52 protein-coding genes and 1 pseudogene (2 of these 53 running past the window's edge) are annotated in these 57,671 nt (G+C 43.8%); 18 read left to right on the top strand and 35 right to left on the bottom strand.

Annotation, left to right across the window (positions count from 1 at the left end; translation table 11 throughout):
• Nucleotides 1-1,104 carry the 5' portion of an alginate lyase family protein gene (locus DYD21_RS01200; protein ID WP_116031064.1) on the bottom strand. It extends 54 nt beyond the left edge of the window, so only the first 1,104 of its 1,158 coding nucleotides appear in the window; its start codon is at nucleotides 1,102-1,104; the stop codon falls past the left edge of the window.
• 408 nt (nucleotides 1,105-1,512) lie between these two features.
• On the opposite strand from DYD21_RS01200, the gene DYD21_RS01205 reads away from it, so the two are divergent.
• From DYD21_RS01205 to DYD21_RS01220, 4 genes are all read left to right on the top strand, one after another.
• Complete coding sequence (locus DYD21_RS01205) at nucleotides 1,513-3,201, top strand: plastocyanin/azurin family copper-binding protein (RefSeq protein ID WP_199535437.1); 1,689 nt, start codon at nucleotides 1,513-1,515, stop codon at nucleotides 3,199-3,201.
• Between the two features lie 422 nt (nucleotides 3,202-3,623).
• Nucleotides 3,624-4,046: a hypothetical protein gene (locus tag DYD21_RS01210; RefSeq protein ID WP_116031067.1), complete on the top strand. Its 423-nt coding sequence runs from the start codon at nucleotides 3,624-3,626 to the stop codon at nucleotides 4,044-4,046.
• A complete protein-coding gene (locus DYD21_RS01215; RefSeq protein ID WP_116031069.1) occupies nucleotides 4,043-4,243 on the top strand; it encodes a helix-turn-helix transcriptional regulator in 201 nt (66 codons plus the stop codon). The genes DYD21_RS01210 and DYD21_RS01215 overlap by 4 nt, the downstream gene beginning before the upstream one ends.
• Before the next feature lie 105 nt (nucleotides 4,244-4,348).
• Nucleotides 4,349-5,512, top strand: coding sequence for a pyridoxal phosphate-dependent aminotransferase (locus DYD21_RS01220; protein ID WP_116031071.1), 1,164 nt, complete (start codon nucleotides 4,349-4,351; stop codon nucleotides 5,510-5,512).
• On the opposite strand, the gene DYD21_RS01225 is transcribed toward DYD21_RS01220, so the two are convergent.
• The 7 genes from DYD21_RS01225 to DYD21_RS01255 form a co-directional block, all read right to left on the bottom strand.
• Nucleotides 5,509-6,108 (bottom strand): DUF6448 family protein, encoded by a 600-nt coding sequence (locus DYD21_RS01225; RefSeq protein ID WP_147303461.1) that lies wholly within the window; start codon nucleotides 6,106-6,108, stop codon nucleotides 5,509-5,511. The two genes, DYD21_RS01220 and DYD21_RS01225, sit on opposite strands and share 4 nt — an antisense overlap.
• 118 nt (nucleotides 6,109-6,226) lie before the next feature.
• On the bottom strand, nucleotides 6,227-6,976 hold the full coding sequence (locus tag DYD21_RS01230) for a Crp/Fnr family transcriptional regulator (protein WP_116031076.1): 750 nt from the start codon (nucleotides 6,974-6,976) through the stop codon (nucleotides 6,227-6,229).
• Nucleotides 6,977-7,047: 71 nt separating this feature from the next.
• A complete protein-coding gene (locus DYD21_RS01235) occupies nucleotides 7,048-7,800 on the bottom strand; it encodes a DUF2249 domain-containing protein (protein WP_116031078.1) in 753 nt (250 codons plus the stop codon).
• A 58-nt stretch (nucleotides 7,801-7,858) separates the two neighbouring features.
• Nucleotides 7,859-8,125: a hexameric tyrosine-coordinated heme protein gene (locus DYD21_RS01240; RefSeq protein ID WP_116033393.1), complete on the bottom strand. Its 267-nt coding sequence runs from the start codon at nucleotides 8,123-8,125 to the stop codon at nucleotides 7,859-7,861.
• Nucleotides 8,126-8,229: 104 nt separating this feature from the next.
• Nucleotides 8,230-8,598 carry a DUF488 domain-containing protein gene (locus DYD21_RS01245; protein WP_116031080.1) on the bottom strand — a complete coding sequence of 123 codons (369 nt, stop codon included), beginning with the start codon at nucleotides 8,596-8,598 and terminating at the stop codon, nucleotides 8,230-8,232.
• Between the two features lie 24 nt (nucleotides 8,599-8,622).
• Nucleotides 8,623-9,258, bottom strand: a complete 636-nt coding sequence (locus DYD21_RS01250) for a metalloregulator ArsR/SmtB family transcription factor (RefSeq protein WP_116031082.1) — start codon at nucleotides 9,256-9,258, stop codon at nucleotides 8,623-8,625.
• 18 nt (nucleotides 9,259-9,276) lie between these two features.
• Nucleotides 9,277-10,020, bottom strand: coding sequence for a hemerythrin domain-containing protein (locus DYD21_RS01255; protein ID WP_116031085.1), 744 nt, complete (start codon nucleotides 10,018-10,020; stop codon nucleotides 9,277-9,279).
• Nucleotides 10,021-10,201: 181 nt separating this feature from the next.
• On the opposite strand from DYD21_RS01255, the pseudogene DYD21_RS01260 reads away from it, so the two are divergent.
• The 9 genes and pseudogenes from DYD21_RS01260 to DYD21_RS01305 form a co-directional block, all read left to right on the top strand.
• Nucleotides 10,202-10,336: pseudogene (locus tag DYD21_RS01260) on the top strand (ferredoxin); the annotation flags it as partial.
• Nucleotides 10,337-10,496: 160 nt separating this feature from the next.
• Nucleotides 10,497-10,565: a hypothetical protein gene (locus DYD21_RS21425; protein WP_116033396.1), complete on the top strand. Its 69-nt coding sequence runs from the start codon at nucleotides 10,497-10,499 to the stop codon at nucleotides 10,563-10,565.
• Nucleotides 10,566-10,840: 275 nt separating this feature from the next.
• Nucleotides 10,841-11,170, top strand: coding sequence for a metal-sulfur cluster assembly factor (locus DYD21_RS01275; protein WP_116031091.1), 330 nt, complete (start codon nucleotides 10,841-10,843; stop codon nucleotides 11,168-11,170).
• Nucleotides 11,171-11,175: 5 nt separating this feature from the next.
• Nucleotides 11,176-12,273: a hypothetical protein gene (locus DYD21_RS01280; RefSeq protein WP_147303462.1), complete on the top strand. Its 1,098-nt coding sequence runs from the start codon at nucleotides 11,176-11,178 to the stop codon at nucleotides 12,271-12,273.
• Between the two features lie 35 nt (nucleotides 12,274-12,308).
• Nucleotides 12,309-12,686, top strand: coding sequence for a group III truncated hemoglobin (locus tag DYD21_RS01285; protein ID WP_116031096.1), 378 nt, complete (start codon nucleotides 12,309-12,311; stop codon nucleotides 12,684-12,686).
• Nucleotides 12,687-12,695: 9 nt separating this feature from the next.
• Nucleotides 12,696-13,205 carry a hypothetical protein gene (locus DYD21_RS01290; protein WP_116031099.1) on the top strand — a complete coding sequence of 170 codons (510 nt, stop codon included), beginning with the start codon at nucleotides 12,696-12,698 and terminating at the stop codon, nucleotides 13,203-13,205.
• Nucleotide 13,206: 1 nt separating this feature from the next.
• Nucleotides 13,207-13,407, top strand: coding sequence for an acetyltransferase (locus DYD21_RS01295; protein WP_116031101.1), 201 nt, complete (start codon nucleotides 13,207-13,209; stop codon nucleotides 13,405-13,407).
• The gene (locus DYD21_RS01300; RefSeq protein WP_116031103.1) at nucleotides 13,404-13,589 is read left to right on the top strand and encodes a DUF3565 domain-containing protein; all 186 of its coding nucleotides are present in this window, start codon (nucleotides 13,404-13,406) and stop codon (nucleotides 13,587-13,589) included. Before DYD21_RS01295 ends, DYD21_RS01300 begins: the two co-directional genes overlap by 4 nt.
• Nucleotides 13,590-13,946: 357 nt before the next feature.
• Complete coding sequence (locus DYD21_RS01305; RefSeq protein WP_116031106.1) at nucleotides 13,947-15,476, top strand: SulP family inorganic anion transporter; 1,530 nt, start codon at nucleotides 13,947-13,949, stop codon at nucleotides 15,474-15,476.
• Between the two features lie 31 nt (nucleotides 15,477-15,507).
• Here DYD21_RS01305 and DYD21_RS01310 read toward each other — a convergent pair whose 3' ends face one another.
• The 6 genes from DYD21_RS01310 to DYD21_RS01335 all read right to left on the bottom strand — a co-directional run bounded on the left by DYD21_RS01310 (nucleotide 15,508) and on the right by DYD21_RS01335 (nucleotide 22,772).
• The gene (locus DYD21_RS01310; protein WP_116031108.1) at nucleotides 15,508-16,038 is read right to left on the bottom strand and encodes a hypothetical protein; all 531 of its coding nucleotides are present in this window, start codon (nucleotides 16,036-16,038) and stop codon (nucleotides 15,508-15,510) included.
• Nucleotides 16,019-17,653 (bottom strand): cytochrome b N-terminal domain-containing protein, encoded by a 1,635-nt coding sequence (locus DYD21_RS01315; RefSeq protein ID WP_158551371.1) that lies wholly within the window; start codon nucleotides 17,651-17,653, stop codon nucleotides 16,019-16,021. Before DYD21_RS01315 ends, DYD21_RS01310 begins: the two co-directional genes overlap by 20 nt.
• A gap of 233 nt (nucleotides 17,654-17,886) precedes the next feature.
• The gene (locus tag DYD21_RS01320; protein ID WP_116031113.1) at nucleotides 17,887-18,825 is read right to left on the bottom strand and encodes an SCO family protein; all 939 of its coding nucleotides are present in this window, start codon (nucleotides 18,823-18,825) and stop codon (nucleotides 17,887-17,889) included.
• 55 nt (nucleotides 18,826-18,880) lie between these two features.
• The gene (locus DYD21_RS01325) at nucleotides 18,881-20,641 is read right to left on the bottom strand and encodes a cbb3-type cytochrome c oxidase subunit I (protein ID WP_116031116.1); all 1,761 of its coding nucleotides are present in this window, start codon (nucleotides 20,639-20,641) and stop codon (nucleotides 18,881-18,883) included.
• A 17-nt stretch (nucleotides 20,642-20,658) separates the two neighbouring features.
• A complete protein-coding gene (locus DYD21_RS01330; RefSeq protein ID WP_116031119.1) occupies nucleotides 20,659-21,183 on the bottom strand; it encodes a cytochrome C oxidase subunit II in 525 nt (174 codons plus the stop codon).
• A gap of 170 nt (nucleotides 21,184-21,353) precedes the next feature.
• Nucleotides 21,354-22,772 carry a cbb3-type cytochrome c oxidase subunit I gene (locus DYD21_RS01335; RefSeq protein ID WP_116031121.1) on the bottom strand — a complete coding sequence of 473 codons (1,419 nt, stop codon included), beginning with the start codon at nucleotides 22,770-22,772 and terminating at the stop codon, nucleotides 21,354-21,356.
• 139 nt (nucleotides 22,773-22,911) lie between these two features.
• Between DYD21_RS01335 and DYD21_RS01340 the strand changes: the two genes are divergently transcribed.
• The 3 genes from DYD21_RS01340 to DYD21_RS01350 all read left to right on the top strand — a co-directional run bounded on the left by DYD21_RS01340 (nucleotide 22,912) and on the right by DYD21_RS01350 (nucleotide 25,537).
• Nucleotides 22,912-23,352: an Rrf2 family transcriptional regulator gene (locus DYD21_RS01340; RefSeq protein ID WP_116031123.1), complete on the top strand. Its 441-nt coding sequence runs from the start codon at nucleotides 22,912-22,914 to the stop codon at nucleotides 23,350-23,352.
• A gap of 165 nt (nucleotides 23,353-23,517) precedes the next feature.
• Nucleotides 23,518-24,189, top strand: coding sequence for an SDR family oxidoreductase (locus DYD21_RS01345; RefSeq protein WP_116031126.1), 672 nt, complete (start codon nucleotides 23,518-23,520; stop codon nucleotides 24,187-24,189).
• Between the two features lie 286 nt (nucleotides 24,190-24,475).
• Nucleotides 24,476-25,537: a LacI family DNA-binding transcriptional regulator gene (locus tag DYD21_RS01350; RefSeq protein WP_116031128.1), complete on the top strand. Its 1,062-nt coding sequence runs from the start codon at nucleotides 24,476-24,478 to the stop codon at nucleotides 25,535-25,537.
• Between the two features lie 149 nt (nucleotides 25,538-25,686).
• Here the strand turns inward: DYD21_RS01350 and DYD21_RS01355 are convergent, their stop codons facing one another.
• From DYD21_RS01355 to DYD21_RS01370, 4 genes are all read right to left on the bottom strand, one after another.
• Nucleotides 25,687-27,642 (bottom strand): RagB/SusD family nutrient uptake outer membrane protein, encoded by a 1,956-nt coding sequence (locus tag DYD21_RS01355; RefSeq protein ID WP_116031131.1) that lies wholly within the window; start codon nucleotides 27,640-27,642, stop codon nucleotides 25,687-25,689.
• 11 nt (nucleotides 27,643-27,653) lie between these two features.
• Entirely contained in the window at nucleotides 27,654-30,752 is a 3,099-nt protein-coding gene (locus DYD21_RS01360; protein WP_116031133.1) for a TonB-dependent receptor, read from the bottom strand.
• A gap of 353 nt (nucleotides 30,753-31,105) precedes the next feature.
• Nucleotides 31,106-31,951, bottom strand: a complete 846-nt coding sequence (locus tag DYD21_RS01365) for a metallophosphoesterase (RefSeq protein WP_116031135.1) — start codon at nucleotides 31,949-31,951, stop codon at nucleotides 31,106-31,108.
• Complete coding sequence (locus DYD21_RS01370; RefSeq protein WP_116031138.1) at nucleotides 31,948-32,841, bottom strand: diacylglycerol kinase family protein; 894 nt, start codon at nucleotides 32,839-32,841, stop codon at nucleotides 31,948-31,950. Before DYD21_RS01370 ends, DYD21_RS01365 begins: the two co-directional genes overlap by 4 nt.
• Nucleotides 32,842-32,928: 87 nt before the next feature.
• Between DYD21_RS01370 and DYD21_RS01375 the strand changes: the two genes are divergently transcribed.
• Complete coding sequence (locus tag DYD21_RS01375; RefSeq protein WP_158551372.1) at nucleotides 32,929-33,117, top strand: hypothetical protein; 189 nt, start codon at nucleotides 32,929-32,931, stop codon at nucleotides 33,115-33,117.
• Between the two features lie 187 nt (nucleotides 33,118-33,304).
• Here the strand turns inward: DYD21_RS01375 and DYD21_RS01380 are convergent, their stop codons facing one another.
• A complete protein-coding gene (locus DYD21_RS01380) occupies nucleotides 33,305-34,252 on the bottom strand; it encodes a flagellin (RefSeq protein ID WP_116031144.1) in 948 nt (315 codons plus the stop codon).
• 96 nt (nucleotides 34,253-34,348) lie between these two features.
• Between DYD21_RS01380 and DYD21_RS20950 the strand changes: the two genes are divergently transcribed.
• Complete coding sequence (locus DYD21_RS20950) at nucleotides 34,349-34,501, top strand: hypothetical protein (RefSeq protein ID WP_158551373.1); 153 nt, start codon at nucleotides 34,349-34,351, stop codon at nucleotides 34,499-34,501.
• A gap of 213 nt (nucleotides 34,502-34,714) precedes the next feature.
• Here the strand turns inward: DYD21_RS20950 and DYD21_RS01390 are convergent, their stop codons facing one another.
• From DYD21_RS01390 to DYD21_RS01465, 16 genes are all read right to left on the bottom strand, one after another.
• Complete coding sequence (locus DYD21_RS01390; protein ID WP_116031148.1) at nucleotides 34,715-35,659, bottom strand: flagellin; 945 nt, start codon at nucleotides 35,657-35,659, stop codon at nucleotides 34,715-34,717.
• Between the two features lie 266 nt (nucleotides 35,660-35,925).
• Complete coding sequence (locus DYD21_RS01395; RefSeq protein ID WP_116031144.1) at nucleotides 35,926-36,873, bottom strand: flagellin; 948 nt, start codon at nucleotides 36,871-36,873, stop codon at nucleotides 35,926-35,928.
• Between the two features lie 269 nt (nucleotides 36,874-37,142).
• Nucleotides 37,143-38,453, bottom strand: a complete 1,311-nt coding sequence (locus tag DYD21_RS01400; RefSeq protein WP_116031150.1) for an AAA domain-containing protein — start codon at nucleotides 38,451-38,453, stop codon at nucleotides 37,143-37,145.
• The gene (locus DYD21_RS01405; protein ID WP_199535439.1) at nucleotides 38,416-40,746 is read right to left on the bottom strand and encodes an AAA domain-containing protein; all 2,331 of its coding nucleotides are present in this window, start codon (nucleotides 40,744-40,746) and stop codon (nucleotides 38,416-38,418) included. Before DYD21_RS01405 ends, DYD21_RS01400 begins: the two co-directional genes overlap by 38 nt.
• 364 nt (nucleotides 40,747-41,110) lie before the next feature.
• Entirely contained in the window at nucleotides 41,111-41,875 is a 765-nt protein-coding gene (locus tag DYD21_RS01410; protein ID WP_116031152.1) for an NTP transferase domain-containing protein, read from the bottom strand.
• Nucleotides 41,872-42,546, bottom strand: coding sequence for a gamma-glutamyl-gamma-aminobutyrate hydrolase family protein (locus DYD21_RS01415; protein ID WP_116031155.1), 675 nt, complete (start codon nucleotides 42,544-42,546; stop codon nucleotides 41,872-41,874). The genes DYD21_RS01410 and DYD21_RS01415 overlap by 4 nt, the downstream gene beginning before the upstream one ends.
• Entirely contained in the window at nucleotides 42,543-45,671 is a 3,129-nt protein-coding gene (locus DYD21_RS01420; protein ID WP_116031157.1) for a PEP-utilizing enzyme, read from the bottom strand. The genes DYD21_RS01415 and DYD21_RS01420 overlap by 4 nt, the downstream gene beginning before the upstream one ends.
• Nucleotides 45,664-46,566 carry a hypothetical protein gene (locus DYD21_RS01425; protein ID WP_116031160.1) on the bottom strand — a complete coding sequence of 301 codons (903 nt, stop codon included), beginning with the start codon at nucleotides 46,564-46,566 and terminating at the stop codon, nucleotides 45,664-45,666. The genes DYD21_RS01420 and DYD21_RS01425 overlap by 8 nt, the downstream gene beginning before the upstream one ends.
• A gap of 85 nt (nucleotides 46,567-46,651) precedes the next feature.
• Nucleotides 46,652-47,443, bottom strand: coding sequence for a hypothetical protein (locus DYD21_RS01430; RefSeq protein ID WP_116031162.1), 792 nt, complete (start codon nucleotides 47,441-47,443; stop codon nucleotides 46,652-46,654).
• 295 nt (nucleotides 47,444-47,738) lie between these two features.
• Nucleotides 47,739-49,025: a CDP-glycerol glycerophosphotransferase family protein gene (locus DYD21_RS01435; protein WP_116031165.1), complete on the bottom strand. Its 1,287-nt coding sequence runs from the start codon at nucleotides 49,023-49,025 to the stop codon at nucleotides 47,739-47,741.
• Nucleotides 49,022-50,140, bottom strand: coding sequence for a DegT/DnrJ/EryC1/StrS aminotransferase family protein (locus DYD21_RS01440; RefSeq protein WP_116031168.1), 1,119 nt, complete (start codon nucleotides 50,138-50,140; stop codon nucleotides 49,022-49,024). Before DYD21_RS01440 ends, DYD21_RS01435 begins: the two co-directional genes overlap by 4 nt.
• On the bottom strand, nucleotides 50,133-50,897 hold the full coding sequence (locus tag DYD21_RS01445) for an acyltransferase (RefSeq protein WP_116031170.1): 765 nt from the start codon (nucleotides 50,895-50,897) through the stop codon (nucleotides 50,133-50,135). The genes DYD21_RS01440 and DYD21_RS01445 overlap by 8 nt, the downstream gene beginning before the upstream one ends.
• A 17-nt stretch (nucleotides 50,898-50,914) precedes the next feature.
• Nucleotides 50,915-51,379, bottom strand: coding sequence for an FdtA/QdtA family cupin domain-containing protein (locus DYD21_RS01450; protein WP_116031173.1), 465 nt, complete (start codon nucleotides 51,377-51,379; stop codon nucleotides 50,915-50,917).
• Nucleotides 51,372-51,773, bottom strand: a complete 402-nt coding sequence (locus tag DYD21_RS01455) for an FdtA/QdtA family cupin domain-containing protein (RefSeq protein WP_116031175.1) — start codon at nucleotides 51,771-51,773, stop codon at nucleotides 51,372-51,374. The genes DYD21_RS01450 and DYD21_RS01455 overlap by 8 nt, the downstream gene beginning before the upstream one ends.
• A complete protein-coding gene (rfbA, locus tag DYD21_RS01460; RefSeq protein WP_116031178.1) occupies nucleotides 51,760-52,647 on the bottom strand; it encodes a glucose-1-phosphate thymidylyltransferase RfbA in 888 nt (295 codons plus the stop codon). Before rfbA ends, DYD21_RS01455 begins: the two co-directional genes overlap by 14 nt.
• 2 nt (nucleotides 52,648-52,649) lie before the next feature.
• Nucleotides 52,650-57,671, bottom strand: the 3' portion of a protein-coding gene (locus tag DYD21_RS01465) for an FkbM family methyltransferase (protein ID WP_116031180.1). 15 nt of this gene lie beyond the right edge of the window; the window shows 5,022 of its 5,037 coding nt (coding positions 16-5,037); its start codon lies off the right edge, out of view — the gene reads right to left on this strand; the stop codon is at nucleotides 52,650-52,652.

Here is a 57,671-nt window from a genome sequence, read left to right on the forward strand (position 1 = left end):
TGGAAACAACTGCAATCCATCTCTCAGCAGATTCAGGTATAAAAGATCCGTATCCGTTTGATCAAATTCGTCCATCAGGATTTGGGGATCAATTCCATCCATGCTTTTTACCAGGTAGAGAAGAGCATCTTCAAGAGTTCCGCTGAAAAAACCTGACTTGGTTTTCAGGTCTACTTCCAGGTCGTTACCATGAAGGGCCAGTTTCATTAAACCGCTAAGATTATAGATGCTGTAGTGAAGCGGCCGCGGCCGGCGCGTTTCATATTTTTGACGGCCGGACAAGCTTATTTGCCGGGCAATTCTGCTGCGGGTTATTTCTTCCATGTGGTGAATGGCAAAATCATTCTGATCCACAAATCGTGCAAATGTAACCACCTGCAGATCATACCACGTACCATGATTATTTTTTGATTGCATTTCCGTTTGGCCAAAATCACTGTTTCTCAGCCAATTCAGGTAGTGGGTAAACCACGCCCTGAGACCTTGTTCAATTTCAATATTCCAGTAATCAGAATATCTCAATACCGGAATGGATTCTATTACACGGATCAGCCACCAGGTATCGATCACGCCGTATGAACGTCCGGAGTTTCGGCCCTTCACCATTTGAGCATGATCCAGGTGTGGATACATGGCGGTGTTGTCATCAACGAACCAGGTTAGCAGCTGTTCAATGGCTTTATCAGCAAACTCTTCTTCACCACTCATCTTGTAAGCGTTAGTCAGGGTTTCTACGCGCTGTGCCATTTCTATCATTTTGGGCAGATCAGATTTATCGGAGCGAGTCTCCGGGTTCACTTCACCATCCTTGCGAATATAGGGTGTGCCATCTTTCGAATCAGGATCAGGCCACCAGTAGCACGCCAAACTCAGGTAGGTGCGGGGATTATTTATCAATGAATTACCGGGTTTATCGATAACAGAAACGGGGGATAGATCAAGCAGTTCTTGTGCATAATCGAAAGGAATATTCCCGGTTTCATTCATTTCAAATCGATCTGGGTCTAGATCAGCAGAGCCGGCATCAGAGCGAGTATCATTTTCAAAACAGCCAATGCTAAATAGGGATCCAAAAAGTAAAACTTCAAGAACTATTCTATTCATAAGCGCACTTGATAGAAAATTTCAGGTTACCAGTAAGCTCAAATGACTACCTGAGATATGGTTTAGATTAATTCACGAGGGCTTTGCAAAACCGTGCTTTCGTCAAATTTCGGCGTTATCGTGGAATCGAAATCCTCACGTATTGTACATACGCTCCGGTTCCGATTCCACTCTGGTCTTGAACTATGGCAAAATCCCGGGTTTTGCAAAACCCTCTTCACTTGAAATACAAATAAGCTTTTAAAACTACCTGTAATAAATATTAAAGACTATTTTGTCTTTAATTTAAAAATAAACTACATTACATGTGGATAAAAGATTTAAATCGTGCTAATTCAGCCGGACAGTACGCTTTTTTTGAAACTTATTGTATCACTTACTAATTGTGAACCATACACTTACAAACCCATGGAAAAGAAACTTACAACTAACAATTATGCAAAACTGGGACTGGCAACCGCCCTGATTTTCATAATATCGATTATGGCAGCAGTGGAAACAGCACTTGCGTGTCCGGCGTGTAATGCGCTGTACAAGAAACAGATTGAGGAAGATATGAAAGGCACGCTCGTCGGTAAAGAGCTGATGGCTGCCATGCAGGCGCAGGCAAACCTGCCGCTTGAGTTTTCTGAGGCAACCAGCCACCTCTTCAGAAGTGAGCAAAACACCGCATCGCAGGATCACGATTTTATCGAGGTCATTGAACGGGATGCGAACCTTTCCATTCCGGCAACGGGGTATGTAGATCAGGAAGTGGAGGCGGATGTCAGCTTTACCGTTGAACTGGATGAAGGACTGGCTTACCTGGGTAACGGTGTAGTGTACGACGGTTTTCGAACGAATCGATCTGTGCCGGGCCCGACCATTCGGGTAACCGAAGGAGATATTGTTGAGATTGTAGTTCAGAATAACGGCAGGATTCCCCATGGAGCTTCTATTCATGCAGCCTATACACAGACATCTAAATATCTTGGTGAAATACCGGCCGGTCAGTCAAAATCAGTGAAGTTCAAAGCAACCATCCCTGGTATTTATATGTACCACTGTGCACCGGGCGGCCATGCAATTCCAATGCATGTGATGTTCGGCCAGTACGGTATGATCATTGTTGAACCGGCTGAACAGAAGTTTAAGCTTGAGGAAGAGCTGGGCCACGGACCGGATTTAGAGATCGACCTGATTCAGCATGAATGGTATTCCAGTGGAAAAAATGCTGTAGAAGGGAATCCCACCTATGTAACGTTTAACGGCGAGATCTTCAAGTATGTTAAAGAGCCTATCACAGCTAAACCGGGCGATTATGTACGGATCAACTTTATGAATGTAGGCCCGAATCTGCTCTCCACATTTCACCTTGTGGGAATCATATGGGATTACGCGTACTGGCAGGGCCATCCCGAAAATGTTTTGGTCGGTGGACAAACGGTTACAGCCGGACCATCTGATACCTTTGTGATTGAGTTTCGTGTTCCGCCGGACGAAGGTGCCTACACCATGCTTTCTCACGCTGTGGGATCAACCAGCCGGGGGGCAATCGGACTGCTGGTAGCCGACCGGGATGCCGATACTCCGAAGAGAATTGAAGCAACGGGGCCTGTTTACTCAGAGGAAGAACTGGCTGAATTGATGGAAGATGCGAACAGAATTATGTCACCGTTCAGGGCAGGAACACCGGACATCGATCCGCCACACACCTATGGTCCCGAAACGAATGAGGTGACGGTACGAATTATCGGAAACTCCTATTACCCGAAAACCCTGGAAATTGATCCGGGAACAAAAGTAACCTGGATCAATGAAGATGTATTCAGTTACCTGGCAGGTGAGTTTTCCGGAATTCATAATGTGGTGTCGACAGAAGGACCCACAAACCTGAACTCCCCGATGCTGGCTCATGCTGAGACCTGGAGCTACACATTTGAAGAGGAGGGTGAATACAGCTACATTTGTACGCCGCACCCCTATATGGAAGGAATAGTACGGGTGCGTGCAACAGACTCAGATCGTGATATGGCCTCGTTTATGTGGACGACAATTCCGGCCCTGCTTGCACTATTCATCGCCATTGCGGCATGGAAACGTAAACCGGAAGAGTAGTGAAAACCTAAATTATCTCCGCGTTCAACCGGATAATTATCGTTTAGATCTTGTTTTTATGATCTAAAGATGAGTATCCGGTTTTTTTATGTGCCGGAGTTCGGTCATGGTTTTCTTGCAGAATTCTTCAACAAAATTTATGTGCTTAAAGATGGCTGGACTGAATGGTTTGTTCCAGGCATAATATCCGTCACTTCGCGTAAGCACCGGACTAAGAAAGAGCCAATTTCATTTCTCACAACTCATCGTTTATTCTTCTTCGATAACTCGCTTACATCCACTCTTTCAATAATCCTACTATTGGGATTAGAAACAGTGCATTCTTAAAATTTAAATAATTCTGTAAAGGAACATTGACATGGTCTGGTTTTAGTGTATATTGTGTAAAGCTTACTTAACATAAAGACAATTAACATAGACTCATGAAAAAACAAGAAAGTGATGCTATTGACTGGCCGGGCCAAACAAGGGATGCTACTATCCGACTTGCAAAATGGACAATATTATGGGTGCTGACTGTGGCAATCCCTGCGTTTGGTCCGGCATTATTTTGGGGAGAAAATCATCTGATCAACTCTCTTGCAATACTGTTAAATGTGGGGGTTGGTATTGGAATGATCATGGCAAGCATTAATCATCTTAAAATGCAAGATGAGATGATGCAAAAAGTACAACTTGAGGCAATGGGATTTTCACTTGGTGTGGGCGTTGTGGCCGGAATTGCTTTTACTATGTTAGATACAACAAATGTGATACCATTTGATGCCGAAATAAGCTATCTGGTGATGATCATTGCGATTACGTATCTCGTTTCTGTATTCATCAACCTGAGGAGGTACAAGTGAAAAACAGACTCAAAGTACTGCGGGCTGAACATGACTGGACCCAGGCAGACCTGGCCAGCGAATTAGAAGTATCACGGCAGACGGTGAACGCCATTGAAACCGGGAAGTATGATCCCAGTTTACCCCTGGCCTTTAAAATTGCACGGCTGTTTGATAAAAGAATAGAAGAAATTTTCCTGGATGAAGAAACAAATTAATATTGATGCGGGATCGTAGTAAGAAGTCTGAACAGGCTTTGTAAAATCCCCCTAAAGTATTCATCTTGATCTTCTTTCAGCATATGAATCGTTTATTGATGCGTTATGAAACCACTATCCAAACTTACCGAAGGCATACATCAGAGTGACATCAGGTCGGTTACCGCACGTGTGAATGCGGTGAATGGCATTAACCTGGGACAGGGAATCTGTGATATGCCGGCACCGGATTCCATCAAAGAGGGAGCGAAGAAGGCGATCGATCAGGACAGATCCATTTATGCTCCTTTTGGCGGTGCGGATCCGCTGGTGGATCGGATTGTTGAAAAGGTGAAGACGTTCAATCAGACCCCTATCCAGGGAGCCGAAAATATTATGGTCACAGCAGGTTCAACCGGGGCTTTTGCAACGGCTGCCTTTGCGCTGCTCAATCCCGGCGATGAAGTGATCCAGTTTGAACCTCTGTACGGCTATCATAGTAAGCTGCTGGAGCTGCGCGGGGTAAAACAGATATCACTGGCACTCCACAGTCCCTCATGGGAGGTTGATTTCCACAAACTTGAATCGCTGATAACCCCAAAGACCAAGGCGATCGTACTCACCACGCCCAATAATCCCTGCGGGAAAGTGTGGAGCCGGAAGGAGCTGGAAACGCTGCTGTCCCTGTTGATTAAACATGACATCTACGCCATCACTGACGAAGTGTATGAGTACATGACCTACGATGGCCGGGAACACATTTCACTGGCATCCATGGATGGAGCATTCGAACGGACTATCACACTGAGCAGTTTTTCCAAAACATTTAATATGACCGGGTGGAGACTTGGGTATGCATCGGGACCGAAGGAGATTATCGGAAAGATGGGTTTGCTGAACGATATTCTCTACATTTGTGCCCCCACGCCTTTGCAGCACGGCCTTGCGGATGGATTTGCCACAGAGAGCAGGTATTACGAGCAGTTACTAAGGGATTACGATAAAAAACGGACCATGATGTGCAGTGCGCTGGAGTCGGCCGGTTTTGATGTGCCCTGGCCGGAAGGCGCCTATTATGTTTTGGCGAGCTTTCGTCCGATGGCTGATCAGCCCGGATTTAGCAACGACCAAACTGCCTGCAGCACCCTGATTGACCGCGTGGGAATTGGCTCGGTGCCGGGCGGATCGTTCTATTCAAACCCCAAAGACGGCAAATACCTGCTGCGGTTCTGCTTTGCCAAGAAAGAAAACGAGCTTAAAGAAGCCTGCCGGAGACTTGAGGGGCTTTAATGGGTATGATCCACAGACTTTTCTGCTTTTACAGCGCTGTAAACCGGCGCCGCGTAGTGCATGAACTCCACATACTTAAGAACAAACTTCCGGCCCGCTTCAACATCATTTGTGTCAAATTCTTTGGCTTCCATCATTTCATCGAAGTAGGCGTGCAGCCCGGCTTCAAATTCACGGACAATAAGATCGCGAAGCTCTTTGAGTGATCCGGTTTCCAGGGCATGGTCTCCGGCCGGTATCACAGGACCGAAATCGGTGCCTGCAGGTTTCAACCCGGTATAGGTTGCACCTTCCGATTCGCGGTGGAGCCGTACCAGGGTTTCAAAGAAATACATATCGGCCATCTCCCTGACCTGTTCATTTTCGTCTCTCACATCAAGTGCTTGCTGAAACGATTCCCGGATTTGACCTTCCTGTTCTTTGTTCACCCAAATCAGGACCAGGTTGACATCCCCGGTCATAAGAGCTTCCTGTGCGGCCAGCACCACTGGCCCGTCCATACTGTCGCAGTGGGCTTCGGCCTGGTTCGGCAGCATCAAACCTGTAAAGAGTAGTGTTATTATTAGAAGTGAGGAATTTAAAACTGTTGAATACATCGTGTTCTCCATTTGATATTGTTGATTTGTACACAACATACAGGAGTACAGCCGGCACTAAAATGAGCTGGATCAAAGAAGTGCAAAAAAGGTTGAAAATAATATTTCAGTGTGTAATTTATGTGCCGGAAATAACTGCAGAGAGTGCATCTTTATCATTAATAGCAACCCATAGCCGTCCTGATGTGATCATCTCTTCCTGCTGAAACCGGCTCATAATCCGACTTGCGGTTTCGGTGGAGGTTCCAGTCATATCCGCCAGATCTTTGCGGGAAAGCGGCAGCTGTAATAAAATTCCAACCGTTTTCTTCTCTCCAAATTTTTCACATAATTTCAACAGGATATGGGCAATCCGTTTTTCAACAGAAAGTGTGGTGAGATGATGGATTTGCTCCCTGGCAGAGGTTAGTTTTTTTGTGGTAATATCCAGAATTGAAACGGCAATGGAAGAATTCGTATTCAGAACTGAACGAAATTCCCTGTTCCCGATTGAAAGGATGCAGACATCGCTTTGTGCAGTGGCTGTTTCAGAATAACGATCTTCACCCAGTTCATTCAGGCTGCCGAAATATTCTCCAGGCTTCAGCATATCCACCAGGATCTCTTTGCCATCTTTAGTAAAACGGCTCAGCTTAACAGCCCCATAAACCACAACTCTAAGTAACGTTGCAATATCTCCCTCTTCGTAGATCGAGTGGCCGGCTGAGAAATGTGATGCGCTGAATTTTTCATTTACCTGCTGCAAGGCTTCTCTGTCAAGACTCTGAAAAAACGGAATCATCCCCAGCTTTTCCATTCGCACATCAACCGTGCAATGGTGCTTTTTTATAGATGGAGATTCCAGGGGTGTAGTTCTTTTTTGAGACATATATTTACATTAAAAAGACCAGGCTGATTTTCAAAGCCATTCAGGATTTGTATACAATCCTGAATTATTTATCAACTTTCTTCTTCAAGCTTCATCACCTTCACTTTCCACTCCTTCGGCATTGTCATCAGGTACTCCCACTTGAAAGGTTCTGAATTTTCCGCTTCCATCTGGTAGTAGAGCGGTTTGGGATCGTGATCGTTGATGAAAACAAAGGCTTCTCCCGGCTTCAGGTCATCAAATGCCTCGAAAACCATATCATGACGTTTGGCCGGAGGATGAGGGCGCACATCAAACTTGTTGACGACCGTAATGTCCGTTGCATCGATATCATTTTCAGCTTTTTTAGTGACGTGAATAATGGTTTCATTGTCATCTTGCTTTTTGTACTCCCAGGTGTGATCCCCTTCAAATTTATTTTGAAAGATTTGGTGGATTTCCTCCGGTTTTTCTGAAGCCCTGATCTCCATCACATCTCCCGGAAGCATCATCCCGTAGCGATGAAAAAGGGTGTATTTCCAGTCTTTTTTATCGGCTTTTCGCAGATCGATCAGTGTAGAGACATCGTTGTCTTTGTCAGCTTCTGAATCAGCCGTTCGTGTAACCCGAACTTTCCATTCCTCGGGATCGCGCTGCAGGTATTCCCATCCCACTACATCCCCAAAGATGGATCGGAATTCGTAATAAAGCGGCTTCGGATCATGATCGTTTATAAAAACAAAACTATCCCCTGCCGGCAGATCTTTAAAAAGCTTCAGCAGTTTCTCGTGGCGTTTGATCGGGATCAGTATTCGTACATCGAATTCATCGGTTGTTATGTTCATTGGAGGTGTTATTATATTATATAGTTATAAGAGTATTTTATCTTGTAAATAATATAATTTATCGATTGTTTTCTGACTGTGAATCACTCCGCCAGTAATTGTTCGCTGCGGCCACCGTTTGAAAATGAACGGCTACTACATGGGATGAAGCAATCAGGGCATCCGGATCTTTTGCGTAGACTTCACGCAGCATAAACAGAACCTCCTTATCCGGCTGTGCGGATGTTACTCCTTTACGGGCCAACTGAATAGCTACCTGGAAGCCTTCTTCAGGAGTGTCGGTAATCAGGCTGAGTTCGGTATCTTTATTCCGCTCTGAATCCATTTCAGCCTGGGCATAACTGGCTGATACGGATACCAACAGAAGCATTGCTGCGATTAGTAGTGATTTTGCGTTCATATGGATTGTTGCTTTTTTTAGGGTTTGATTTAACTGTTATCGGAAGCTTTTTCCAGGAACTCTTTTAAAACAATTGCGTGATTGTGTGTCTCGTCCTTTGTGGCATAAAGAAGCGTAACTTTTTGATCCCCGGCTAAATCAAGCAGTTTTTCAACCGGTTCTTCCTTTGAAGCCAGCTCATGTTCATACCGTTTTTTAAACTCTTGAAACTTGTCCGGATCGTGATCAAACCACTTCCGTAATTCCGGTGATGGTGTGATCTCTTTCATCCATTTATCCAGTTTAGCGTCCTCTTTTGAGACGCCACGCGGCCAAAGGCGGTCCACCAGCACCCGGCAACCATCCTCATCCGATTGTTCTTCATAAATTCGTTTGATTTGAAGGTTGAGGGTGCTCATTAAGCTAAAGTCACAAAATTTCACTTAACCATTTACAGGAATCTCATAGGTACAGGAGAAATCCCCATCAGCGATGTAGCTTGTTCGCTCAACATTTTTATTAAACAGTTTCCGGTAAAACATCGCCTCCAGTTTACAGGGCAGCCGCGTTTCTTTCACCACTTCTCTGAACGGACAGTTGCACTCTTTGATGGTGATGGTTCCGTCTTCCGAATCCAATTCAGCCTCCGGCATGAAGCCTTCCTCTTCAAGAAATCCCATCAGCTTGTCGAGTTGTGATTTTAAATCATTTTCAGATGCCTCGTCCATTCTGTTCCGGGCTTTCTTCAGGCGCTCCTCCCAGAAGGATTCAAAAAACTGTTCAATCGTCTGCTCATCCCCCTGCTCTTTTAAAAACTTCAGAAGCTCCCGAATGAGATCGGATTCTGAGGAAGGGAAAAGGCGATTCCCTTTTGGGGTGATTTGGTACTGCAGGCTGGGGCGGCCGGGACCTGACCGAATGTATTCACGGCGGATATATCCATATCTTTCGAGCTGTAGAAAATGCTCTCTGAGGGTGGTTTTAGCCAGCTCGGTATGAGTGACGGCTTCATCCATCGAAAGCGTGCCTTTTTGTTTAATCAGGTCAAGGAGGTCTTTTTTAGGCCCGGTATAAATCATAATAAAGTGGGTTACAGACTATGTGGAATACAACTGATTTTTAATCAGGGGGAATAAATGCTCTTGCTCAATGGAGAAATATCTCTCAAGTTGGGTGGATAAATCTGCCAGGTTTTTGTTCATAATCCTCAATGTTGAACACGCTCCGGCAGGATGTTTAAAGCCATCACTGAACTCCCGGATTTTATCCATCTCTTTTTTAATTTTCGGGCGATCCGATTCCAGGATCTCAAGGGCCCGTTTCAGATCTCTTACCTTGCCATACAGAATGGATTCCTTCCGATCATTTAGTTCATTTGCCATCGGAAAGAGCGTTTCATTTTCAAGCGACAGGTAGAGCTTAAGCTGATTGTTCAGGGTATTAAAATGCCACTCAATGTTTTTCAGCCAGGTGTATTGATTTCCGTGAACAAGCTGAACCCTGGGCAGGTCGCGGGAAATTTCGGTGAGCAGCTCCCGGATACAGGGCTGGACAGAATCTGACAGCCAATTGACCCAGTGTGATAGATCCTCTTTAAAATCCGGATTCTCAGGGGTATTTTTTATACACCCGGGTTCTGCATGATTTTTTTGGATCCAGCTCAAAAGTTCCTCTTCATTCCACTGGCGCTGCTGACACACTGATCGCAACGTCTGATCCTGATACTGCTCCGGCTTCATGCCTATTGAGTTCAGCAGTTTCGCTGCGTTTTGATCAGATGAAATAATCTGGTTGATAGTTGCTTCCGGTGTCAGTTTGGGTAGTGTTTTTTCGGTACTCATGGTAGAGTCGTTTTATTTGTTTCACTACACCAAAACTACGGATCTTAAAACATTAAAACAATAAAATAGGAAATAACCGTTTTTATTGTTGTAATTAAATTCCCGGACGGTTACCTTTTGTTAGTAATGAAAATTTATAAATGAAAGGTGCAGTACGGCGTAGGCCGTAAACGAACCCTGTATTAAATGTAAATACACAAACTGTGCGGCCGTTTGCCCGGTGGATGCATTTCGTGAAGGGCCGAATGTTTTAACGATCGACCCGCTCGAATGTATCGATTGTGATGCCAGCGTAAGCGAATGCCCCGTAGAGGCGAACTGAATATCGAATAATGAACCGCTGAATAAAGAATGTCGAAGGGATTTACAAATGTTCGACATTCAGCCTTTGATATTCAATATTCGATATTTAAAATCTGGATATCTTTTGCATTGATTGATCTCGTTATGGGGATGAGTCAAAAACAAAAGATCCGCTGCCCGATGCAGATGACTGGGCTGATGTTGAGGATAAACACGAACACCTTGCAGAAAAATGGGAGTGAAGCGAACTGAATATCGAATAATGAACCGCTGAATAAAGAATGTCGAAGGGGTTTACAAATGTTCGACATTCAGCGTTTGATATTCAATATTCGACATTTAAAACCTGGATAATTATTGCACTGATTGATCTCGATCCAGACATTGATTCAAAAAGATTCCGGGACTGTCATAGCCCTGATTACAAAATCAACGGATGCTGGGGGCTGAGTCCGAAACACCGACGCTGACAGGACCTTCGGACGCTGTTAGGTCATGTTAATAAACCAAACAACCAATGAGCAGAGAATTACACATAAGGCGTGAGGCAGCCCGGAGGTTTTGGGGCGTTATCGATCCCGAGTTGGGCGTAAACATTGTAGATCTGGGATTGATTTACCGGATGTTCATGAGGGATGACGATACGTTTGTTGTGGAATATACCACCACAACAGCGGGCTGCCCTATGCGTCGTTATTTGCAGAGAAAAATTGAAGAGGCCCTGCAATCCATCGAGGAAATTGAGAAGTTCGAAACGAAACTGGTTTTTGAACCGGAATGGTCTGTGGAGATGATCGTGGAAGGGGTAGAGTTTTTCTCCGTTCCGCCACCTATGATGTCGGGTTAATGAACATGAATAAAACAAAACTGCTGGATCTGTTTTTTGGCATCCTGCTGGTTACGGCCGGAATGGGTCTTCTGTTGGGACTCTACACCGGTTTGATCCGTATGGGCCTTTCGATGCCTACGGCATTTGAACTGGACGCGATGGCCCACGGGCCACTGATGATTAATGGGTTCCTGGCTACACTGATTTCGCTTGAACGCGGCGCTGCGCTTGAAAAATTGTGGAGCTATATCGCCCCATTCTCATTTTTCCTGGCAACTCTTCTGCTGATGACCGGCTACGTCTATGTGGGTGGATTTTTTCTGCTCCTCGGCTCCCTGTTTTTGGTCATCATTATGGGATATCTCTGCTACTTGCAGTCGGTGGTGCATCACTACATTATGGCTGCCGGCGCTGTTACCCTGCTGATCGGAAATGTTCTTTTTATTCTGAATGCACCCGTTTTTGAACTGATCGGCTGGTGGATCGCTTTTCCGCTGCTCACCATTTTCGGGGAGAGGTTGGAGATGAACCGGATTATGCGTCCGCCCAAAAAAGCGCAGCATCTGTTTGCCGGATTGATTACAGCGTGGATTATTTCGCTTGCCATTATCCATTGCCACCGGGATTTCGCCTGGCTGGTCAACTCCCTGTTTTTGATCGGAATTGCCGTCTGGCTAATCCGGTTTGATGTAGCCCGGCGAACCATAAAATCGCGAGAATGGACCCGCTACAGCGCCTGGTGCCTCCTCACGGGATATGGCTGGCTGATCATTGCCGGAATTCTCGGGATGATCTACGGCTTGCCGGCAGCGGGATATATTTATGATGCGCTTCTGCATATCTTTTTTGTGGGATTTGTCTTCAGCATGATCTTTGCCCACGCTTCGATCATTATCCCGTCACTAACTGGGGAACTGGTTCCCTGGAGCCGATACTTCTACATGCCGTTTTTTCTTCTCCACGGTTTTCTGCTGATTCGTGTAGTGGGCGATCTTCTGTATGTAACCGAAATCAGAATCTGGGGAAGTTATGGCAACGTCGCGGCCATTTTGCTCTTTCTTGGCGGAATTCTCTTTCAACTGACCTTTAGACAACCGACTCCGGCCTTTTCGCAAACATAGTGTTAAACCCAATTTTATGACAAGAGATTATCGGAATGAGTGATATTACAAATGATAGTGACATCAAAACCCTTGTTTATGAATTTTATGATAAAGTGCAGCAGGATGAACGGCTTGGATTTATTTTCAATGATTATGCCGATGTAAACTGGGACCATCACCTGCCCCGGATGGTTGATTTTTGGTCAAATTTACTGTTTCAAACCCGCCGGTACCACGGCCGGCCTTTCCGGCAGCATCTTCCGCTGCCTATACAAAAAGATGACTTTGCCCGATGGCTATCGTTATTTGAAGAGACCGTGGACGAGCATTTTGAAGGTGAAAAAGCTGATTTTGCCAAAGAAATGGCATCAAAAATAGCATTCTCATTTTCTATTCGGCTGGAGATGGAAGGGAAATACAAGAATCCATAATCAATTTCTATGAAATACAATATCAATACAATTCTAACCGGGTCGTTTTTCCTGCTGGTATTTATCGGGCTGGCCGTTGCTCATTTTCAGAATAAGGGCCAGGATACCGATACCAAACAGGACGTAGAAACAGAAAGCATCACTCAGCCGCTGGAACTGTCCACGATCATGCGCATGCTGATGATCGATATGCATACCATAAATGAAGGGATCTATACTAAAAATTTCGATCTGATTGAGCAGGGGGCAGCCAACATAAATAATCATCCGCCGCTTTCAACTGAAAGCCGCCAGCTGGTTCAGGGTACTCTGGGCGAGAGGATGGATGTTTTTGGTTCTTTCGATCAAACTGTTCATTCAAGGGCAGATTCTCTGCGTGAGGCAGCACGGAGCCAGGATATGAACAGGGTGATGGAGCATTACAACGTGATTCAACAGGGATGTGTAAACTGCCATACGGCATTCCAGGAGGAGATTCGTCGCGAATGTCTCAAACGACAATTACAGAACAGGGAGTAGTATGGATGATTCACCAGATAAGATTAAATCTGAAAGACGGCTTGCGGAAACTATTCGTGAGGAATGCTTAAAAGCGGCGCGAGAGGGATTTATGGACGCCTCAATGAGCGGACTATGCGCGGAGGGTGCAATGGAAGCGGCCATCAGTGCAATTCAAAAGCTGGATCTCAATAAAGTGATTGAAAATCATCGTTCAAAATGAAACAACCGATCATCGGATTTCACAAAGATGAAGAAGACGATTGGGTGGCTGACCTTAAATGCGGCCATACGCAGCATGTTCGTCACGATCCGCCGTGGCAGATTCGGCCGTGGGTGACGACAGAAGAAGGAAGAAGCCGTTACATCGGGCATGAGTTGAACTGCAAAAAATGTGACCAGTAAAATTAAGACAGAATGTGTTTAAAAAACTTAGCTCTGATATGTTCATCAATGAATAAAAATCGAACAATTTTAACCGACTATTAAATTTTGCCAAAGTTGCGATAGAAATCCCTTATCATTGGAAGCGGTGCCACCTATTATTATCAGTTACTTACACGTCAGGTATATCCGTAAGTGATTGAAAATCAATAAATTCCGGGTTCTATTGTAGTAGATTATCCCTACCTTTGTCAGCTCAAAATAACTATCAGAATAAACTACAGATTCGGGCTTTAATTAACTCAGGTATTGGCATTTGCAGATGTACAATCTTGAGCCATCCTCCTGTCTGCCCATGTTCAATTTTTTAGATTTTTAATGAAAAAGTTTTTTTCGCTGTTTGAATTTTCCACTGACGTAAACTATAGAATTGAAGTCCTTGCCGGACTTACCGTTGCGATGGCACTTATCCCGGAGGCGCTGGCGTTTGCCATCATCGCCGGTCTCTCACCACTGACCGGACTTTATGCTGCGTTTGTCGTGGGACTGGTTGCGGCTATCTTAGGCGGCCGGCCGGGTATGATATCCGGTGCAACAGGTGCTATTGCAGTGATCATTGTAAGTTTGGCGCTTTCACACGGGCCGGAATATGTCTTTGCCGCTGTGGTATTGGCAGGTATTTTACAGCTCATTGCAGGTGTATTGAAAATGGGTAAGCTGATGCGGCTTGTTCCTCACTCCGTAATTTTCGGATTTGTAAACGGTTTAGCCATTATCATTTTTATGTCTCAGTTGAATGAATTCAAAAATCCGGCCGGGGAGTGGCTGACCGGTTCTGCACTTTATATTCTTTTAGGATTGGTTCTGTTGACAATGCTGATTATTTGGGGCCTGCCGAAAATCACTACGGCACTGCCGCCATCTCTGGCTGCCATTCTCATTATATTTGGGATTGTTGCCTTTTTTGGAATTGATACCCGCACCGTGGGTGATATTGCATCGATCCAGGGAGGATTTCCTCCATTTCACATTCCCCAGGTTCCATTCACAATGGCCACCTTTATGCTGATTCTTCCCTATGCCGCAATCATGGCTGCCGTTGGGTTGATCGAAAGCCTGCTGACTCTGAATATTATTGATGAAATTACCGAAACACGCGGACGCAGCAATAAAGAAGCTATGGCACAGGGAACTGCCAACGTAATGTCGGGTTTCTTTTCCGGAATGGGCGGCTGTGCCATGCTGGGACAAAGCCTGATCAATGTCTCCTCGGGATCACGTACACGAATTTCCGGTATTGTGGCCGCATTAATGCTGCTGGTTTTTATCATGTTCGGGGCCGGCGTGATCGAACTTTTGCCGATGGCTGCGCTCACCGGTCTGATGATAATGGTTGCGATTGGGACCTTTGAGTGGGCAAGCTTAAAAACCTTCAACCGAATGCCTAAATCAGATATTTTAGTGATGGTTCTGGTGACCTTGGTAACGGTAATCCTGCATAACCTTGCACTTGCTGTGATCATCGGGGTGATTATTGCAGCCCTTGTATTTGCCTGGGATAATGCCACCCGTATCCGCGCCCGAAAGCGCTGGGATGAAAATGGCGCAAAACATTACGAGATTTACGGTCCTCTCTTTTTTGGATCTGTATCTGTATTTAATGATAAGTTTGATGTTCTAAATGACCCCGATGAGGTTGTGATCAATTTCCGAGAGAGTCGGGTTGTGGATATGTCTGCCATTGAAGCGCTGAATAAAATCACCGAACGCTATCATAAAAACGGAAAGCGCGTTCATCTCACCCACCTCAGCAGGGATTGCCGGAAACTTCTGCAAAATGCGGACGCTATCATTGAGGTAAATATCTTGGAGGATCCCACGTACAAGATTGTTTCGGATGCGGTATAGCGAAGCGAAACACTAAGAAATGAAATACGGGTTATTCTTCATTACCATACCAGCGATAGCCCTGCTGATCATTAAATTTGAGTACGATCCTGTCTCCCTTCTCAATCTCTACTTGTCGTTTCTGGCTATGATTCCATTCAACTTCACCATCAATGTGGTTTCCAAATTGTACTTCAAGTGTATGGCTTCCGGGATCGAGCGGAATGTTGATGATACCGTTGCTGTATCCCCTTCGGAAAATTCCACTGGGACGGTATCGGTCTTCAAATAACACAGTTCCGGTATCTGAAACCCGGACAACCACATCGGATCTGCTTTCAACCTGTTGTTCTCCCCTCCGCTGCATATGATCGAGCCGTCCTCCTTCATCCTGTTCCTTGGCGTAGATGGGTGCACCTTCCAATTTAAAAGAGATGATCAATTCTGATTCCCGTTCAGGCAGCGGCATATCGGCAGAGCTGAGCAAAACCGTGATTCCGGATAGTAAACCCAGGACTAAAAATCCAGCGGCGAGCTGCTTCCAAATCGATTGGGACTGATTGTTAACGGTTCTCTTTTTCACGGGATCCCCTGAATTGCTGAGCTTCGGTTAAAAATTTGCTGAAATCGGGTTTATCCAGTTTCAGGTATAGAATTCTGTCCACTTCATACCGGTCTTTGCGAAACTCGGGATGGCGCTCACCTTCAATGCGGTCGCCGAGCCAATCGGCTCCCAGCCTGAAATCGGGATCCGATTCGCACCCGGAAACGAGTACTCCCTCGGCACCTTTTTTCAAAGCTCTTTCAATCAGTGTAGGGTGTACCCAACCGGCGCAGGGCAATGTAGCAACCAGGTAGCCGGGCATCTCTTTACACTCACCGGTTTCTGAGTCGATTGTAAGCAGGCTGCCGGCGCTATTTCCGCAAACAAACGCGATAAACTGGCCTTCCAGAGTGCGATTCTCCTCATCCAGCCACTTATCAATTTTGCTGCGAATCTCCCACGGTGAAAGGTTCGGATATTCAACCGCAACCGGGTCACAGGACCCTACACAAATTCCGCATGAAACGCAGATCGACGGGTCGATATTTGCTACAAACTCGCTCTTTTTGGGATTGCCCTTTTCACGCGGCACCATGCTGATGGCGTTGTAGGGACAGTCGTGGAAGCATTGCGTACAACCGTTGCATTTAATTTCATCGATAACCGGCTGGGTGTCTTCTTTCTGCCGCTTCATGATCCATGGGACACTTGATACGGCGATGAAACCTACAAGAAAGATGAGCCAGAGAGTTCCGCCTTGCAGCCTTTCAGTTAAAATAAGTGGAAGAAGGTAGAAGTAATCAATCGTTACATTTTCCGGAGCAGACATCAAGTCAGCCGGCCCCTCAACATCGGCAGGGAACAGAAGGGATACGATGACAAGTGAGCCCAGAAGCAGAATGGAGAAGTTTCGGTTTGTAATGAATGCGGGTTTATTTAATCGGGCTACATGCAGCCAGATCGCTATACCGAACGCAATCGGGATTAGCATATGCATAAAAAAGACGATCAGGAACAGAACAGAGTTGAAGCTGTCATCCGTCAGGAATGATGCTTTCAGAGGTTCAGCAAAAATGGGGAGCACATCAATCATTTTGGCGGTACCGGTTGCGATCATGGCGGCCCGTTCATCCCAAACCAGCCAGTAGCCGAGCCAGCCGTCAAACCAGATAAGCAGAACGGCAATAATTCCGGTAATCCAGGCCAGCCAACGCGATCCGCTAAAGCGCCCGGCAAAGAAAACTTTAAAGGCATGAAACAGCACAAACAACATGAAGGCATCGGAGCTGTATCGGTGCAGGCTGCGTATCAGCTCGGCGGTGTAGGGCTTGTCACTCATTGAAACCACAGAATCATAGGCATAGTGAACGCTCGGGCTATACCAGATCAGCAGTGCGAACCCGGTGATAACCGCCACAACAAACATAAAGTTTGCGATCGCACCCGCCTGGATAAAGGGATGGTAGTTCTCCGGGATATATCGAAGCGTTACACCATCCAGTTTTCGGAACCAGCGATCAACTCTGTCTAAAAACCGGCGCCCGCGCAGGGAGGAATCAGGCACCGCCTCGGAAGCTTTTACGATATTGGTTTTGAAATCCTGCCACTCGTAAAAGGTGTTGTTGGTTTTTTTGTCGTTGGAGTTGTTGCTCATGTTCGATTTGTTGGTAGGTTTAGTGAAAAGGCAAAAGTGAAAAGGCAAATACAGACCTGCCAGAATACGATAGTACCTGGCAGAGCCTGGATTTATGCCCATTATTCGTGGAAAAGACTCTGCCAGGATCCACTGAAATGCGCAGCGGAACTCTGGCAGGTCTTTGACTTCACCCCAGGTACTGAGAAGTCTTAAACTTTTCTCTTCTCACTTTTCACTTTGTCTTCTATAACTCACTCCAAAATTTCAGTTAATTCTTTCGGTTTTTCTTCCTCGATCAACAGCTGGAGAGCCTGCCCCATCCACTCTTCCTGTATTTCTCCCAGCGTGAACCGAAAGGCAATTTTGCCCTGCCTGTCAATAATGTAAAACAGGTTAACGTGATCCATCACGCCGGTTTCAGCATCCCTGTACCTGGAGACGTTCAACTTGTCGAGAACTTTGTCTACAGTAGCGGGATCACCAGTGAGCATGTGTGAATTTGGATTATCGAGCTGGTAAAACCCTGCCACACGTTTCAGAAGATCGGGCCTGTCTCTTTCCGGCTGCATGGTGATTGCCATCAGCGCTACCTCTTCCTGTTCATCTGGATTTAAACGATCCAGCACACGCTTTACCTGGTCCAGAATCATAGGACAGGTGTCGGCGCAGGTTGCGTAAACGGAGGTCAGAATTACCACATCACCCCGATGGTCATCCAGACTGATTTTTTCTTCATTTTGATTGATCAGTTCAAAGCTCGGTGGAGTTAAAGCAATTCGGAGTGTATTCGGGCGAAATTCAAAATCTTCTTCTGTTGGAACTTCATACATCAGGAGAAATGAAGCGCCGATTACCATTACCAGTGCAAACGAAGATGCGGCATACCTGGTGATGATCGCAGGTTTGGCATAGACCTCTTTGAGCGGTTCAATCCAAACAAAGAGGATCACACCAACAAGCATCAGCGGATTGAATGTGAACATTGCAAAGTAGATCCACTCCATTGAACCGGTTTCGGGATCGTATCCAAAGCACCAAACTTTGAAGTCTTCGGCAAAGGCACCCCACGTGGAATCGGTGACGGGTACAAATGCCATAACCATAATCATGATCCAGGACAGAAACATCGTACTGATCATAAAAGAGGGAAAGCGCCAGGATGTGAAAAAGTTTTCGATTCGTTCGATCATGATGGTTTTTTTTTAACCCTCCAAGGGTTCAAAACCCTTGGAGGGTTAGACATGATTAACTTATATGCCACAGATCCGTCAGGGCAGCCCAGTTTGCGAAGTAGTAGATCGCAAAACTGAGAAGGAAAATGAGCACCAGAACAATAGTTCCGGGTGTTTTTACATGCTCGTAATCTTTCCCTTCCTCTTCATAACCCCTGCTGATCAGATCGTCAGTCATTTTCTGCTCCCGGTCGTTTTGCCAGGTTGGCATTTTCTTGCCCTTGAGCGACGGGCCGAAGAAAACGGCTGCGACAATCAGTACGATAAATAGCAGCAGGCCGATGAAGGCGATGACGCCACCAACCCCGAGAACACCCAGGAAGAAATGGGCAATTGGGTCGAAGCCGGTTTCCAGGTTCGCCCCGCTAAAATCACTGTCATAGGTCCGGCGTGGTACACCGTAAGTGCCTGCAAATGACATGCCCAGGGACATCACCACAATTCCACCGCCGAATAACCAGGGTTGAATGCGTGCCAGAGTTTTCATGTAGAAATCTTTCTGGAAAATCAGCGGAACCAGGTAGTAACAGAGCCCCATAAAGGCAAGGGTTGTACCTCCCACAACAGTGGCGTGAAAGTGGCCGGGAATCTTGAGAGTATTGTGAGCCATGATGTTGATCTGCTCTGTTCCCAGTGTCACACCGGTGATTCCGCCGATAAACCCGAAAATAATCACGGACAACGCAACTGCTGAGAAACCGGGGTCTTTCCAGGGAAGTTTGGCGAACCAGCCAAAAATCCCTTTGGTGTAGCCTTTCCGGCGCATTGCTACCTCCATCGATGCCGGTACGGTGTAGCCGTGAATCATGGATGCAAGTACGGCAAGATACATCGCGTAGGAGGTGTTCCAGATCTTCCATTCGGCGCTGAAACCAGGATCAACCAGGAGATGGTGGGCTGCAGCAAGATTGATAAACAGGATATAAAGAATGAATGCCCCGCGACACACCGTTTCGTTAAGAGGTTTGGCCCCCGTACTCATCGTGGCAACAAAGTACCATACGGCAACCATTGCGGCCACATTGATCTGCTGGGAGTGATGGCCCAGCCCCCACCAGAAAAGCCGGTAGACACCGGGATCCATCATCTCCATCCAGCCCATAGACCAGAAAAAGGTTGGGACCAGCGCAATGGCTCCGTGAACCAGGGCTACCACCGCGATGATGGCAGCCGTTGCAGCCCCGAAAGTGACCAGCGGCATGGAGCCTTCGTAGGTTTTATTTTTTTTGGCGATGTAGAGCGTGGCAAAGAAATTAAAACAGACGACCAGAGCTCCTACTGCAAATAGGATGATTCCGAGATAGAATATCGGATGGGCTTCGAGTGGCGGATAGGAGGTCAGCATCACATCGGCGCGGCCATCCAGGATGATGTAGTTGGTAAGGATAGCGCCCGCCGCCATAAGGGCAAGTGATACATGGGCCAGCTTTTTGGAAAACATTTTGGTGTTAAGCAGCGTGGTGCTGGCAAAATAGAGAATGGCCATCTCGAAAAAGATAATCCAGAATACCAGCATGTTTACCCCGTGAAGGGTCAGCATCCGGTAATACCAGATATCATTCAGAAGCATGATGTTGGACCATCGCGTAAGCGCTAAGGAAATTGCCGCCACAGCACCTATAAGCAGAAATATAACCGCCAATACAGCATTAACCTTTACAAAAAATTCAGCTTTTGTGAAGATGGATAAGCCGGTTGTGTCACATATTCTATGCGCTGCGGATTTAACCAGGCTGCTATCAGTTTCAGATATAGTAGTAGATTCAGTACTCATTCGTTCATTCCCGTTTTTTATTCTACGATTATTTTTCCGGTCATCCGGTGATGCCCGATTCCGCAAAATTCATTGCAGATAATGCTGAACTCCCCGGCGGTGGTGGGCGTAATCGTCATCACATAGTCGTAACCCGGTAATACATGGAGATTCATATTTAGTGGAATCAGTGAGAAGCCGTGCTGCAGGTCTGCCGAAGAGATGTGAATCCGGTAGGTTTGATCCTTCTTTAGTTTTAAGACCGGGTACCACTCCCACATCTGCCCGAGCAGATAAGCGTCGCCGCCGGGTGCGGGCTCAACGATCGGTATGTTGTTCATTTCACCAACTTGATTGGTTTCAATGAACTGATTTACACGCTGAATGAAATCGGCCGGTTCAACTTGGTAGGTTTCACTTGGGGCGTTCTGCTTCCCCTGGAAGTGCCACCAGGGCATTGTTACCGACATCACCAGGCACCAGGCCAGTGCCAGGCCTACCCACAGGCGTTCAGCTCCCGTAGGTGTTCGATACCAGTTTCCTTTTGGATGGAATATGCTCATGGTTTTAAAGTTTTAATTGTTAGGGTAAGAGTCCTTTTGAAATGTTTAACAGTTCGATCAGGCCCCAGATGGTGTAAGAGAGAAACGGTATTGTAATACCGAGAATCAGAAGTAGCCAAATGTTGTCCATGAACCTCTGTATCAGGTGTGGTTTTTCATTTTCCATGATGTTATCTGTTTTGACTGTTGGTATAGGATTTCACAACGATATAGATAAAAAGTATCCCGCCGGCCATAGCAAGCAGGCCACCCAGACTCATCAAGCCAAGTCCCGTTAGAGCTTCGACGGAGTATATATTTTGATCCTGTCCAAAAAGTTTGCGGCCCATTCCCATCATGCCGGCGATTGCAAAACCGATCACAAACATCGTTTGGCCAAAACCAAACAGCAGGGGCTGGAGCTTCATAAGCCGTATCGATTTGCGGGTTGTTAACTGATAACCATACTCCTTCAACAGTATGAATACCATCACCATATAGGCTACCGTAACCCCACCGAGGGATGCGTGATAGTGTGCAGGGATAAGTGTGCTGGAACCGCGTATCATCGCGCCGAGTACAAAGCCGGTGACGGTAAGAAGTGCGCTTACCAAAAATCCATTGAAATAGAGGCTGCGGAACGGATTTTTCTGCTTGTTTAATCTGCTGTAGTGTAGCCAGATAGCCCTGGAGCCCAGGATGAGATAGATTGTTACGACAGGAAATATGAACCATCTCATCAACTGGGTGTAGCCGCTGTAGTAGAGTTGGTCACCGGTGCCATTCAATAATAAAATAGGTGACAGCACAGCCGGTACCGCTAAAACGGATAGCAGAATAAAATTCACACGCTTTCCGACGGGTATCTTGCCGGTGATTTTGTAGATCAGAATCAACCACACAGTGAGCATCCCAAGGACATTGGCAAATTGCAGAATGTGACCACCACCCCACATGATCAACTCATAATAGAGCGTTCGATCAATTGTGTTGGATGTCAACATCCAGGAGATCATAAAGGTAAAGATTGCAGCCATAACCACGATGCCGGCGTAACGAATTGCAAGCTGGGCAGCAGGGTTAAAAAATGAGGGCGGCGATTCCGGTTTGGGAATTGAGAAAACAGAAAGATTCCCGGGAAATGTGATAAGGATACCTGCGCTAAATACTAAAAGGCCGCCAATGAAGACGGGATGGTCAAGTACCGGAATGTAGTTGGCCAGAATGGGTTCGGCTCCCTTGAAAAAGATGGAAGCGATCATAAGAAGTAATCCACACAGGGCAAGCTTTGTACCAGCAGCCATCTGAAGGAAACTTACAGAGCGGTTTAACGAAACATGGAGAACTGAGAGAAACGCATAAAACCACACAACAAGGGCAAAATCAACATGTAATACCAGAGATTTCCTTGCAAATAGAGGATCTCCAATAAACTCAGCGGTTCCCGGAGTTCGGGCAATAACAATAACAGCTGAAAACAGACCGGATAGCAGAAGACTGAATAATCCAATCTTCAGCCAGCTGCGGGAATAGTCCTTTTCTGAAGCCAGAGCGGATGCCTGCCAGATTTCAATCGGTAAGGAGATCGCTTTTTTTACAATGGGCAGCATATTTCCATTATTTCAATAGATGTTTATATCTATAGATACTGATATCTATAATATCATCTTCTTAATAGATAGGCAAGTCTACTAATACTTTTTTTACTACCTTAAACGCTGAATAAAGAAATCAAACGACCACACAAATATGTTTTTAAACCAGACCTCCCACTATGCGCTTCGTGCTATGACCGGGCTTGTGATATCAGAAACAGATGAACCGGTGGGTTCAAAAAGGCTGGCTGAAGTGACAAGTGTCCCCTCTCACTATTTGTCAAAGATTATGCGTAAAATGGTTAAGGCGGGATATGTTGAATCCAGAAAAGGGCACGGCGGCGGATTTACTTTGAAAGTAGCTCCTGACAAAATTCGAATCATTGATGTGTTGAATGCATCCGGATTCGATCTGGAGGATCAGCCTTGTGTATTTGGTTTTGACAGTTGCGGAGATGATAATCCTTGTGCCCTCCATCCCGTATGGAAGCAATTGAAAACCTGTTTTACTGACTGGTCACATAATACCACCTTAGAGGATATTCGAAGAGAAAGCAGTAAACTGGAGGATGTAAAAAGGTGGGTAAAAGAGTGATAATCTCGTTTATAGTATTCATAATTTAGAAGCTTTTGAAGCTATTTCCTTAACCTGCCAAATCAGAATTGACATCGAAGTAGTTCATTAAATTTTCAATACCTCAATCAGCCGGATAATGTTTGGTTGATATGAGAAAAGAAATCTTAACCAACCATTTATTTAATGAATCTCAAAAATCAAACCGCCATCGTAACCGGAGCCAGTAAAGGAATTGGACTGGCGATATCTAAAGCACTGAACAGTGAAGGGGTACAAGTAGCGGGATGGAGCCGTACACCACCCGAAAAATACACTAATGATCGATTTACCCATATTGAAGCCGATTTAACGGACGAAGAATCCGTGGAAAGGGCTTGGAAGCATACCAGGGAGAAAGCTGGTGATGAGATTCCGATTCTGATTAACAATGCCGGAGTAGGCTATCGCGGGGTGATGGAGGAGATGCCATCGGATCGCTGGAGATACCTATTTGACCTGAATGTTCACGGTATATTCTATGTATCAAAACGGGTGATATCCGGCATGAAAAAGCGTGAAGAAGGGCATATTATTAATATTGGATCGGGTGCAGGCACCAACGGAATTGCCGGAATGAGTGCCTACTGCGGCACCAAATATGCAGTTGTGGGTATCACCGAATCGATGCACCTGGAGCTGCGTGATTTTGGTGTGAAAGTTACTTGCCTGTCGCCCGGTTCCGTTGAGACAAGTTTTTCGGGATCAGATAAAAACAAGCTCATGCCGGAAGATCTGGCTGCAACTATCATCCACATGCTCAAGTGCCCGAAAAACTTTCACTACACCGAAATTCAGGTGAGACCTTTGCAGCCGTAAAATGAGCCCAGAAATGTGCATCTGCAACTTCATACGGCATATACCAGTTTATGATTAAGGCCGTATTAAATTTGGGTAATGAGCAATCAAACTACTCAATTTTTGGTGTGAATCATTTATATTCTTTGAGTCCGCACATAGATGGCAGACGAAATCATCCAGGCTCAGAAATCAAAAAATGACAAAGCTTTTCGTTTTGTCGCATTAATCATACTTGATAGAATAAAAACAGACTACGTTGGATAGATGATGGCTGGACAATCAATGAAAATTCCGCCAAAATGTTATGGGTTTTAGAAAAAAAACGACCATTTCTGATATTGCTGATAAGCTAAATGTTACGCCTTCTACGGTATCCAGAGCACTGAAAGATCACCCAAGAATTAGTGATCGTACAAAGAAAGCTGTAAGGAAGTTGGTTGATGAGCTTGAATATCAACCTAACAATATTGCTTCAGCGCTCAGAAACGGGAAAAGTAATATTGTAGGTGTGATGGTTCCCACATCGGATCGAAGTTTTTTCGCATCATTTATCCGGGGGGTTGAAGAGGTTCTCCGTGATGAAGGGTTTAACCTGATGATATGCCAGTCAGACGACCAGTTTCAAAAAGAGTGTGCGGGGATTGATACATTGATAAATGTTCGGGTAGATGGCATAATTGCATCTGTTGCGAAAGAGACCATTGATTTTTCCCATTATAAGAAAATCAAAAAAATGGGAACTCCTTTGGTATTATACGACCGGGTAATTCCGGATCTGGGTGTAAACCAAGTCGTATCAGATGATTTTTATGGATCGTATAAAGCGGTCACGCATTTGGCAGAACAAGGCTGCAGAAGAATTGCACACTTTGCGGGGGAACAGCACATTCATATTTATCAAAACCGATTAGAGGGATATTTGCAGGCGCTTCGTGATCTTCAGATAGAAATTGATGAAGAGATGATTATTGAATCTGACCTAATTCGGGAAAGGGACAAAATTATACTCACCGGCAGAGAAATGGCTGATAAGTTAATGAGCATGAATAATCGGCCGGACGGAATTTTTTCATCCAGTGATTTTGCCGCTATAGGTGCTATGCAGCGATTTATAGAGAAAAATATACATATACCTGAAGAAATTGCGATAACCGGATACAGCAATGACTTTTCGACAACCGTTATCGAGCCGGGTTTAACGTCAGTTGATCAGCATACGGTTCAGATGGGGAATCTTGCTGCGGAACAATTTCTGAATCATATCAGGGCAAATAAAAAAGAATTTTTACCCCGTAAAATATTAGTAAAACCAGAGTTGATGGTGCGTGGATCATCCAGTCGGGTACAAAATGGATCAGACAGTTAGACTTTTAAGTTGCCTTACATTTTTCTTCGAAAAGCCTGAATGTTCCGAGTCGAGTGCTTGCCTTTCAAACTTATCTAAATAAAAAACGGGAGCAGCGTTTAAACTGCTCCCGTAATAGCTATTTGAAAATTAGTGTTTAGGTCCGGAGATTAATATCCGGGATTTTGATATTCAGCTCTTTCTGCAGAGCTTATCTGAAGCGCATCCAGCTGGCCTTGCGGGATCGGCCGCAGGTAGTGATGGGGCTGGATATTACGCTGTACGGTTTGTGCTTCGTGATCGCCATAATTACTGCCGGCAATTCGATAGCTGGAAGCAAATTCCTCCCACTTCTGTGTTCTGATCAGGTCATACCACCGGAATCCTTCAGCAAAATACTCGCGTGAGCGCTCTTCCAGGATATAATCGATGTCGATCGTTGCCGGAGTTGCAGCTACCATTTCGGCACTGTTATCCTCGATTCGCTCCTGGTTTTCCTTGTTGTACCATCGCCAGTGACCGGCACGTTCGCGAATGACATTAATGAGATCACGAGCATCCATACCGGCTGCTGTAGTGGCACCTTGTACCGCAGCTTCAGCTGCGATAAAATAAAATTCAGAGAATTTTGCGATGTTAAATGGTCGGGTAGTAGCCGCATTCGGTTCACCCAATCCATCTCCGCTGTCGGTGCGGTAGGTTCCGAGCTTCCAGAGCCCCGGATACACAATTCTGCTGATGTCTTCAGGCCCAATTACAAAGTCGGACCTTCCGGGTAGTTCACCTGCACCTATATTAGCACCCCGGCTTGGATCTGAAGGATAACTGATTGGTGTGTCGGGCTGCTCATCAAGAAACGTCAGAACCGGATCTCCAGCTTGAATTTCCATTAAATTCGCGTTGTAAATAGGTCCGTTAACTTCAGGTGATCTGTCAATATTAGATCGGTAGGCGGTAGTGAACGTTCCGTCATAGCGAGAATCATTGGTTTTATCAGCGAAAGTTTCCGTAATCGCATCAATGGTTGGAGCCATACGTGTCCATGGGCGTCCAAGGGATTGAACCGCTTCACGACGAACAGATTCTATATTCCCATTCCATTCTGTATCAGAAGAGCTGCTTCTGATGACCGTGTAGTTCCAGGTCATCATCCAAACCGCAAAGTTATCAGCACCGCCGCCATTACCCCATGTGAGGCTGGCATCGTTGTAGAACTCGCTGGTTTCAGTTCGGTCAGCATATAAAAGGATTTCGCTATTTCTATCGTTTGGAGCATAGTGTACATCATAAAACGTCTCCTGAAGAGCGTATGGCCCCGGGTTTTCGATCGCCTCAATGGCTATATCGTATGCTTGCTGGTAATACCAGTTTGCATCATTGCCATCCGGATCAGTCCGGCTGGTTTCAGGATAGGTTGGAATGTTGTTTGGGTTCTCCAGCCACCATGCGTAGGTGAGGTATGCTTTTGAGAGGTACAGGCGGGCAACATTTTTTGTAACTCCGCCAGTTACTCTTGGGTTATCCGGTAAATTTTCAACAGCTGTAATGAGGTCCGGGAAGATGGCCTGTGTATAGACTTCCGGGACTGTGTTCCGCACGGACACGCGAACAGGATTTGAGTTAAATTCCAGTTCACCGGCTCCCAGATCTAAAGGAACACCGCCGAAGGTTTGAACAAGCTGAAAATAATCAAAGGCACGAAAGAAATTCGCTTCAGCGACCAGCGCTTCAGAAATTCCATCCACTTCTGAAGCATTTTCAATTACCCCGCTGGCTGTATTAATGGCTTCAAAAGCATTTCCCCATAATACATCAGCGCGGCTGTCTGTTGCAGTGATTTCTCCCTGGCCGCTAAGATCCATCACCAGGAAGTTCTGATCGGCACTTTGGGCATAAGTTGCCTCATCCGTACCGGTAACACCGGTGTTGTAGAAATAGGCATTGCCATAGATATACCTCAGATGGGCATACAGTGCGGTTACCCCGCCTCTCACACCCTCTTCGGTTTGAAAGAAACCGGGTTCGTAAATACTGCGGGGTTGCTCATTCAGAATATCCGAACATGATACGACTAACAGAAGTATCATGGTCACTCCTAAAATGTATATCGATTTAAACTTTTTCATAGTTCTGGTGTTTAAAATGACAGATTAATTCCTAACAGGAAATTGCGGGTTGCGGGTGCATTTGTCCCTACGGTTAACAAACGCGGCTGATAAGCAGATGTAACCGCTGCGTTTTGATCTCCGAATGAGTTTGTTTCCGGATCCAGGCCTGTTTCCCTGTTAAAGGGTGAAAAGAGTACAAATGGATTTTGTACTGTAAAATAGACCCGGAAATCACGGATTCCTGCATTATCCATCCAGGTTGTATTCCCAAGATTATAACCCAGTGTCATCGTTCTGATTTTCAGGTAGGATGCATCAAAGTAACCCATGGTGCTTCCATACTTTGGGTTGTCACCGGTGGTGATTCCGCCGGGTGCGGGATAGTTACCGCCCGTGTTTTCTGGTGTCCAGTAATCTACATCTACATTATTTCTTCGTCCTGATAATAAATTAAGATATCCGGACGCTGAGTGCAGTGTACTAATCAGAATTCCGCCATTCTGGAAAGCTCCAATCACATTAAAATCGAAGTTTCTGTACGTAACGCGGGAATTAAATCCACCCTGAAAACGAGGATTAACATCAAGAACCTGGCGATCTTCCGGGCCGATGGCTCTTGTGGGGGTTCCGTCTTCGTTGTAATCCCCTGTATACTCCACTTTGATCATTCCTGCATTTCCGCCGGGCTCAAGGATGTCTCTGTGAGGATCGTCTTCCTGCCAGATTCCAATATTGTTATAATCATAAATAACATTGATCGGATTGCCAACAAACCACCAGTTGGACTCATCTCTTTCCTGATCACCTGCGAGTGCTACCAGTTCATTTCTGTTGGAATAAAAGTTCAGGCCGGCTTCCCATGACCATCCTTCCGGATTTTCAAAGATCATACCATTTAAGGAGACTTCAAGACCCTTGTTTTGGGTCTCCCCTATATTAGCTGTATAGCTGCCTACTCCAGAAGTGCTTGGAAGGTTTACGCCAAGAAGGATGTCCTTCGTATTGGTAACGTAATACTCCACGGTACCAAACAGGCGGTCGTTCCAAAGTGAAAAGTCAACCCCGTAGTTATACGTTTCAGAATACTCCCATCCCAGGTTTTGGTTTGGCAGTTCCGTTACACGGAAACCGGTGACGTATGTGTCATCTCCATGATTATAGGGGCGGGTTCCCAGCCTGCCTAAAGTTGAGTACGGAGCAATGGCCTGATTAGAGGTCTGTCCATAACCAGCGCGTAACTTAAGCATGGATAAATGAGGAACATTATCCATGAACCCTTCACGGTCTACATTCCACCCAACCGAAACAGCCGGATAGGTATGCCATTTTTCTCCATCGGCTAATCTTGAGGAGCCATCCGTACGCAATGTCGCTGATAACATGTAGCGATTATCGTAGGAGTACATTACCCGGCCCATGTATGACATCAAACCGCTTACCTGGTAATTCTGGTTACCCGGGTTGATGCTTATCTCACCGTCAGCCTGTCCCAGGTTATAAAACTGAAACGCTTCGTTGGGTATATTTCTTGCTGACATAAAAGAAGAGTTGTACCGGCTTTCTTCTGCAGAGAAAAGACCTGTAACCGTTACCTGGTGTACATCCGCAAACTGCTGATCGTAATTCACGATATTTTCTACTACCCAGTTATAGGTGTGATTATTTCCTACCGATGCGGTCGACTCGGTATTTGGATTTGGACTGTTAATTCCGCTGCCTGTGAAAGCACCGTTATTTGTTTGTCGATAATCCAGCCCGAAGTTTGTGCGGTAGCTAAGCCCTTCAACCCAGGGAATATCAACTTCTGCGTAAAGTGCGTTATATGTAGCGTAAGATCGGGATTCATTGACCCATCGATCTTCCACATCGTCCATAACTTCACGTGATGAGACCCAGTTTTCATCATTCGGCATACGAATGGTTCGTCTCCTCGACCCATCTTCATTATAGGGACTGGCAATTGGAGACATACTTAACATATTGTAAAGTCCAACCTGAGATCCCTCAGTTAGATTGTAGTTGTTATTGGAGTTGAAGCCAAAACTAAAATATTCTCCGATTTGCTGGTCTACAGAACCGCGAAGAGATATTCGGTTATATTGCTGAGTTGGAATGACTCCTTTATTCTGATGGTATCCTCCGCCAAAAGTATAGCTTCCATTGCTTGTACCGCCTGTCACGCCGATATCGTGTGATGTAAGTGCCCCGGTTTGATAGAGAAGATCCTGCCAGTCGGTATTTACATCGTTTGATTCATCAGCTCCGTTGGTATATTGCCCGGCTGCTTCGCGAAGTGCAACAAAATCTTGTCCGCTCATCATTGGGTATGGAGAAAACACAGTAGCGGCTCCATAGTATCCGTTATAAGTGATTTCGGGATCCTGCCCTTCACGCCCTGACTTCGTTGTGATTAAGATAACACCGTTTGCGCCGCGTGAACCGTAAATGGCCGTTGCAGAAGCATCTTTCAGGATATCGATACTCTCAATATTATTCGGATTGAGGTCACCAATTGATCCGGAAAAAGGAATTCCGTTCAGCACAACCAGCGGGTCGTTACTCGCTGTAAGCGATCGGGTTCCGCGAATGCGAATCTGCATTGAAGCTCCCGGCTGAGATGAGGTTTGGGAAAATTCAACTCCCGGTACCCGGCCTTGAAGTGCCCCGGTAATATTTGATGAGGGGACTTCAGCCATTCGTTCACCACTTATAGATGCTACGGATCCTGTTACTGATTCCTGCCGGACAGTTCCATAACCAACAACAACCAGCTCTTCCCCCATAATTGCCCGGGGTTCCAGGTTAACTTCAATTTCACTTCTTCCGTCGATGGGAACTTCCTGTGTTTGGTACCCCAAATAGGAGAATACCAAGATATCGTTTTCGTCAGGGGCATTCAGTTGAAAGTATCCATCAATGTTTGTTGATGTTCCAACAGTAGTTCCCTGAACAACTACGTTGACTCCCGGAAGCGCTTCTCCATCATCTGATGAAAAAACATATCCCGATACTGCATGACTCTGTGCCTGGGCCATCGAAACGCCCCATCCACTGATCACCATGATGCTGTTTATTAGCAAAAAACAGACAAAAAGGTTTGTTGAATATTTTGTATTAGATCTTTTCATAACATTTCGGTCCCGTATGATTTTGTCATGTTAAGTTTTAAGAGTAGCTGTTGCTACAGTCACATTTGCGCAAACGTTTGCACGATTACAATGAAAGAAAGGCAAATTTTAAAGTATTCCCAAATAAACTGTAATGGCGATATATATTATTATAGCCCTGTTTGAACAGTATTTACAATTAGAAATGAATTGTAAGAGCAAAAATGAGCAAAAAAGAAAGGGAATTGAGGCAAAAAGCTATATAAATTTTGAGAATCCCGGGGTTTTTAAAAAATGTAAACAATTTCAACTCGTTAAAGTTTGAAGTTTATATCACTATCTAAATACCGAGGGATTGGTTCAGTTTTTCCAGACTATTGAGGTGAGTTTATTTTTTGCTCCGAAACTACAGGCAGCCAACGCCCGTCACTGAACGTAAAGGGTACGGTTTCCGCTTTTACAAATTGGCGAGAGGCTTTTTCCCAGCGACGGACTTCTATCTTAACCCTGTCCGTTGATACATGAATGACATTAAAGCTGTTGGCTTCATCCCGCAGCCGGTTCGAAACTGCTGTGCCGGCTTGAGCAACTACAATTGATCGGTCGGATGAGGGATAAAATGTACGGATTTCACCGGTGTAGCCATGATGAAGATGTCCGGCAAGGAGAAGGTCAACCTTACACTCTTCCAGAATTTTTAAAGCCCTTCCGGCGCGGCCGACCAATTCTATTTTTTTATCCTCGGCACCTGGTGGAGGTATGAATGGGTGATGTGTGACAACAATTTTAAAGAAAGAATCCGGAATACCGGACAAAATGGATTCCATTTCTTGTATTTGTTCGGGTGAGATTCTTCCGTTTTTCCAGGTAAGAGATCGGGCCGTATTGATACCAAGGACCGAAAGATTGTTATCTGTATAACTGGGAAAAAGATCTCCGGTGATATATTTTTTATAGCGGCCAAGAGGGTTCAAAAATCGTCTGAAAATATCAAAAAGCGGGATATCATGATTGCCGGGAACGTTGATTTGAGGTTTTGGAAGCCGTTCAATAAATCGAGCCGCATCACGGTACTGAGAATTTCGCGCCCGCTGTGTGAAATCCCCACTGTTGATTAGCATATCAGGGTTCAGGCGGTTTAGTTCCCGAACAAGGTTTTCGGCAACTTCCTCATCAACCGTTCCGAAATGCAGATCTGAAATATGGGCAATAGTTTTCATGGAGTGATAACATTTAAGCTGTTTCGCTCTGTTTTGAACCGAAGAGGGGAACTCAAGAGTACATTTTCACCGTCTATCGCTACCCGAACTTTTTTTCTTCGGGGGATAACGGTTAATTCATCAAGCAGTTTGGTTTCAAGTGTATCTGTATTGGCCACTCCCCTGGTTGTAATTTGCAGGGCGGTACTGTACAGTGACCATATTCTTGAGGAAGAAGAAAGACAAAGCCATATTCTGCCGCCATTTAAGGATGTACGCGTAAATCCTGCTTCAATCGAATCACTATACTCATTGTTACCAACAAACAAAAAAGGAGTGAGTAGCTTCTTTGTTTTTCCGTCGTATTTGATCGTAAGTCTCTTATACGGAATTTTGTTCATTACAACCAATGCAGCCACGATTTTAGCCCGCCATTTAGACCAACCATGTTTATCTGTTCGAACCTCTCTGTGCCGAACCAGGTCCGGGTACATTCCCAAGGTAGCGTTGTTAATGAAATATCGCCCATTTACGTTTCCAAGGTCAACTTTCCGGTAGTTTGGTTGATTCAGAAGAGCAATGGCTTTTTCGGGATCCTCCGGTACGCCAATATCTCCGGCAAAATTATTTTTGGTACCAAGAGCTAATACAAGAAGTGAGGTATCCGACCCTGCCAGTAATGATGCTGCTGCACTGATGGTGCCGTCCCCGCCCCCGGCGATAAACAGTTCAACACCGTTATCGATGATTCGCTTCATCTCATCGAAAACTTTTTCCCCGGGAACAATTGCAAGATTTTCGGCATCGACCCGGTCAGCCAGAAGGCTTCTGATTTTATCCAGCCGTTCCTTCTTTTCAGCAGGGGATAAAATTCCCGAACCTTCATTTAAAACAGCACCAATTTTTTTCATAGTTGTGATACTATTGAAAAGGTTACTTGTTTCAAGTTAATTGCGGGTCAGGCTACATCATATTGGATTTTAAGAAAATATAAAGAGGTGAGTTGTAAATTTATTTTCAGGGTGCAGGGTGCAGGGTGCAGGGTGCAGGGTGCAGGGTGCAGGGTGCAGGGTGCAGGGTGCAGGGTGCAGGGTGCAGGGTGCAGGGTGCAGGGTGCAGGGTGCAGGGTGCAGGGTGCAGGGTGCAGGCAGGAAGTTGACATCGCCTCAACGCAAAGTCAAATTTAATACTAAAAATAGTGCATTATTTTCGAATGGTTTTTTTCTGCTCTTTGATGATCACTCATAAAATTTTGAAGTATCCACACTTGGACCGAGAACCCTTGCGCCCTGAACCTTGGACCCTGAAACAAAAAAAAGCCTCCCGATACTATCGGAAGGCTTTTGGAATGTTGATCCATTATGTAATCTGTACTTACCCGAGGAATCCGAGTACAGATTGAGGACCCATATTCGCTTGTGCCAGTGCAGACGTTGAGGTCTGCTGCAAAATCTGCAGTCTTACAGACTCACTCTGCTCCTTGGCAAAGTCGGCATCCATAATTCTACTTGAAGCCGAACTGTTGGCGCTGATCGATTGCGAGAGCGTTACTTCACGAATACTCAGCGATGATTGCGTCATACCGATTTCGTTCACTCGCTCATTCATCCCTTCAATCGCTGTATCCACAGCGTCGATAAAGCTTCGGAAATCATCAGCCGTAGCTGCATCAAACGACAGACCACCCTGTCCGCCTGTGCCCGCAGCTGTGGCGGAAATCGCTCCCGATGCCGCTCCTATCTCAGTATCACCACCTGCTGCAAACAACTCACCGATGTTTACCGCTGACAGATCCGTCGTCAGCGTATCGGAAGACCGCTCGCCTACCTGGAACGTAAGTGAAAAATCACCGGTATTTGTCGCTGCACCAGAAGAGGCATCTACAGCACCATTCAACAGCTCAGAATCCTGGAATACGGTTTGGTTGGCAACATCATTGATATCTTCGGCCAGCTTCTCAATCTGGGCGCCGATGTATCCACGCTCATTTTCTCCAAGCGTATCGTTGGCTGCCTGTGTGGCAAGAGCTTTCATTTCGATCAGGCTATCCATAACTGTATCAAAACTTGACTCGGCAATATCAAGAACCGACTTGGCGTCGCCTACATTCTGAAGCGCCTGCTCCAGGCCGGCAACCCGGCTGTTTAATTTCGTTGCAATTGCATATCCGGCAGCATCATCTTCCGCACGGTTGATCCGGAGACCGGTAGAGAGTTTCAGCTGGTTGTCAGCAAGGTCTCTGTTGATTCGATTCAGCGACAACTGGGAATCCAGCGACTGAATATTGGTATTGACTCTGTTTAAATCGCCAAAACTTGACATGTTATATCACCTTTTGTTTGTTCGTATAATTAAGTTGCATTCGTTAAAAGGTTTATCGAAGGCGAAAAGGCGATCTTAAATTTTTTTTAATTTTTTTTGCAGGGTGCAGGGTGCAGGGTGCAGGGTGCAGGGTGCAGGGTGCAGGGTGCAGGGTGCAGGGTGCAGGGTGCAGGGTGCAGGGTGCAGGGTGCAGGGTGCAGGGTGCAGGCAGGAAGTTTGACATCGCCATCAACGCAAAGTCAAATTTAATACTAAAAATCGCAGATATTTCCAGACTTTCGATATTCACTGCAGTTCATTCATTAAACTTAGAAGCATTTGACTTACCCCTTGTGCCTTGCGCCCTGCCGGTGCCTTTCCCGGTCCCGGCGAATGCCGGGGAACCTTGAAACAAAAAAAAGCCTCCCTGATCTCTCGGGAGGCTTTTGAATAATGGTACTGTTTATGTGTCAGATTCAGTTCTTACCCGAGGAATCCGAGTACAGATTGAGGACCCATATTGGCTTGTGCCAGTGCAGAGGTTGAAGTCTGCTGCAGAATCTGAAGCCGAATAGATTCACTCTGTTCTTTGGCAAAATCCGCATCCATAATTCGACTCGATGCTGCACGGTTGGCACTAATGGATTGAGAGAGCGTCACTTCCCGAATACTAAGTGATGACTGCGTCATACCGATTTCGTTTACACGCTCATTCATCCCTTCAATCGCTGCATCCACTGCATCGATAAAGCTTCGGAAATCATCCGCTGTTGCAGAATTGAATGTTAACGATCCCTGGCCTCCGGTGCCTGCAGCTGTTGCTGTAATCGATCCGGCTGTGGCCCCTATTTCATTATTGGTACCTTCAGTAAACAACTCACCGATATTTACTGCAGACAGATTAGTCGTCAGCGTATCTGTAGATCGTTCACCCACCTGGAAAGTAAGGGTTAAATTACCGGTGTTCGTTGGATTTCCGGCTGAATCTACTGCACCATTCAACAGCTCAGAATCCTGGAATACGGTTTGGTTTGCGATATCATTGATATCTTGCGCCAGCTTCTCAATCTGTGCACCGATGTATCCGCGCTCATTTTCTCCAAGCGTATCGTTGGCAGCCTGGGTAGCAAGAGCTTTCATTTCGATCAGGTTGTCCATTACCGTGTCAAAACTTGACTCGGCAATATCAAGAACCGACTTGGCGTCGCCTACATTCTGAAGCGCCTGCTCCAGGCCGGCAACCCGGCTGTTTAATTTCGTTGCAATTGCATAACCGGCAGCATCATCCTCAGCACGGTTAATTCGAAGACCTGTTGACAATCGAAGCTGATTGTTTGCCAGATCTCTGTTAATTCTGTTCAGTGACAACTGGGAATCCAGCGACTGAATATTGGTATTGACTCTGTTTAAATCACCAAAACTTGACATGATAATTCACCATTTATTTAGTTGTTCATCTATACAATCTTATAGATATATGGAGTTATCGTTACCGAATTCGTGATCTTAAATAGACTTAAAATTATTTTTTATAAAATTAACATGTTTTTTAGTATTGCAGGGTGCAGGGTGCAAATGTTGACGCAGTCAACATTTTGTCACCTGCGCCCTGAACCTTGGACCCTGAAACAAAAAAAAGCCTCCCGATACTATCGGAAGGCTTTTGGAATGTTGATCCATTATGTAATCTGTACTTACCCGAGGAATCCGAGTACAGATTGAGGACCCATATTCGCTTGTGCCAGTGCAGACGTTGAGGTCTGCTGCAAAATCTGCAGTCTTACAGACTCACTCTGCTCCTTGGCAAAGTCGGCATCCATAATTCTACTTGAAGCCGAACTGTTGGCGCTGATCGATTGCGAGAGCGTTACTTCACGAATACTCAGCGATGATTGCGTCATACCGATTTCGTTCACTCGCTCATTCATCCCTTCAATCGCTGTATCCACAGCGTCGATAAAGCTTCGGAAATCATCAGCCGTAGCTGCATCAAACGACAGACCACCCTGTCCGCCTGTGCCCGCAGCTGTGGCGGAAATCGCTCCCGATGCCGCTCCTATCTCAGTATCACCACCTGCTGCAAACAACTCACCGATGTTTACCGCTGACAGATCCGTCGTCAGCGTATCGGAAGACCGCTCGCCTACCTGGAACGTAAGTGAAAAATCACCGGTATTTGTCGCTGCACCAGAAGAGGCATCTACAGCACCATTCAACAGCTCAGAATCCTGGAATACGGTTTGGTTGGCAACATCATTGATATCTTCGGCCAGCTTCTCAATCTGGGCGCCGATGTATCCACGCTCATTTTCTCCAAGCGTATCGTTGGCTGCCTGTGTGGCAAGAGCTTTCATTTCGATCAGGCTATCCATAACTGTATCAAAACTTGACTCGGCAATATCAAGAACCGACTTGGCGTCGCCTACATTCTGAAGCGCCTGCTCCAGGCCGGCAACCCGGCTGTTTAATTTCGTTGCAATTGCATATCCGGCAGCATCATCTTCCGCACGGTTGATCCGGAGACCGGTAGAGAGTTTCAGCTGGTTGTCAGCAAGGTCTCTGTTGATTCGATTCAGCGACAACTGGGAATCCAGCGACTGAATATTGGTATTGACTCTGTTTAAATCGCCAAAACTTGACATGTTATATCACCTTTTGTTTGTTCGTATAATTAAGTTGCATTCGTTAAAAGGTTTATCGAAGGCGAAAAGGCGATCTTAAATTTTTTTTAATAAAAAAGTGAAAAAGAAAAAGAGAGAGGTAAAAGCGCCCATATGATGCATTCAAGCTTATTTAGCAAAGTGGAGTTTCTTCAAATTACAGATTAATGATAGTAAATGGAGGATGACATCTGCTCCTTTTGATAGAGAGATACAATTAATTTAAAGGCTCTTAAAATCAGATAATTGCATCAACAAGAAGCTTTTACTCGTTTATCCATATCCCTCTTAAATGCTGTCACCAGTTTTTCAATAGTTTCAGTATGTGAATTATTCTTATTCCAATATACAAGTGACCGTTCATAACGTTGATATTTATCTGCCTTACTTCGTTGGGCGGAAAGCCAATTAAACGAACCTTCACTTATCAAAAAATGATCGGCACACATCGTTTTATTATGAAAGTTTTGGGCTACATTAACTGATGCTCCGGCTTCTTTCAAAAGCACTATTCCCTTTTTAGCGGAAGATTTTAATTGAGATTTGCTATCCTTATTCAGAAATGCATCCACATAACAAGTCACCTTAATACCACGATTTTTTGCATCCCTGATTAATTCAGGAATCTTATCAGATTGGACCGCATAATCTGTAATAAAAGGAGAAGCAATGATAATATGCTTTTGAGCAGACTTAAAACAATATCTTAGAAGCTTGCGATGGCGTTTTAGTTCCGCTATACGTTCAACCGAAACTTCAGAGTCAAGCTGTTCATTCTTGATAATTTTATGAGGCTCAATGTCCACCAGTTCATTACCGGAGTCCTCAAATAGATAGGTTGCCAAAAGTCCTGAGGGATCATTTGTATTATTAGGGTCGAAAATATGCATGTCGCCAAAAACCAGAAAACTTTCCTTAGCCCGGGATACGGCTACATTGAGCATCATCACATCCTGATCAAAGAAATAACTGCCGGTATGGTTTCGATCATATACAGATGAAAAAATCACCACATCCCGTTCAGCACCTTGAAGGGCATGCACGGTACCCACAGTTATTTTATCTAATCCATTATTCTTTCCTTTTAAAATCTTTTTAATAATTGTTTTCTGCTCCCTAAATGGCGTAACAACGGCTATTATATCTTCTATACATTGTTCATCAGACTTATTTATTAAACGTGTTTTATTCTTTGAGATCCAATCAGCAACAGTTTGGGCCTCCTGTTCGTTGTAGCGACTGGCGCTATTGTCTCTTTGTGACATACCCTGAACATGAGCAAATCCAAAACGTGGTAAGTGGCATGATTCCCCGCTCTTCCGTTGAGGCTGAAGCTCACCATGGTATACAAGTTTATTACAGTAGTCGATTATTTCCGGCACACACCGCCAATGTTCCGAAAGGAACATCCCACCGACATCAATATTCTCTAACTTATATGGACTGCTTTTTTGAGCAACTCTCATTACGCTTCCGCCATAGGTTGTTATACCCGCTTGCTTAAGTTGCTGATAGGCATAGTCATCAAAGCTGAGTGTATTTACTGCATTTTCTTTGTCCAATTATTTTACTAACACCCCAAATCGGTTGTATTTGGCTCGTATCTCCTACAACCAATGCTTTCCTGGCCAGTGCAAAGCCAGCTCCTCCAATTTCCGGAGAAACCTGACCTGCTTCATCTACGATAAGCAGATCAGCAAAATTTATCAGCGGATCATTGACACTATCTGCATAATGGCTGAAATACTTGGGAAGCATATAAAAGGTGCTTACAAAACATGGGGTTAATTTGGCATAACGAAGCCATTTTTTTTCTGTGTCTTTTTTTGAGTAGTTTTTGTTCTGTTTTAAAAAATCCTCCATTTCCAAAAGCCACCGACCTTCCCAATAATGAATGGCATATAGAAACATCTTATGTCTAATTTGCGAATCGAGAAGTTTTAGATCCCTGTCATTCTCACCATCATTATAAACTTTGATATTCTGTTTAAACCAAGAATTGATTTTCAAAAGTAGTTCTTTGTACTCTTTTAAAGCTGAAAGAATTTTATCAGCATTCTTCTTTTCTTTAAATATACCCTGGCTCGTTTCAAAAAAATATGCTAGTAGTTTATCATGCGATGTGGAATTTTCTTCGCTTGGTGTCCAATAGCTATCTTTAAAAAAGAACTGATTATGAAGCTTGATCTCATTCCTGAACCGGGGAACTACCGTACCCAACCAACGAATATAAAACGGGAGTCCTTTATAGCTTTCCTTCCATTCTTCCCTAACAGAATTGAGATCATCTAACTTTCTGGATATATCAATAACTTCTTTATCTGCCGCATTAATTTTAGCCGTTATAACCTCAAGTTCTTTATCAACCTGAAACTGATTCTCAATCACGCTTGCCGGATCTTCATCCGTAAATTGATTTTGTTTATGTAATAACATTTCCCCTTCTTCAAGGGTCTTATACATTTTCTGTAATTCTGTATGGAGATGGCTTTTAATCTCCCCGACGGATGAGAATGATTGGCTAAAGTATTGTAGTGCCTTCTCACAGAACACTTTTTTTGCCCTATCAAGAAAGGGTTGATTTTCAATTTCGCCAGGAAAGCCTTTGCCTGAGAAACTGGTTTTTAGCACCCCTTCCTCATTATCACTTTTCAGTACTTCGTTTGAAGGACAATATAATGCGAAACTTGAAACCGGCTCCGGCAACCAACGATTTACGAGGATATCAGGATGCACATCCCCTTCAAAACTTTGAATTATGTTGGTAATAGCCTGATTATTTGCTGATGACGCCAAGATTACTGGTGGCTCTTCATTGGCAAGGGCTTTTTCAACAAATAGATGTGCCACTATGCCTTGAAGAAGTGTTGTTTTACCTGTTCCGGGAGGCCCATTCACTGCCAGTATTTCTCCATCTTTAAGCTCACTAAAATGGTGCAGTGCCTGACGTTGCGAATCTGCTAAGGGGTTATCTCCCTTCATTTGACCCATATGAGATGTAAGCTCCTGCTTTATACGTTGCTCACTTATCTCTTTTCTTTTATTACCTGGGGAGAGATCACAGAATGAATTCAATAATTCGTTAGATTCATTTTCATCAATAAGATGATTGTATAATTGAATAATAGATTCATTTGCTCCAGATTTCACACCCGAATCAAGTGCAATGTAGGCATTCTCATCAAGTATGAATTCCTCACCTCCAAATGTAAAATGCTCTACCTCGTTTCCGTTGATATTTAATGCAAATGTATCAGCTGATGCGAAATGCTTTAAAAAATTGATCCCCCATTCGAAATAGCTGCTCCACTTAAGGTCTACATCTACAGCTGGATTCTTCGCTGTATATTCTTCTTCTTCAGAAGTAGTTCCCAACAGCTGCTCTTTTTTTTGCTTCGAAGTGGAACTTTCGGCAAATAAATAATCACGGTCAATCCAAGGTGAAAAGTCACCATCTGCAATTAAATTTCCAGACTGTTCAAGCCTGGCCGGTATCCAGAGAGGTATTAAGGAATTTTTTACTTTATTCTGTTTCCTTTTGTTTTTAAGAAGCCTTCGGAAGGGACAGATAAGTACCGGACAGAACATTGGCTCATCGTCTGCATCAAAGGTATGAGTTTCAGTTTTTTTATCGCTGCCATCTTTATCTTTTAATTCTGAGCGATACTTATGAAATAATTTCTCAGTGATGCTATGATTTACTTTGCCTTCTGTGATTTCTTTGAAAGAAATTTTTAAAGCATTTTTAAAATAAGAATAAGAATTTACCTTCCTGCGTTCTGCTTCTAATAATGAATTTCTGAGATATCTTAGAACGGTATGACTGCTGTTCTTCTTCCTATCTATAATTGGCACTTTTGATATTATTTTTATTAAAACCTTGATTCCCAGATTTTCTGGTTGATATTTGTGCCAGTTTCTTCATTATTAAATCAATAGAATGAACATCAAACTTTTCTGCCATCCATCAAACCAACTACAATCCCTCCTTCTGAAGTTGGAAACTTGCATTAAATCTCCTCGAATTTATTTTGATCTATGGACTTAAATTGACAGATCAGTCCTCAATAATCACATCCGCGGCAAAAAATGAGAAATGATGATTGATATTGTTTTCGGAATAATTATATCCAGGTTGATTGAATTTAGCTTTGTTTGAACAATGTGTTCTGAATGAAACTTCCCCTTTTTATAGGTTCCAATATCCCACACTACCCTTTTACTCAAAATTAACTTCAGAGGCTATTTTCAGATCTTTTATGTTATCAACCTCAAACCATCCTCTTTGAATCGAAACATACGTGACCTTAGAGGTTTGAGATAGAAAATTAAGCAGGTCGGTCATGTACGTATTTTTGAGTTCGCGTCCGGAATTCCAGGTGTCAGCTATGCAGGCCGAATCATCTTTACAACTGTAGTATGCTTTCTTCATGATATCACACCCTTTGGCCGAGAATTTCATCAACCCTGTAAATTGCCCATCTATTTCTTTCGTGGAATTCGCTTTTTGACCAAGACTCTTTACCTGGTTATTCGGCCCCGTGACAAATGTCTCTGCATCTGACAGCGGATCTCCACAACGCTTATTCCAATATTGCTCCCAGAGTTCATCTGAGGCCAAAACGATATCTTCTTTGCTGTCTAATACTTTTTTCAGCACTTTTTTCGAATAGATAATATCTCCGTATGCAACTATAACTTCTCTATTAAATTCCTTTTCTGCACACATGAGGCTGTAGACCATATTTGTTGAATCAAAATCAATATTTATTACTTTTTTTATTCTCGGATCCTGAATCTTCTCTTCTTTATACCCGGCCACTACTGTAATATCTACAATGCCATAAGAGTTTAAGGTTTCAATTTGCCATTCAAGCATTGGTTTTCCATTTACTTTAACCATGCATTTGGGGACATCATCAGTAAGTGGGCGGAGTCGTGTTCCTTGTCCTGCTGCGAGAATTATTGCTTTTGCTGAACTCATGTTTTCTGACTGGCATTAAAAATTTTTGAAAATAAAAAAATGTCTTCTTCTCTGAATGAAGTATATCGTTCGGGATGCCACATCATACCAAAAATTGGATGTGAATTGTGACGAACAGCTTCAGCTTCATCCTTGTAACGGCCGGCAACCACTATCTCTTCAGGCAGGTCATCAATCAAGATTCCTTTACGATGATAAGAATTGCAGGATCTTTTATCGCCGAAAATATTGGAAAAGTGTTGTTCTAAAAAAGAAACCTCATGCTCTTTCGCTACATGTATTCCCGGCTCAACATCGGAAAGCTTTCCACCAAAAAAGGTGCATATTAATTGCATTCCCCGGCAAATTCCGATCACCGGTTTCTGGTTGGTAACAGCCCATTGAAGTAACTCGGTTTCGGTTTTATCTCTTTCTATGGCAACATCTTCTTTCATTAACAAATCGAGATCATCACTTTTATTTTCCGAGACGTTGTTGCCACCTGAAAAAATGACCCCGTCTAATTGCAAGTGATCTGTATAATCAATTGGGCTTGATATTGCATTGGGTATTGGATAGAGCTGGATACCAATCTTGGATGCAAATGCATACCAACTTTGGTCCAGGACATCTCGTCGTTCATTTACCTTTTCTTCATATACAACCCGCTGCGTTATACCAATTCGTTTCATCCCAATACACGTATTTGTTTATTGGCACAATTCAATTCTACCTTTTCTGCCTTTTGCAGCCTATCAAAAAGTTCTTCTCCACATCCAATAGCTGCAGGCAGTCCAAATTCAGCACAGCGAATCGTCATGTGAGACGCAGCACCACCATATTTGGTAATCAACCCTTTTATAGGGTGCAAGAATATCCAATCATAACCCGGATCTGCACCTTCTGTAAGCACAATTTTACCAACAAGTTCTTCTTTAGAAGAAATCTCTGATAGTTTACAAATAGCAGATGTCACCGATTTAGTACTTACATAATTAGGCTCTGCTGAATTATGTTCAATTATATCCAGATCATCGGGTGATAAAATGATTTGAGGGGTCTCAATTTTATTCGAATCTTCGTGCCAGGTTCTTCCATCCTGCACTTTTTGTTTTATGTATAGAACCGGTTCCCGTGCAATAGTTTGTGTATTCAGCCGTAAAATATCTTCTACAAATAAGTACGACATATCCTGCCTAGTAAAACCATGATGAAATCCCCATTCTGTAATCAATGTGAGCACGGCGTCCAGGTTTTTGGTGAATTGGAATTTAGCGTATTCCCTTGCCGCTGTAGCCTTGCGAATGAATTCCAATAATTGAGGGGCACTAAACTTCATTTCCATCGTTTCAATTTCCTGCTCTATCCTGGCCATTGTTTTTTCAGAAAATAACGTTGATGAGGCCTCTATACTCTTGATTGCTGGCTGATTTGTTGCTCTTTGCGAAGATTCCAACGGAAAATAATATTCCGGCTTTTCCCTATAACTAAATGTTGTGATATCGTAACTTCCCGGACGCAGATGGCCAAATTCATTCAAAAAATCTTCTCGCGATAATTTGCCCGCCAGAACAAGATCCATCTTTTCTACCAGTTCTCCGGCAACAGTCTCAATTGTATTTAAATACTGATCTTTCTCTGTTTTTGTTATGGCGCCTTTAGCAACCAATCCTTTCATCATAGAGGATGCTATAAACCCATATCGTGCCATAATGGAAAATGGAATGGTTCCAAAGTTTATGCAATCATCAATCAGAATATTAATAATTGACGGGATCTCATCGATCTCATAATTCTGTTGGAGTAACTTTTCTCTTCGCGGATTTAATTTTTCGGTCTCTTTAATGAGTTCATCCACCGATAGAGTATCCCCAACTACAGCCTGCTCTGTTAGCTGATGCAAACCAGATTTGAGTTCATTGATCTCTTCGTTCGTAAATCCTGCATCAATAAGCCTTTGAAGGTGGTGATCGATATCCGGGCTAAAGCATGTAATGGCAATATCAAACTCGATCTTATCATGAAGATGTGGATTCTCTTTCAGCCTTTGGACGTAATGATTTATAAGTTTTTCGGAAAGCTCGGGTGAAAGATCTTTAGGAATTAGATTATTGAAACTATTCCTAACATCAATATATGGATGCCCGCCAATGCTAAACATGAGTTTTTCCGGGGCCGGATCGTGATATCCCATTTTGCCCCGGGCAACTCGCCACGCAGAATCGGTAATCAAATATTGGTATAACGAAATATCTAAAGGCTTTGGGCGCACTCCAATCATTTCAGCCGGATTCCAATCAGGCATATCCGCCAAAAGTGTATTCTCACCATAGATATGAGGATATGGTTTACATCGCGATTTAATCTTTCTTTTGGCTTCCTCTACCCTGCTATGAAAATCTTGCACCTCTCTTAGCCCGGTGTGAGTGGTGATGGGCCGTACCTGAACAACATACAGCACACCGGAGGTACTAAGTACGAATTCAATATCGAGCGAGGAATAGCCGGTTATAGATTCCAACTCCTCAACGGCCTCCGTTATTTTTTGCAGTCGTAAATCATTGGGGCGCTTTTGTCCATTTTTATAGATCAATATAGATCGGGAATCTCCTGTGCTCCCTGATGTCACCGTATCTGTTCTGTTTGATTGATCATCATAATTGATCAGAATATAGGGGGTCCCATTTTCCAAATGTCTGGTGAAAGCCACTCCGCTCATTTCAACATCTGTAATAAATGGTTGTACCAATACCTGATTCTCAGGATTATACGTTCCGGAACCATTGGATCGAAAGCCGCTTATCACTTCTTCCACGGCTGAATCTAACATCTTTGGCTCCCCAGCCGAAACTCCTGCAACACTAAGAAAAGCCCCGGCTTGGGATGAATCCCATGAATCTTCTTCCAGAGAACTGCTTCTAACGATTAATTCATGTCCCTGAAACCGATGTTGTATATCTTTAATAATGGTTTCTGAGTTGTGCTCCCAATATTTTAATGGAAAATGAATCTGGTCGGTAACCACAGATTTTTTCACAAACGGTCGAATTCGCTCTAACGTCTCTGCTTTGGTACCAAATATGAAATGGGCAAGATCTTCATGAGAATCCAGTTCGGCCCAGTCTCCACTGTGATCAAATAAAGTGAGCTCGAATTTATTTTTATCCTTTAAATAGATCAACAAATCGGTCAGGCTTCCCTGGTCATTCAATCCCGATTGTTTCTGGCCTACAAATATTTCATACAAATCCCGGACAACATGCTCTTTCAAATACATCAACCCCGAAAACTGTGCATTTGCCGCTTCAGGTGATATGTTTTGCCGGCCTACCTTTTCAGCTGTTCCGTTTGAAGAGATTACTTTCTCGGCACGGTATTGCAGCTCAGGTGATGTAAGCCTTTCCCTCCAGTTTTTATCCACTCCGATTAAAACCGGTGACTGATTCTGCAGAAGTTCTTGAAAAACAGATGGGCGAAAGACTGTATCCGCATACATAAACATCAGATCCCCTCCCTGCCAGTTTTCCATCGCATACCTGAGTGATCCCAACACATGGGTACTCTCCCACCTGGGATTAATCGCATAATGTATTTGTGGATACTCCCGTATAATTTTCTCGATCTGATACCCCCCAACAAATGAGATCTGGTCGTATGCAATTCCGGCTTCACTTAAACCATAAAGAGTCCAGTCCAAAACTTTATGTCCGCGAACCAGCCTCTCCAGAATAGGCTGAGAATGATCTGAATAAAGCGAACTTTGTGTACGTGCTGCACCAAATATAAAAACCTGCATTTTGCCCCGTGCCTTATTCATAAATTGGATTTTTTACCTCTTTATTATCGTACCAATTCTGCAATTCATTAAGCAGGTCTATCTCATCACGATTTAGAATAGATTGATAAATACCAATGTTCTTAACAGAAATCCCCGGATCAAAATACCGAAGCGATGCAGTATGTGATTCACTCTTCACATTTAGAAAGTTTTCAATTTTTCTCTTTATCTCTTCATAATGGTTAACGAGCTTCTCAAACCCAATATGAATAACTTTTTCCGGGCCATGTGCTTCCAATATCTTGTCTGCCCAATTAATTCGGGCTTTCAGTGTATCTATTTGAAATTTTACAGCACCCATCCTGTCCCCTCCGTAAATATCAGCTGTCGCAGACCTCATATGTTTAAATAAATGTCCCTGCCTAATAATCTCTGCCATTTGATCTTTTGGAGATCTGTAAACTATAATCATCTTATACGGACTAAATACTTCAGGCCAAACCTTAAAGTGTTGTCCAAGAAGAAGAGGCTGATCAAAAACTACCCATTTCGCATTTCCTCCATATATCGACCGAATAGTATCAATCCACAATTTTGCTTCTTGCAAATTATGCTGATGGTCACCTTTTTTTAAACTTCTATATAACTGGGTCAATGCCTGAAGCCGTGATAAAGATTGTTTCAACGTATGTTTATCAATATCACTGATGCGACTGTTTAAATTTTTAATTTCTTTTAAACTATTCCCAAGCAGCGTTTCAATTTTTGACGGGTAGTATTTGCTAATCCTTTTTTCCAAATGATCTCCAACCAGTCCCGGCCTTCTAAATTCATCGAACTCTCCGGGAACAAAACCGGTCCCTTCATATTCTTTTAAAAGGTCCGTAACAGCACTTGAACCTGACCACAAAAGCCCATTTATCAAAACATTCATATCATTTATAAAATCTTATTGAAATTTTATCAAAAGAAGCCTGGTTAGATGTGCTAAGCAGGCTCTTTTAATCCACTAATTTGGTTTAATGTTGATTGAATTTGTTTATGGCTTGCGGTAATAAAGCATCATGCATGAAATAATACGTTTTACCTTCTGAATGCTGTTGCCGGGTTGTCTTCCAGTAAGCCGGGTCGGGGATATTATGGAACAATGAGCCCAGTATTTCAGCCCGAAAGTGTGGATCCACATAGTTGATAAGAAGTTTCTTTGCAGCCTTTAAACCCATTTCTCGAAAGTCAACTTCAAAACTTGGTAACAAGTGGCTTCTGGTATCGATGATGTCACCTGTATCAATTCCTTCATTCATAAAAAAGGCACTCATTCCAATTATGTCGTGCACTAATGTACTCCACAGAAACCCATCTGCCCCTTTAACATTTGGAACTTCTCCAGGATGGATGTGAATAAAGCGTTTTCCACAATTCAGAACATCTTTTCTGAGTATCCCCCCGCCACAAAAAATAATGTATTGTTCTGACGTGTTCTCCAGAAACGTAATGAGGATCTCACCATTAATATTATCGATGGTTAACGTGTCGTATTCCCATCCTATAGAATTGAGAGTGTCTTCAGTGGAAAGGGTCAGATCTCCGGTAAACAAACTTTTTGCTTTTAAAGCAGAATTGATTGCAGAAGCAATCCTGGAGAATTCAGATGTAGTTAATTCTTCAATTTTATTTGAATAGCTACTGTTCTGCCATCTCAAAAGTAATACCTTCGATGGTCTCAACCCTAACCTGTGTAATCTATACAGGTATGCTTTCGTAATATTGTGGGCAGTTGCAAGTAAAAGTACATTCTCCAATCTCTTCATGATATTAAAAATTGATTTGGGGCAGTTCCATATCGATCAGATCCCCAATTTTTAAAGCTGTATTGTAGAACCGTACATCTTTTTGGATATATGCCAGAAGACAAAAGCTAACCGCTAATTGGCTATATATTTCTTTACCTAATTCTTACTTTTGTTGCCGGTTTCGAAAGCTCATCGTCGTAACCGGTGTACAACTTTTTATTGATCTCAAATTTTCGCATCAGTTTTTCAAGAAGATTGCTGTTCAAGCTGTCTTCAACCTGAATAGCTGGGATTATATCTTTGATTCTAACCTTTATTTGCCTCCCGCTCTGATCGCAGACTTTATGTATTTAATTATATTTTCGGATGCTGTAAAACCATCATTATCTTTTAAATACTCTGCTACAAACTGATGTCGCTGTGCTTGCATAACATCCTGTTTATTTAAAATCTGATCATCGATAAATTGAATTATTTCTGATGATCGATGGGCATGATAGTGTTGTTCAAAAGCCTTTTTACCAAACTCGTGGAGCCGGCCAGATACGTTTTCATCACGCAATAAATAGAGAGGTGGCTTTGATGTTGACAAATACTCAACCATAAACGAAGAGCAATCGTGAATCAGAGCATCGGAGGTCAAAAACAAGCGGGTATAACCGGACTGTTCCAGCAAACCATTTTCCAATTTCTTCCAAAAATCATAATATGCATTTGTTCTTTCCTTACCCCATTCTTCATCCTTATAGAGCTTTTCTTTTAGCATTGGATGAGGTTTAAATGCTATTTGAATACGATCTGAATACTCCAGTGCAATATCCTGAAATACTTCATAATATTGTTTGAACGTAGAGTAGTCGAGGTCCTGTCCCTGCCCTTCAATCGTGTGATGCGGCGCCCATATTATTCGTTTATGATCCTTTAAAGGCCAGGGATCAGAATCATCGTTATCTGATGGATACAAAAAATCATCCAGTGGGGGATACCCGCTTACCACTACGTTATCCCCTCCATTTCGGGCATACATTTGAGCATACTGCTTATGAACTTCCGTCTCATAAAAATTACGCCATACCAGGTTGTGAAACGGACCATCATAATTTTTCTCTTCTTTTCCATTGGTGGTAAAAAAGTAAGGGACGTAGCAAGAGAGTGATTCAGTATAATGATGCAGTCGATATTCGTCCCTTGTGTAATCAAAGGGGACGGAATAAAAAACGATGTCAGGATTCAGCGAACTCTTGATGTCTATCCAACGGTCATTCTCTTCATCATAGGTTTTAATGGCCTTGTATCCTTTCGACTGTATTTCTTCGAAGGTAACATTCATTTCCTCCAGCATATATTCACTACCTTCCCGCAAATAAGGACACACAAATACCACCGGCTCAAAAAACGGATCCTGCTCCATGAGCTGATAAAGTCGATTGTACTTCCAAACAGCTCTATGAATGACCTGAAAGCCTACGGTAATCACAGATTTATTTTTCAGCCTATCTAACACCTTGCAATAACGTTTTCTGTAAACCTTCATACGTTCTTCTACCGGTTCATCAAATATACTCTTTGCTTTCGCAGCCACCATTGCTTGTTGTGTCATACCTTCACCTCCACGGTTTGATAACTGCCCACTGCTTTAACCACTTTTTGAAGCTGTTTTTCATCCAAAACCGGGCTGATAGGCAGACTCACAACTTCTTTGTGCATCTGATTTGTGATGGGAAGATCACATTTATGCAACTCCGGGTATCCCTCCTGTTCATTAGGTGCAATGGGATAGTGGATGGAAGCCTCCACACCCTCCTCTTTCAAATGTCTTATGAACTCATCTCTGTTTTTAACCCGCACCACGAATAAATGCCATACATGGGAAGCTTCATCTTTACATTTCGGGAGTTGCACTTCAGGATTTGAAATATTTTGCAAGTAAAAATTCGCAACCTCTTTGCGCTTCCTATTATCTGCATCCAACCCTTTCAGTTTAATGCGGAGTATGGCAGCCTGAATTTCATCCAAGCGACTGTTAAAACCTTTGTACTTATACTTGTACTTCGTCTCACCGCCATAATTACTCAGTGCCCGACAACATTCGGCAAACTGAAAATTGTTGGTGCAGATCGCTCCACCATCACCCATTCCTCCCAGGTTTTTTCCCGGATAGAAACTAAACGCTGCTGCATCACCCAAACTACCAATTCGTTTTTCTTCATGATATGCCCCATGAGCCTGGGCTGCATCCTCAACGAGCTTTAGGTCATATTTCCCACATAATTTACCGATTTTTTGGGAATGGGCATTTTGGCCGTACAGATGCACAATCATAATAGCCTTTGTCTTACCAGTAATCTTCTTCTCTATCTGGTTGGGATCAATGTTATAGGTTTCAATATCGGGTTCAACCAGTACTGGTTTTAACCGGTTTTCCGTAATAGCCATAATTGAGGCAATAAAGGTGTTGGAGGGAACAATCACTTCATCTCCCTCTTCCATCTCTCCCATCACCATATAGGCCTGCAAGATAATGCGCAACGCATCCAGTCCGTTTCCCACTCCTACCGTATGCCCCACGCCGATGTAGTCTGCATATTCCCTCTCAAACGCACCTACTTCTTTTCCCAAGATGTACCAGCCAGACTTGACAACTCTTTTAATAGCATTTTCTATATCTTTTCCATATGGCTCATTAATATTTTTTAGATCCAAAAATTTAATCATGGTTCTTCCATTTATCATAACCAATTCCTTCCCATGGCATGCCTCTTTCAAAATTATAAGGCCATGGATAGTGACTATTTTCATCTTCTCTTGATTTAATTTCTCGTACATCTTTGACAATTTTTGCTGGACTACCAATTGCCAATTTGTAATCACCAATATCCTTGCCAACTAAACTTCCAGCACCTATCAAACAATGTTTTCCAATTTTAATATCTGGTAGTAACACTGAGTAGACTGCTATCTGAGTATAATCATCCACAGTGGGTCCCATACATAAATCTGAGGGCGGGGTTGGATCATTTGTAAAAACAACGTAAGGATATATGAATACATAATTTCCGATTTTTGATTCCTGTCCAATATGTACGTTGCTATGAAGCCATGTATAATTCCCTATTTCCAGTTTTCCTTGTAAATCACATAAAGTTCCTATTCTACAGTTATCACCAATTACTGATTCTTCCCTTATTGTTACTCTATGTCCTGTAGAGAGATTTTTTCCTATTTTACACCCACAATAAATTATGCTTTTACTTCTTATCAATGCTCCTTCGCCGATAAAAGTTGTAGCGTTTACATATTCCTCATTTGTGTAGTAATCATTTATTGGCTCTCCAATTGCACAACCATCTGCAACGATAGAGTTATCACCTATATGAGCATTATCATAAATGGAAGAATTATCCCCAATTTTTACATTTTTACCTATTTTGGCTTTATCACTAATGAATACATTTCTACCCTCGAATTTCATATCTAATACCTCACTTACTAATTAATTTCTTTGAATTTTAAATACCCATCTTTTTTTCTGATATAATCATATTCATCATACAAAGACGAAGCCAACACCAAACAAGTTGCCCCGGAAGAAAAATTATCCAGTTCACGCCATAAACCCGGCGGCAAATACAAGCCGTAATAGGGCTGCGACAAACTGTAGGTTCTTTTGGTAGTACCATCATCCACTTTTATTTCAAAGCTGCCGCTTACCGCCACAAAAAGCTGTTCTAACTCTTTATGAGCATGGGCCCCTCTTCCTTCTCCACCGGGAATGTCGTACAGGTAATACACTCGTTTAATTTCAAAGGGAATAATCCCTCCTCCATTATTGATAGGAGTTATATGCCCCCCTTGAGTTTTCAATTTAGGCAAGTCGAGAAGTGTACAGTCATATACAGAAGTGTTTTTTGCTTCTTCAATTTTTGATTTGGTTTTGGATATCACATCAAACATATAGCCCCTGATAGGTTTCAAAATTTCTTATGTAATCCTCTTCTGAATAGATATGATCTGATGCGTGAAGCGACAGAGAGTTGGTAGAAAAATTCTCCAGGTGCCTCCAATTTTTAGCCGGCACAAATAGGCCATAATAGGATCGGTTAAGGTGAAATTTTTCTTTTCTACCGTTAGGATGAGTTACCACCACATCAAAACTTCCGCTCAGTGCAACAATAAATTCTTGCTGATTGTAATACGCATGCCCGCCGCGTGTTTCTCCCCCGGGAACGTCATAGGTCCAGAATACCCGCTCTATTTCAAATGGAATCTGGTTTACATCTTCGAAGAACGTGAGATTACCACGTGGGTCTTCCATTTTTGGGAGATTGATGATTTTAACCAAACTCATGGACCACCTCCTTGATTAATAAATTCTCCAGGTATTTCCCATATCCGCTTTTTTTGAATTCTTTTGCTGATTGCATTAGCTCGTCGTCCGAGATCCACCCATTTCGCCAGGAGATCTCCTCCGGACAGGCTATTTTCATACCCTGCCTGTTTTCGATGATCTGAACAAACTGTGCTGCCTCCAGCATCGCCTCATGCGTACCTGTATCCAGCCAGGCATATCCCCGGCCTAAAATCTGTACTCTAAGCAAACCCATGTCGAGGTACGCATTGTTTACCGAAGTAATCTCAAGCTCTCCCCGATCAGAAGGCTCCACATTTTTGGCGATTTCAATTACCTGATTATCGTACATATAGAGCCCGGTTACCGCGAGGTTACTTTTTGGATTCTCCGGTTTTTCTTCAATGGATATTGATTTACTGCTTTCGTCAATTTCTACCACACCAAACCGTCCGGGGTCTTGTACCTGATAGCCAAAAACAGTGGCTCCGTTCAGGGTTTTTACACTTTCTTTCAGTTTAGAAGAGAATCCTTGCCCATAAAAAATATTGTCACCCAGCACTAAACAGACATCTTCATTGCCTATAAAATCTTCGCCTATGATGAAGGCTTGAGCCAAACCATCGGGCGATGGCTGTACTTTATAGCTGAGATGAACTCCCCAGCAGGAGCCATCTCCCAGTAATCGCTGAAAAGAAGCCGAATCCTCAGGCGTTGTAATAATCAGAATATCACGTATACCCGCCAGCATTAATACCGATAGCGGGTAATAGATCATCGGTTTATCGTAAACAGGCATCAACTGTTTAGAAATCCCTTTTGTAACCGGATACAACCGGGTTCCGCTTCCGCCTGCTAAAATGATTCCTTTCATAATTAACGGGCTTTGTCAAGTACGGTTAACAGTCGCTGAGTATAGCTATCAACACTAAAATCTCTTTTAATGATCTCCCGGCCATGGTCAGCAATTTTTTGAATATCAAGGGTTGAACTCTGTAAGTGATTGGCAAGACCTTCTCCATCTATTCCAACAAATGAGATCCCTTTATCTGCACCAAAAACCTCATCTAATAGTGAAGAGTAGTCAGAAATTATAGCCGCTCCACTGGTCATTGCACTCCGTACTCGGCCGTGAACTACATCAGGATAAGTAGGATTGGAATTCAGCACCTGTTTGGATTGCAGATAGAGCTGATCCAGACGATCATTGCTTACCTCGCCAATCCAGTTGATATTCTTGTTTTTAAGTTTTGGAAATAACTTTTTCAGTTCAGCTGAAGCCGTGATCACAATTTTCTTGTCGGAATCAATGTGTTTTAACCCATTGAGTAATCGAATTCTTCGCTCTTTTCGAATATGCCAATCTACTGTACTTACAACCGAGAGCCATGCCTGGTCTTCCTTGCGTTGTACTCCCTGAAACTCATAATCTACACCTGTATGTTCTTTCAGTTTTTGCAAAAAGATTTCGAAAACACTCCCTGAATAATCAGTTAAAGCAGATTCATACATATCCAATCCAACTTTCTTCGCCTTATTTCCAAACCTGGACAAATCTTTAGAAATCGTTGTTTGATTGGCTACATGTTTATGAAGCCCAAGCGGGACTAATAGTTCTATTTCACGATCCTGCGTTAAGGGCACTTTTTTAAGCGAGGCATTATTTGTGATAGCAGGTAGCCTGTCTATAACCTTAACTTCATTTTTACCTTTAAATATCAGATCATACTCATTTTTAATCGACTTACAGCCGGTTATGAGTGTTACATTTTTACCTGCGTTGTGCAACCTGCTCCACATGAATTGGGTGTAGGGATGATCCCCAAGGTAGCCAGTCACCTTCTTATCCAGAAGATCGTACAAATTCCCATTCAGATTCATATCTGCCTGAACACGTAAATCGTATCCCATAGCCCCTGAATAGATTGCCACGGTAGGATCTGCTGAAGCCTTAACTAATTCTTTCACATAATTACCTTCCTGAGCACAAACGAAATCAGTACTGAAGCCTTGATCTCTAAAACTTTTCGATAAACGCTGTGCAAATTTAACATGTATTCCATGTGCTCCTCCCTTAATACCCGGCAGAACCAAAAGAATCTTTTTCAGTTTACCAGATCTATCTTTAGCATTACCGATAGTTTCAAATCTATTTGGTTCAGAATTTGAGTCAATAACTTCTTCTGATACACCCTGTATACTTTCGATATATTTTTCCGGAGCTATACTCCGTTTGGTTAGTTCTATCACCTCCACATTCCCCTCCAACAACTCCAGCATCTTCTTCTCCTGCGAACCACTCAGGTAGGTGCTCAGATCCTTTAGTGAGATCCACGCCTCTACAGTTCGGACGGTGAGCCAGTTTTTAAATTCTGTTTTGATCTCTGTGCGGTCCTGTTCCAGCAAGGGGGGCAGAAATGGAAGTTTCACCTCCATGTTTTTCTGGCCCAGCTTGGTGGTTTCCATCAGTTTTTGCATCACCTCTACCGCTTGTCCCCGCTTGCCGAGAGCATTGAGTACGCGTGTAAGTGTAAATGTCACCTCGGCACCATTCTCTCCACTGTTGTAGAGCTGAACAAGCTGTTGTGCGGCTGCAAGCAACCAAACCCCTTTTCGGCTGCGGCTCTCTTTGTTGCCGACTTCCTCTTTTTCCGCTGCACAGAGGTAGTTAAGTGCCGACAGATAGGTTTGATTTTGCGGTGACAGGCTCTTCTTCTCCCAATCTGCCAGGATATGTTTGGCCCATGGGAATTCACTGATCACACCTTTCCAAACCCCGGCTTCGGGTTCTTCCGGTGTATAACTTTCATCATGAATCCATCCTTTTTCGGATAACTCCTGAATGGTTTCCGGCTTTAGCGCGATCAGGTTCTGCAGATAAGGATCAAGCCCTGTAGCCGCTTCAAACGGTGTGAGCAGCCTGGGCCCCGGAATGTATTCATATAGTGTGTATCCCAACTCACTGAATTGATCAACAAAAGCGGAATTGTTCTTACGATTTTCTCCCATCGCAAGAAGAACCACCGGGCTGTTTTCACTCAGAACCGTTTTGGCACCTTCGATGGCAGCGGCTTCGTGGCCGTTCAGATCCAGTTTTACCAGATCGATCTTGGGTTCCCCTTCAAACGCCCACCAGCTGTCGAGCGTAATCGCAGAAACCTTGTTTTCACCATTTTCATACAGACGATTCAATTCAGGTGTTTCTCCCTCAATCCAGGATCGTTTTCCCGGTTTATTGGAGATAGCTTTTCCGAGCACAGTCAGGTTTTGAAACCCATTTTCAATCTTACTTGTCTCCAGATAGTGTCTGGAGAGATCACCCGGTTCAAATGCATACACATGACCCGTTTTGCCAACAACTTTGGCTGCCGGCAGAGCGTACACTCCAAAACATGCACCTGCATCCACTACGTTCATCCCTTCTTTGAGGTATTCACGAACAAAGTCGTGCTCGGTTTCGTACCACTGTTCCTGTTCCAGAAAGACGTAAGGAGTCAGCAGTTTCAGGTCGGGAGGCGTGCAGACCGTTACGCCATCTTTTGTTTCAATTTTATAAATCTCGGGCTGAGACGTTTTTTCTTCAGGCTTCTCAACCTCTTCGTTCAGGTTATTCACCTTAGAATGGCCATTTGCTGATCCATTCCGGTGAACCCCATTTTCCGCAAGAGATGATTGCAATTCATCACTATCATCCGAGTCGGCCCGAATTTCTGCTTCAAGCTGATCAAGCTGCTTCAAGAGATCATCTGAATTATCCTTGCCTTTAGATATTTCGGTGATTTTATTCAGATCTTCACCCGAAATCGGTTCAATATCAATATGATCTTTCCAGTTCTCTTCTCCCTGCTCATATCCATCTACCCACTGATTCCAAACAGCGCGCATCGCTTTACCAAGATGGGCTCCGAAGCGTTTTCCATCGGTCAGGAGTGAATTTTCTACTTTTTCGCGGAGACTATTTCTGAGTTCAGTAAGTGCATCAAGATCTGTAGTAAGTTCCACAATTTTATCAGCGTACTGCTCCCATGTATCCACGACAAGGTCAGGAAGACCGGCGTTGATCAGGTGAGTCGTGGAATGGCGACCCGCAAATGTCGGCCCCGGTTTGGTTACCACAGGAACGCCCATCCAGAGCGCCTCGCAGGTAGTGAGCCCGCCTGAGTACGGCCAGGGGTCGAGGGCAATATCTACTTCATTATATTTATCCAGAAGCTCATCGTGGGGTGAAGCGCCTTCAAAAATCAGTCTTTCCCTCTCAATTCCACATGTCTTCATCGTTTCGATGATACGTTCGCGCAAGGCTTCTGTATCGTACTGCTTACTCTTCAAAAAGAGGCGGCTTTCAGGAACACGGTTCATCACATCGGCCCACTGCTCTAAAATTTCATTATTTACTTTTGATGGATTGTTGAAACATCCAAACGTGATATATCTATTCTTCTTTGCGGGCAGCTCTTTCACATCCGGCGCATACTCCGGCGGCATGAAGCAGATATAGTCATCCGGCATCCGCACCAATTTTTCGGTGTAAAATTCCTCTTCGCCTTTTGGCGTCTCATAATGGTCTGTCAGAAGGTAATCGACCGACTTCAGACCGGTTGTATTAAACAGTCCTCCCACCCATTTTATAATGATCGGCGCCGGTTCAAGCGCAACGGTTTTCAGGCGCGTATCTGCCGAGTGGCCGGAAAGTTCGACCAGGATATCGATCTCATCCTCGCGAATCATCCGCGCGATCACTTCATCGTTATAGCCAATTACCGGCTGCCATTTTGTTGCTACTTCATGAATTCTTTTCGTTATCTGATCATACTTATTGTTTGCAGTGTAGCAATAGACCTCAAACTGGTCCAATGGCAGATTTTCAAGCGCTTTTGTAATCATCCATCCAACTGGGTGCGTTCTGAATCCACCGGAAATGAATCCAAGGCGAAGTTTTTTGTCGCGGCTCATATCAAACGGAACAGGCCGTTCCGGATTCTCTTTCGGTGCAAAGTGCTGATCCCACAACGTATGCGCCTCAAAAATCTCCTCACGAGTGCGTTCGGGATTGTAATGAATACCCATCAAGTAATTTGAAAGCGATTCAAAGGAGTCTGGCTGATCTTCAAAGGCAATCATATAATGCTTTTCTGATTCATCAAACCGGCCAAGCTCCTGCAGGCAAAGCGCGTAGTTTACACGAATACCACCTACCTTCGGGAAATCCTTAACCAGTTTTTCATACAGATCAATAGCACTATCATAGTTGCCGATCAGCTTGTAGTGTTCAGCCAGAGAAACCCGGGCCAGAAGGTGAAGAGGCTCATCGTTTAATACCGTATATATATGTTCTTCGGCTTCTTCAAATCGCTTCACTTTTTGCAAAACGCCGGCCCTGGCCAGATGTGCATCATGAAAATTCGCGTCCACCTTTATAGCAATATCAAACAGTTCTAAAGCCTTATCTATATCTCCCTGATCATTATATATTTCCGCGATGCGATAGGCTACACTTGCACTTTTGGGATCCAGCTGGTTAGCTTTTTGAAAGCATTTCAGAGCTTCATCCAGCTTTGCCTGTGCACGGTAGATTGATCCAAGATGCAGCCATCCTTTAAAAAAATCCGGCTTCTTTTGCAGTGCTGTTTTTTCGAATTCTTCCGCCAGTTCAAAATTCTCGAGATTAAAATAACAAAGGGATATCGAATGGTGGGTTTCTGGCTGATCAGCCCCCTGTTCCACAGACTCATTCAAAAAACCAAGTGCCGTTTGATACTCCTTTTTCTGTAAAAAGGCGATTCCGCAGTAATGATATACCGGCCATGGTGCATTTTTTCTTTTCACAAGAGGCTGCAATACTTTCATCGCCTCATCCGGATTCGGTTTCTCTTGGTTCAGTAACGCCTGGGCACGGGC

This window comes from Rhodohalobacter sp. SW132, assembly GCF_003390325.1.
Lineage (GTDB): Bacteria > Bacteroidota > Rhodothermia > Balneolales > Balneolaceae > SW132.

Coding starts and splice junctions, on each gene's coding strand:
- DYD21_RS01205 (WP_199535437.1), top strand. CDS start 1,513: ATGGAAAAGAAACTTACAACTAACAATTATGCAAAACTGGGACTGGCA.
- DYD21_RS01210 (WP_116031067.1), top strand. CDS start 3,624: ATGAAAAAACAAGAAAGTGATGCTATTGACTGGCCGGGCCAAACAAGG.
- DYD21_RS01220 (WP_116031071.1), top strand. CDS start 4,349: ATGAAACCACTATCCAAACTTACCGAAGGCATACATCAGAGTGACATC.
- DYD21_RS01225 (WP_147303461.1), bottom strand. CDS start 6,108: ATGTATTCAACAGTTTTAAATTCCTCACTTCTAATAATAACACTACTC.
- DYD21_RS01230 (WP_116031076.1), bottom strand. CDS start 6,976: ATGTCTCAAAAAAGAACTACACCCCTGGAATCTCCATCTATAAAAAAG.
- DYD21_RS01235 (WP_116031078.1), bottom strand. CDS start 7,800: ATGAACATAACAACCGATGAATTCGATGTACGAATACTGATCCCGATC.
- DYD21_RS01240 (WP_116033393.1), bottom strand. CDS start 8,125: ATGGATTCAGAGCGGAATAAAGATACCGAACTCAGCCTGATTACCGAC.
- DYD21_RS01245 (WP_116031080.1), bottom strand. CDS start 8,598: ATGAGCACCCTCAACCTTCAAATCAAACGAATTTATGAAGAACAATCG.
- DYD21_RS01250 (WP_116031082.1), bottom strand. CDS start 9,258: ATGATTTATACCGGGCCTAAAAAAGACCTCCTTGACCTGATTAAACAA.
- DYD21_RS01255 (WP_116031085.1), bottom strand. CDS start 10,020: ATGAGTACCGAAAAAACACTACCCAAACTGACACCGGAAGCAACTATC.
- DYD21_RS01275 (WP_116031091.1), top strand. CDS start 10,841: ATGAGCAGAGAATTACACATAAGGCGTGAGGCAGCCCGGAGGTTTTGG.
- DYD21_RS01280 (WP_147303462.1), top strand. CDS start 11,176: ATGAATAAAACAAAACTGCTGGATCTGTTTTTTGGCATCCTGCTGGTT.
- DYD21_RS01285 (WP_116031096.1), top strand. CDS start 12,309: ATGAGTGATATTACAAATGATAGTGACATCAAAACCCTTGTTTATGAA.
- DYD21_RS01290 (WP_116031099.1), top strand. CDS start 12,696: ATGAAATACAATATCAATACAATTCTAACCGGGTCGTTTTTCCTGCTG.
- DYD21_RS01295 (WP_116031101.1), top strand. CDS start 13,207: ATGGATGATTCACCAGATAAGATTAAATCTGAAAGACGGCTTGCGGAA.
- DYD21_RS01300 (WP_116031103.1), top strand. CDS start 13,404: ATGAAACAACCGATCATCGGATTTCACAAAGATGAAGAAGACGATTGG.
- DYD21_RS01305 (WP_116031106.1), top strand. CDS start 13,947: ATGAAAAAGTTTTTTTCGCTGTTTGAATTTTCCACTGACGTAAACTAT.
- DYD21_RS01315 (WP_158551371.1), bottom strand. CDS start 17,653: ATGAGCAACAACTCCAACGACAAAAAAACCAACAACACCTTTTACGAG.
- DYD21_RS01320 (WP_116031113.1), bottom strand. CDS start 18,825: ATGATCGAACGAATCGAAAACTTTTTCACATCCTGGCGCTTTCCCTCT.
- DYD21_RS01325 (WP_116031116.1), bottom strand. CDS start 20,641: ATGAGTACTGAATCTACTACTATATCTGAAACTGATAGCAGCCTGGTT.
- DYD21_RS01330 (WP_116031119.1), bottom strand. CDS start 21,183: ATGAGCATATTCCATCCAAAAGGAAACTGGTATCGAACACCTACGGGA.
- DYD21_RS01335 (WP_116031121.1), bottom strand. CDS start 22,772: ATGCTGCCCATTGTAAAAAAAGCGATCTCCTTACCGATTGAAATCTGG.
- DYD21_RS01340 (WP_116031123.1), top strand. CDS start 22,912: ATGTTTTTAAACCAGACCTCCCACTATGCGCTTCGTGCTATGACCGGG.
- DYD21_RS01345 (WP_116031126.1), top strand. CDS start 23,518: ATGAATCTCAAAAATCAAACCGCCATCGTAACCGGAGCCAGTAAAGGA.
- DYD21_RS01350 (WP_116031128.1), top strand. CDS start 24,476: ATGGGTTTTAGAAAAAAAACGACCATTTCTGATATTGCTGATAAGCTA.
- DYD21_RS01355 (WP_116031131.1), bottom strand. CDS start 27,642: ATGAAAAAGTTTAAATCGATATACATTTTAGGAGTGACCATGATACTT.
- DYD21_RS01360 (WP_116031133.1), bottom strand. CDS start 30,752: ATGAAAAGATCTAATACAAAATATTCAACAAACCTTTTTGTCTGTTTT.
- DYD21_RS01365 (WP_116031135.1), bottom strand. CDS start 31,951: ATGAAAACTATTGCCCATATTTCAGATCTGCATTTCGGAACGGTTGAT.
- DYD21_RS01370 (WP_116031138.1), bottom strand. CDS start 32,841: ATGAAAAAAATTGGTGCTGTTTTAAATGAAGGTTCGGGAATTTTATCC.
- DYD21_RS01380 (WP_116031144.1), bottom strand. CDS start 34,252: ATGTCAAGTTTTGGCGATTTAAACAGAGTCAATACCAATATTCAGTCG.
- DYD21_RS01390 (WP_116031148.1), bottom strand. CDS start 35,659: ATGTCAAGTTTTGGTGATTTAAACAGAGTCAATACCAATATTCAGTCG.
- DYD21_RS01395 (WP_116031144.1), bottom strand. CDS start 36,873: ATGTCAAGTTTTGGCGATTTAAACAGAGTCAATACCAATATTCAGTCG.
- DYD21_RS01410 (WP_116031152.1), bottom strand. CDS start 41,875: ATGAGTTCAGCAAAAGCAATAATTCTCGCAGCAGGACAAGGAACACGA.
- DYD21_RS01415 (WP_116031155.1), bottom strand. CDS start 42,546: ATGAAACGAATTGGTATAACGCAGCGGGTTGTATATGAAGAAAAGGTA.
- DYD21_RS01420 (WP_116031157.1), bottom strand. CDS start 45,671: ATGAATAAGGCACGGGGCAAAATGCAGGTTTTTATATTTGGTGCAGCA.
- DYD21_RS01425 (WP_116031160.1), bottom strand. CDS start 46,566: ATGAATGTTTTGATAAATGGGCTTTTGTGGTCAGGTTCAAGTGCTGTT.
- DYD21_RS01430 (WP_116031162.1), bottom strand. CDS start 47,443: ATGAAGAGATTGGAGAATGTACTTTTACTTGCAACTGCCCACAATATT.
- DYD21_RS01435 (WP_116031165.1), bottom strand. CDS start 49,025: ATGACACAACAAGCAATGGTGGCTGCGAAAGCAAAGAGTATATTTGAT.
- DYD21_RS01440 (WP_116031168.1), bottom strand. CDS start 50,140: ATGATTAAATTTTTGGATCTAAAAAATATTAATGAGCCATATGGAAAA.
- DYD21_RS01445 (WP_116031170.1), bottom strand. CDS start 50,897: ATGAAATTCGAGGGTAGAAATGTATTCATTAGTGATAAAGCCAAAATA.
- DYD21_RS01450 (WP_116031173.1), bottom strand. CDS start 51,379: ATGTTTGATGTGATATCCAAAACCAAATCAAAAATTGAAGAAGCAAAA.
- DYD21_RS01455 (WP_116031175.1), bottom strand. CDS start 51,773: ATGAGTTTGGTTAAAATCATCAATCTCCCAAAAATGGAAGACCCACGT.
- rfbA (WP_116031178.1), bottom strand. CDS start 52,647: ATGAAAGGAATCATTTTAGCAGGCGGAAGCGGAACCCGGTTGTATCCG.